This window comes from Sphingomonas sp. GW821-FHT09B04, from assembly GCF_059418285.1.
Window position 1 is genome coordinate 115344 of record NZ_JBWKPO010000001.1, and the last position, 55902, is coordinate 171245.

54 protein-coding genes and 3 tRNA genes (2 of these 57 running past the window's edge) are annotated in these 55902 nt (G+C 65.4%); 21 read left to right on the plus strand and 36 right to left on the minus strand.

All coding sequences use genetic code 11. The features are described from left to right. From AC07NK_RS00430 to AC07NK_RS00445, 4 genes are all read right to left on the minus strand, one after another. On the minus strand, positions 1-1271 hold the 5' portion of the coding sequence (locus AC07NK_RS00430; protein WP_495169609.1) for a transglycosylase domain-containing protein. It extends 808 nt beyond the left edge of the window; the window shows 1271 of its 2079 coding nt (coding positions 1-1271); the start codon lies at positions 1269-1271; its stop codon lies beyond the left edge, outside the window. Positions 1272-1355: 84 nt separating this feature from the next. After that, the gene (locus AC07NK_RS00435) at positions 1356-3413 is read right to left on the minus strand and encodes a S9 family peptidase (RefSeq protein ID WP_495168600.1); all 2058 of its coding nucleotides are present in this window, start codon (positions 3411-3413) and stop codon (positions 1356-1358) included. A gap of 63 nt (positions 3414-3476) precedes the next feature. Next, on the minus strand, positions 3477-5069 hold the full coding sequence (locus AC07NK_RS00440; RefSeq protein WP_495168601.1) for a serine hydrolase: 1593 nt from the start codon (positions 5067-5069) through the stop codon (positions 3477-3479). A 136-nt stretch (positions 5070-5205) separates the two neighbouring features. Further along, positions 5206-5772, minus strand: coding sequence for an HNH endonuclease (locus AC07NK_RS00445; RefSeq protein ID WP_495168602.1), 567 nt, complete (start codon positions 5770-5772; stop codon positions 5206-5208). A gap of 114 nt (positions 5773-5886) precedes the next feature. On the opposite strand from AC07NK_RS00445, the gene gluQRS reads away from it, so the two are divergent. The 3 genes from gluQRS to AC07NK_RS00460 are packed head-to-tail and all read left to right on the plus strand — an operon-like array spanning position 5887 to position 7535. Next, positions 5887-6720: a tRNA glutamyl-Q(34) synthetase GluQRS gene (gene gluQRS, locus AC07NK_RS00450; protein ID WP_495168603.1), complete on the plus strand. Its 834-nt coding sequence runs from the start codon at positions 5887-5889 to the stop codon at positions 6718-6720. Between the two features lie 10 nt (positions 6721-6730). Next, positions 6731-6961 carry a twin transmembrane helix small protein gene (locus AC07NK_RS00455; RefSeq protein WP_495168604.1) on the plus strand — a complete coding sequence of 77 codons (231 nt, stop codon included), beginning with the start codon at positions 6731-6733 and terminating at the stop codon, positions 6959-6961. Positions 6962-6965: 4 nt separating this feature from the next. Then, on the plus strand, positions 6966-7535 hold the full coding sequence (locus AC07NK_RS00460; protein WP_495168605.1) for a cob(I)yrinic acid a,c-diamide adenosyltransferase: 570 nt from the start codon (positions 6966-6968) through the stop codon (positions 7533-7535). A gap of 25 nt (positions 7536-7560) precedes the next feature. On the opposite strand, the gene AC07NK_RS00465 is transcribed toward AC07NK_RS00460, so the two are convergent. Both AC07NK_RS00465 and AC07NK_RS00470 read right to left on the minus strand, forming a co-directional pair. Beyond that, a tRNA-Gly gene (locus tag AC07NK_RS00465) sits at positions 7561-7634 on the minus strand. A 32-nt stretch (positions 7635-7666) separates the two neighbouring features. Continuing rightward, positions 7667-7752 (minus strand) — tRNA-Tyr (locus AC07NK_RS00470). 94 nt (positions 7753-7846) lie between these two features. On the opposite strand from AC07NK_RS00470, the gene rlmB reads away from it, so the two are divergent. Together rlmB and AC07NK_RS00480 are read left to right on the plus strand one after the other, a co-directional pair. Next, entirely contained in the window at positions 7847-8602 is a 756-nt protein-coding gene (gene rlmB / locus AC07NK_RS00475) for a 23S rRNA (guanosine(2251)-2'-O)-methyltransferase RlmB (protein WP_495168606.1), read from the plus strand. 19 nt (positions 8603-8621) lie between these two features. After that, entirely contained in the window at positions 8622-9392 is a 771-nt protein-coding gene (locus AC07NK_RS00480) for a hypothetical protein (RefSeq protein ID WP_495168607.1), read from the plus strand. A gap of 63 nt (positions 9393-9455) precedes the next feature. Here AC07NK_RS00480 and AC07NK_RS00485 read toward each other — a convergent pair whose 3' ends face one another. Beyond that, entirely contained in the window at positions 9456-10001 is a 546-nt protein-coding gene (locus AC07NK_RS00485) for a hypothetical protein (RefSeq protein ID WP_495168608.1), read from the minus strand. A 49-nt stretch (positions 10002-10050) separates the two neighbouring features. Then, a complete protein-coding gene (locus AC07NK_RS00490) occupies positions 10051-10368 on the minus strand; it encodes a 2Fe-2S iron-sulfur cluster-binding protein (RefSeq protein ID WP_495168609.1) in 318 nt (105 codons plus the stop codon). A 78-nt stretch (positions 10369-10446) separates the two neighbouring features. On the opposite strand from AC07NK_RS00490, the gene AC07NK_RS00495 reads away from it, so the two are divergent. From AC07NK_RS00495 to AC07NK_RS00530, 8 genes are all read left to right on the plus strand, one after another. Continuing rightward, positions 10447-11070, plus strand: a complete 624-nt coding sequence (locus AC07NK_RS00495; protein WP_495168610.1) for a DNA-3-methyladenine glycosylase family protein — start codon at positions 10447-10449, stop codon at positions 11068-11070. A 69-nt stretch (positions 11071-11139) separates the two neighbouring features. Next, on the plus strand, positions 11140-12252 hold the full coding sequence (locus AC07NK_RS00500) for an S-(hydroxymethyl)glutathione dehydrogenase/class III alcohol dehydrogenase (RefSeq protein WP_495168611.1): 1113 nt from the start codon (positions 11140-11142) through the stop codon (positions 12250-12252). An 18-nt stretch (positions 12253-12270) separates the two neighbouring features. Further along, positions 12271-12654 (plus strand): VOC family protein, encoded by a 384-nt coding sequence (locus AC07NK_RS00505; RefSeq protein WP_495168612.1) that lies wholly within the window; start codon positions 12271-12273, stop codon positions 12652-12654. Continuing rightward, positions 12627-13514, plus strand: a complete 888-nt coding sequence (purU, locus tag AC07NK_RS00510) for a formyltetrahydrofolate deformylase (protein WP_495168613.1) — start codon at positions 12627-12629, stop codon at positions 13512-13514. The genes AC07NK_RS00505 and purU overlap by 28 nt, the downstream gene beginning before the upstream one ends. Beyond that, positions 13511-14350, plus strand: coding sequence for an S-formylglutathione hydrolase (fghA, locus tag AC07NK_RS00515; RefSeq protein WP_495168614.1), 840 nt, complete (start codon positions 13511-13513; stop codon positions 14348-14350). Before purU ends, fghA begins: the two co-directional genes overlap by 4 nt. A 69-nt stretch (positions 14351-14419) precedes the next feature. Then, positions 14420-15811, plus strand: a complete 1392-nt coding sequence (locus tag AC07NK_RS00520; protein ID WP_495168615.1) for a M20/M25/M40 family metallo-hydrolase — start codon at positions 14420-14422, stop codon at positions 15809-15811. A 9-nt stretch (positions 15812-15820) separates the two neighbouring features. Then, positions 15821-17428, plus strand: coding sequence for a phytoene desaturase family protein (locus AC07NK_RS00525; RefSeq protein ID WP_495168616.1), 1608 nt, complete (start codon positions 15821-15823; stop codon positions 17426-17428). A gap of 1 nt (position 17429) precedes the next feature. Beyond that, positions 17430-17762, plus strand: coding sequence for a DUF1905 domain-containing protein (locus AC07NK_RS00530; RefSeq protein WP_495168617.1), 333 nt, complete (start codon positions 17430-17432; stop codon positions 17760-17762). A gap of 49 nt (positions 17763-17811) precedes the next feature. Here AC07NK_RS00530 and AC07NK_RS00535 read toward each other — a convergent pair whose 3' ends face one another. The 3 genes from AC07NK_RS00535 to AC07NK_RS00545 all read right to left on the minus strand — a co-directional run bounded on the left by AC07NK_RS00535 (position 17812) and on the right by AC07NK_RS00545 (position 19073). Next, positions 17812-18168 carry a hypothetical protein gene (locus AC07NK_RS00535; RefSeq protein WP_495168618.1) on the minus strand — a complete coding sequence of 119 codons (357 nt, stop codon included), beginning with the start codon at positions 18166-18168 and terminating at the stop codon, positions 17812-17814. Between the two features lie 39 nt (positions 18169-18207). Continuing rightward, positions 18208-18831: a hypothetical protein gene (locus AC07NK_RS00540; RefSeq protein ID WP_495168619.1), complete on the minus strand. Its 624-nt coding sequence runs from the start codon at positions 18829-18831 to the stop codon at positions 18208-18210. Positions 18832-18896: 65 nt separating this feature from the next. Next, on the minus strand, positions 18897-19073 hold the full coding sequence (locus AC07NK_RS00545; RefSeq protein ID WP_495168620.1) for a hypothetical protein: 177 nt from the start codon (positions 19071-19073) through the stop codon (positions 18897-18899). A gap of 403 nt (positions 19074-19476) precedes the next feature. Between AC07NK_RS00545 and AC07NK_RS00550 the strand changes: the two genes are divergently transcribed. Then, positions 19477-19827 (plus strand): GIY-YIG nuclease family protein, encoded by a 351-nt coding sequence (locus AC07NK_RS00550; protein ID WP_495168621.1) that lies wholly within the window; start codon positions 19477-19479, stop codon positions 19825-19827. A 305-nt stretch (positions 19828-20132) separates the two neighbouring features. Here AC07NK_RS00550 and AC07NK_RS00555 read toward each other — a convergent pair whose 3' ends face one another. The 6 genes from AC07NK_RS00555 to AC07NK_RS00580 form a co-directional block, all read right to left on the minus strand. After that, on the minus strand, positions 20133-20636 hold the full coding sequence (locus tag AC07NK_RS00555) for a hypothetical protein (protein WP_495168622.1): 504 nt from the start codon (positions 20634-20636) through the stop codon (positions 20133-20135). A 30-nt stretch (positions 20637-20666) separates the two neighbouring features. Further along, a complete protein-coding gene (locus tag AC07NK_RS00560) occupies positions 20667-21719 on the minus strand; it encodes a ribonucleotide-diphosphate reductase subunit beta (RefSeq protein WP_495168623.1) in 1053 nt (350 codons plus the stop codon). 407 nt (positions 21720-22126) lie between these two features. Beyond that, positions 22127-22318 (minus strand): hypothetical protein, encoded by a 192-nt coding sequence (locus AC07NK_RS00565; protein ID WP_495163348.1) that lies wholly within the window; start codon positions 22316-22318, stop codon positions 22127-22129. Further along, positions 22315-22518, minus strand: a complete 204-nt coding sequence (locus tag AC07NK_RS00570) for a hypothetical protein (protein ID WP_495168624.1) — start codon at positions 22516-22518, stop codon at positions 22315-22317. The genes AC07NK_RS00565 and AC07NK_RS00570 overlap by 4 nt, the downstream gene beginning before the upstream one ends. Beyond that, on the minus strand, positions 22515-22826 hold the full coding sequence (locus AC07NK_RS00575; RefSeq protein WP_495168625.1) for a hypothetical protein: 312 nt from the start codon (positions 22824-22826) through the stop codon (positions 22515-22517). Before AC07NK_RS00575 ends, AC07NK_RS00570 begins: the two co-directional genes overlap by 4 nt. 60 nt (positions 22827-22886) lie before the next feature. Then, entirely contained in the window at positions 22887-24845 is a 1959-nt protein-coding gene (locus AC07NK_RS00580) for a ribonucleoside-diphosphate reductase subunit alpha (protein WP_495168626.1), read from the minus strand. 563 nt (positions 24846-25408) lie between these two features. Here AC07NK_RS00580 and AC07NK_RS00585 point away from each other — a divergent pair. The 3 genes from AC07NK_RS00585 to AC07NK_RS00595 all read left to right on the plus strand — a co-directional run bounded on the left by AC07NK_RS00585 (position 25409) and on the right by AC07NK_RS00595 (position 28180). Further along, a complete protein-coding gene (locus AC07NK_RS00585) occupies positions 25409-26935 on the plus strand; it encodes a M20/M25/M40 family metallo-hydrolase (protein ID WP_495168627.1) in 1527 nt (508 codons plus the stop codon). Positions 26936-26986: 51 nt separating this feature from the next. Next, positions 26987-27628, plus strand: coding sequence for a dihydrofolate reductase family protein (locus tag AC07NK_RS00590; protein ID WP_495168628.1), 642 nt, complete (start codon positions 26987-26989; stop codon positions 27626-27628). A 225-nt stretch (positions 27629-27853) separates the two neighbouring features. After that, positions 27854-28180 (plus strand): hypothetical protein, encoded by a 327-nt coding sequence (locus tag AC07NK_RS00595; protein ID WP_495168629.1) that lies wholly within the window; start codon positions 27854-27856, stop codon positions 28178-28180. Between the two features lie 107 nt (positions 28181-28287). On the opposite strand, the gene AC07NK_RS00600 is transcribed toward AC07NK_RS00595, so the two are convergent. Beyond that, complete coding sequence (locus AC07NK_RS00600) at positions 28288-28848, minus strand: thermonuclease family protein (protein ID WP_495168630.1); 561 nt, start codon at positions 28846-28848, stop codon at positions 28288-28290. 150 nt (positions 28849-28998) lie between these two features. Here AC07NK_RS00600 and AC07NK_RS00605 point away from each other — a divergent pair, with 150 nt between their 5' ends. Further along, a complete protein-coding gene (locus tag AC07NK_RS00605; RefSeq protein ID WP_495168631.1) occupies positions 28999-29187 on the plus strand; it encodes a hypothetical protein in 189 nt (62 codons plus the stop codon). Between the two features lie 100 nt (positions 29188-29287). On the opposite strand, the gene AC07NK_RS00610 is transcribed toward AC07NK_RS00605, so the two are convergent. Then, entirely contained in the window at positions 29288-29902 is a 615-nt protein-coding gene (locus AC07NK_RS00610; protein WP_495168632.1) for a DJ-1/PfpI family protein, read from the minus strand. Positions 29903-29904: 2 nt separating this feature from the next. Further along, on the minus strand, positions 29905-31965 hold the full coding sequence (locus AC07NK_RS00615) for a S9 family peptidase (RefSeq protein ID WP_495168633.1): 2061 nt from the start codon (positions 31963-31965) through the stop codon (positions 29905-29907). 112 nt (positions 31966-32077) lie between these two features. On the opposite strand from AC07NK_RS00615, the gene AC07NK_RS00620 reads away from it, so the two are divergent. Next, positions 32078-34333 (plus strand): penicillin acylase family protein, encoded by a 2256-nt coding sequence (locus AC07NK_RS00620; RefSeq protein WP_495168634.1) that lies wholly within the window; start codon positions 32078-32080, stop codon positions 34331-34333. 149 nt (positions 34334-34482) lie between these two features. Here AC07NK_RS00620 and AC07NK_RS00625 read toward each other — a convergent pair whose 3' ends face one another. Next, on the minus strand, positions 34483-34962 hold the full coding sequence (locus AC07NK_RS00625) for a methylated-DNA--[protein]-cysteine S-methyltransferase (protein ID WP_495168635.1): 480 nt from the start codon (positions 34960-34962) through the stop codon (positions 34483-34485). Between the two features lie 272 nt (positions 34963-35234). Then, positions 35235-35876, minus strand: a complete 642-nt coding sequence (locus AC07NK_RS00630; RefSeq protein ID WP_495168636.1) for a L,D-transpeptidase family protein — start codon at positions 35874-35876, stop codon at positions 35235-35237. Positions 35877-36121: 245 nt separating this feature from the next. Between AC07NK_RS00630 and AC07NK_RS00635 the strand changes: the two genes are divergently transcribed. Beyond that, the gene (locus tag AC07NK_RS00635; RefSeq protein WP_495168637.1) at positions 36122-37924 is read left to right on the plus strand and encodes an aminopeptidase P family protein; all 1803 of its coding nucleotides are present in this window, start codon (positions 36122-36124) and stop codon (positions 37922-37924) included. A gap of 126 nt (positions 37925-38050) precedes the next feature. Here AC07NK_RS00635 and AC07NK_RS00640 read toward each other — a convergent pair whose 3' ends face one another. Beyond that, a complete protein-coding gene (locus AC07NK_RS00640) occupies positions 38051-38182 on the minus strand; it encodes a hypothetical protein (protein WP_495168638.1) in 132 nt (43 codons plus the stop codon). A 91-nt stretch (positions 38183-38273) separates the two neighbouring features. On the opposite strand from AC07NK_RS00640, the gene AC07NK_RS00645 reads away from it, so the two are divergent. Beyond that, a tRNA-Thr gene (locus AC07NK_RS00645) sits at positions 38274-38348 on the plus strand. Between the two features lie 69 nt (positions 38349-38417). Here the strand turns inward: AC07NK_RS00645 and AC07NK_RS00650 are convergent. The 13 genes from AC07NK_RS00650 to AC07NK_RS00710 form a co-directional block, all read right to left on the minus strand. Then, on the minus strand, positions 38418-39023 hold the full coding sequence (locus AC07NK_RS00650; protein ID WP_495168639.1) for an aspartyl/asparaginyl beta-hydroxylase domain-containing protein: 606 nt from the start codon (positions 39021-39023) through the stop codon (positions 38418-38420). Between the two features lie 71 nt (positions 39024-39094). Then, on the minus strand, positions 39095-41545 hold the full coding sequence (locus AC07NK_RS00655; protein ID WP_495168640.1) for a glycoside hydrolase family 3 protein: 2451 nt from the start codon (positions 41543-41545) through the stop codon (positions 39095-39097). Positions 41546-41669: 124 nt separating this feature from the next. Continuing rightward, a complete protein-coding gene (locus AC07NK_RS00660; RefSeq protein ID WP_495168641.1) occupies positions 41670-43085 on the minus strand; it encodes an efflux transporter outer membrane subunit in 1416 nt (471 codons plus the stop codon). A gap of 25 nt (positions 43086-43110) precedes the next feature. After that, on the minus strand, positions 43111-46284 hold the full coding sequence (locus AC07NK_RS00665; protein ID WP_495168642.1) for an efflux RND transporter permease subunit: 3174 nt from the start codon (positions 46282-46284) through the stop codon (positions 43111-43113). 73 nt (positions 46285-46357) lie between these two features. Then, a complete protein-coding gene (locus tag AC07NK_RS00670; protein WP_495168643.1) occupies positions 46358-47629 on the minus strand; it encodes an efflux RND transporter periplasmic adaptor subunit in 1272 nt (423 codons plus the stop codon). Continuing rightward, the gene (locus AC07NK_RS00675) at positions 47626-48024 is read right to left on the minus strand and encodes a hypothetical protein (protein ID WP_495168644.1); all 399 of its coding nucleotides are present in this window, start codon (positions 48022-48024) and stop codon (positions 47626-47628) included. The genes AC07NK_RS00670 and AC07NK_RS00675 overlap by 4 nt, the downstream gene beginning before the upstream one ends. Before the next feature lie 336 nt (positions 48025-48360). Next, the gene (locus AC07NK_RS00680) at positions 48361-48972 is read right to left on the minus strand and encodes a TetR/AcrR family transcriptional regulator (RefSeq protein ID WP_495168645.1); all 612 of its coding nucleotides are present in this window, start codon (positions 48970-48972) and stop codon (positions 48361-48363) included. 255 nt (positions 48973-49227) lie between these two features. Then, positions 49228-49608 carry a hypothetical protein gene (locus AC07NK_RS00685; protein ID WP_495168646.1) on the minus strand — a complete coding sequence of 127 codons (381 nt, stop codon included), beginning with the start codon at positions 49606-49608 and terminating at the stop codon, positions 49228-49230. Between the two features lie 23 nt (positions 49609-49631). Continuing rightward, positions 49632-50783: a tetratricopeptide repeat protein gene (locus AC07NK_RS00690; protein WP_495168647.1), complete on the minus strand. Its 1152-nt coding sequence runs from the start codon at positions 50781-50783 to the stop codon at positions 49632-49634. An 80-nt stretch (positions 50784-50863) separates the two neighbouring features. Continuing rightward, the gene (locus AC07NK_RS00695) at positions 50864-53062 is read right to left on the minus strand and encodes a GumC family protein (protein ID WP_495168648.1); all 2199 of its coding nucleotides are present in this window, start codon (positions 53060-53062) and stop codon (positions 50864-50866) included. Positions 53063-53076: 14 nt separating this feature from the next. Next, on the minus strand, positions 53077-53763 hold the full coding sequence (locus AC07NK_RS00700; RefSeq protein WP_495168649.1) for a polysaccharide biosynthesis/export family protein: 687 nt from the start codon (positions 53761-53763) through the stop codon (positions 53077-53079). A gap of 69 nt (positions 53764-53832) precedes the next feature. Then, positions 53833-55149 carry an O-antigen ligase family protein gene (locus tag AC07NK_RS00705; RefSeq protein ID WP_495168650.1) on the minus strand — a complete coding sequence of 439 codons (1317 nt, stop codon included), beginning with the start codon at positions 55147-55149 and terminating at the stop codon, positions 53833-53835. A gap of 76 nt (positions 55150-55225) precedes the next feature. Further along, positions 55226-55902, minus strand: partial view of a hypothetical protein gene (locus AC07NK_RS00710; protein WP_495168651.1) — the 3' portion only. The gene runs 664 nt beyond the window's last position; the window shows 677 of its 1341 coding nt (coding positions 665-1341); its start codon lies beyond the right edge, outside the window — the gene reads right to left on this strand; the stop codon is at positions 55226-55228.

A 55902-nucleotide genomic window follows, 5' to 3' on the forward strand; every position in this document is an offset into this window, starting at 1 on the left:
TAGCGGCCGTCGCTATTCTTCGGCTTCCACTCGCCGATCGTCACCGGCTCGTCGAGCACGGTTGAATCGGGGGTCATCCCGCTGCGCAATGCCGCGAGATAGACGAACAGCTTGAAGGTCGATCCCGGCTGGCGCCGTGCCTGCGTCGCGCGGTTGAAGGGAGATTCGCCGTAATTCTTGCCGCCGACCATCGCAATCACACGGCCATCAGGACGCATCGCGACGATAGCGATCTGCGACTGACGCAGGCCTGCATTGCGCACCGCGCGCTCGGCAGCGCGCTGCATCCGCGTTTCGAGCGTGGTCGTCACCTCACGCACCGCGCCGAGCTCGCCCGCCTGATCGCGCGCTTCGGGCAACACCCAGTCGGTGAAATAGGTACCGCTCGGCAGCGCTTTGCTGCGTGCGAGGCGCAGGCGAGTCGGGCCGACCGCACGCGCCTCCGCCTCGCTCAGAAAGCCGGCGTCAACCATCGTGCCGACCACGACCGCCTGTCGTTCCTGCGCGCCCTTGAGATTATTCGACGGCGCGAGCCGCGACGGCGCCTTGACGAGGCCGGCGAGCATCGCCGCCTGCCCCGTGGTCAATTCGGTCGCCGGACGGCTGAAATAGTGCCGCGCCGCCGCATCGAGACCGTATTGGTTATCGCCGAAATAGACGTTGGAGAGATAGCGTGAGAGGATCTCGTCCTTGGTCAGCCAGGCCTCGAGCCAGAAGGCGATCAGCACCTCCTGAAACTTGCGGCCGAAGGTACGCTTCGAGCTCAGGAACGCGTTCTTGGCGAGCTGCTGGGTGATCGTGCTGCCGCCCTGCGAGCTCTTGCTGGTGAAGACGTTGTTGACGAAGGCGCGCGTGATGCCGCGCGGATCGATGCCCCAATGGCTGCGGAAACGCCGATCCTCGACCGCAATAAAGGCATCGACGACATGCGCCGGAAGCTTCGTCGCATCGACCGGCTTGCCGACCTCGGCGCCGGTGCGGGCGATCGGGGTCCCCTCTGCGGAAAGCAGCGTGATCGACGGCGGCACCGGCGGCTCGAGCGATTTGGAGAGCGGGGCGGTGAAGATCAGCCAGCCGATTGTGATCGTGAAGAGCACGATGAAGCCAGCAAGGCCGCGCATCGTCCAGCGCCACCACGGCCGCTTGCGGAGCGGAAGCCGCGGACCGGACGGCGGAACGTCTCCGCCGTTCAGGCCACCAAAGGGATCGGAGGGCGGAACCGCAGGCGCGCGGGGATCCGCAACCTCGGGATAAAGTGTGTCGTAGCGCATGGAACCGGACACTGTTTTACCCCGCCATGACAGCGCGTACAAGCACCCGCCGCCCGACACCGGGCAAGGCGGCGGGTGCCCGCATCACTTGGCAGCCGGCGCGGTGGCCGCGACCTTGGGTGCAGCTTCCGCCAGCCCCGGCACATAGGCCGCGCCTTCAAGCACCTGAAGGCTTGATCCGGCGAAGTCGCCGCCGATCGGCTGAGTCCGCCCGCCCAGGCACTTGGCCAAAAAGCCCTCGGCGACACCAAAGAAGCTCACACGGTTCTCCGGCCGCACAAAGCCATGCCCCTCATCGGGATAGTTGATGTAAGTGACCGGCAGACCCTTGGCCTTCATCGCCGCGACGATCTGGTCGCTCTCCGCCTTCACCACGCGCGGGTCGTTGCCGCCCTGCCCGATCAGCAGCGGACGCTTGATCGCATCGACCCGGCTGATCGGCGACTGCGCCATCATCCGCTTGAGATCATCAGGCTTCGAGGGATCGCCGATATGCTTGTAGAACGTCCCCTCGAGCATCGGGCGCCAATAGGCCGGGAAGCTTTCCATCAGCGTCTTCAGGTTCGACGGACCGACGATATCGATCCCGCAGGCAAAGGTATCCGGCGTGAAGGTGAGGCCGACCAGCGTCGCATAGCCGCCATAGGAGCCGCCGAAGATCGCGACCTTGTCCCGGGTCGTTACGCCGCCCTTCACGGCCCAGTCGACCGCATCGAGCAGGTCCTGGTGCATCTTGCCCGACCATTCGCCGATCGCGGCGTTGATGAAGCCCTTTCCGAAGCCGGTCGAGCCGCGATAATTGACCGACAGCACGGCATATCCGCGATTAGCGAGCCACTGATGGCCGCTATTATAGCCATAGACGTCGCGCGCCCACGGCCCGCCATGAACGTTGAGCACCAGCGGAACGGGCTTGTCGGGCCTGCCGTCGCCGTTGGCGTCAGCCCCGGCGGGCAGCGTCAAATAGCTCACCAGCGTCTTGCCATCGCCGGTCGGGATCTCGACCGGCGACATCGGCCGGAGCTTGTATGCGGCAAGATCGGGCCGCGTTTCGTAAAGTTTGGTGAGCGTCTTCGCCTTGCGGTCGAAAACATAGGCCGTCGCCGGAGCCTCAGCCGCGCTCGCCGCGACGATCAGCTTCGATCCGTCGTCGGTCGACGAGGTGATCGCGATCTCACCCGGCAGCTTCGATTTCAGAAAGGCGAAATCGGCCTTCGCCGCGGCGTTGAGCGGGGTCCATTCGTTCCTGAGATAGTTCACCGAATAGGCGATTGGCTCATAGGTTTCGGGATCGGTGAGCAGCCCGGCTACATCGGCCTTGTCGCTCGCCGCAATCACCTCGGTCTTGAGGCTGGCGACGTCCATCCTGACCAGAGCCGCCTTGTCGCGGCCGCGGCTGTCGGCCCAGTAAAGGGTCGTTCCGTCCTTGTTGAAGCCGACCGGATTGGTGGTGAAGAAATCCTCATTCGCGACCGAGAAGGCTTCGGCCCATTTACCGTCGGCGCCGAGCCGGAAATATTTGCTGCCACCGCCCGGCACCTGCTGAAAGGCGAAGCGGGGCTTCAACTGATTGTCGATGACGAACCCGCCATAGCCCGGATTCTCCATCACCAGCTTGCTGGCGCCGGTCTTGTAGTCGACCTCATAGAGATCGAAGAATTGCGGATTGCGGTCGTTGAGGCCGATCAGCACGACATCGGGACGCAACTTGCTGACCCCCTGAATATCCGCACGGACCTTATCCCCCGCCTTCGTCAGCGCAATATCCCTGAGCGTCGCGATCGCGACCGAATGGACCCGGAAATTCTCGTTCCCGCCGCTATCCTGCAGATAGATGATATGCGCACCGTCGGGCGCCCAGAAATAGCTCTGCAGGCCGCGCTTGCTTTCCTTTGTCACCGCCCTGGCGGCACCCGGATTGGCGATCGGCGCGACCCACACATTCATCACCCCGCCGACCGGCGCGAGCCAGCTGACGTGCTTGCCGTCAGGACTGATCTGCCCGCCCGAACGGCTCGCGTTACCGAAGATCTTGTTGCGCGGAATCAGCGTATCCGCGCCCGCTTGCGGCGGCGTTGCGACGGCGGCGCCCGCGCTCATGAGCATGGCGCCCGACAACAGGGCAATGGCGAGTCGTTTCATCGATGGGTCCCTCCGTTGATCTGACCAGACTACCCCCGCCAGTGTATTATTGCAATAATACGCCTATCGCACCGGCACGAAGTCGAGGTGGTGGAAATCGTAGCTGAAGTCGGCGAGCGGCGAGAGCGCCTTCATCTTGATGCCCGTGACCTTGCCGTCCGCGACGGCGAAGCTCACCACCGCATCCTCGCCTGCCCCCGCCGGGAAGCGGGTGCGGAAGGTGTCGGTGCCCCAGGGTTCGAGCGCGCTCTTGAAGACCGGTGTCGGCACGAACTGGATATGCAGCCCCTTGCCCTTCGCCGAGACGACGATGTCGCCGTACCAGGCATCGCGATAACGCCCGGCATAGGCGCTGAGTGGCAGGCTTGGCGCACCTTCGGGCGGCTTGGCCTCGCCCGCGGCGAGACCCGCGATCGCCTCATCCTGTGCGGTCTTGTTCCGCGCGACATAGCTCCCGACCCAGTCGAAGGCAGGGGCGCCGAGCAGATGATCGAGGATCGCGTTGCGGATCCCGCCCGAAACGCCGTCCTCGGTATTGCTGAGCACCACGACACCGATCCCGGCCGAGGGGATCATGGCAGTTTGCGTCACCTGTCCCGACAGACCTCCCGAATGGCTGATCAGGCGGCGCCCGCGGAAATCCTGCACGAACCAGCCGAGCGCATAGCCCGCCATCACCGCGCGCGCCGGATTGGTTTCGGTGCCGCCGTCGCTCGACGAGACGATCACCTGCGGCTTCCACATCTCGATGGCGGATTCCTTGCTCCACAGCCGTTTGCCACCGGGGATCTCGCCAAGCGCGAGCTGGACCTCGAGCCATTTGGCGACATCCGCAACGCTGGCGTTGATCCCGCCCGCGGCGTCGATCAGCGGGCCTTCATCGGGCTGGATCACCTTCATCGGGCCGATCCCGCGCGCCGGCGGCCCGAGCCGCGCGTGCCGCCCCGCGACATTGGCCGTCCTCAGCAATTCGCGCGAGGGCACGGCATCGGCCATGCCGAGCGGCTGGAGGATGCGCGTCGAGATGAAGTCGCGCCATGACAGGCCCGACATCCGTTCGATCAGAACGCCTGCGACGATGTAGAGGATGTTGTCATAGTCATAGCCCGCCCGGAAGCCACGCGCCGGGCGCAGGAATTGCAGCGCGCGCATCACCTGCGTGGCGTCCGCACTCGATTGCGGGAAATACATGAGGTCGCCCGCGCCGAGCGGAAGCCCCGAGCGGTGGACGAGCAGGTCGCGCACGGTGAACATGCCCGTAACCGCCGGATCGGCCATCTTGAACTCGGGGAGATATTTGACGAGCGGCTCGTCCCAGGCGAGCTTCTTCTCCTCGACCAGCATCGCCAATGCGGCGCCGGTAAACGCCTTGGAATTCGACGCAATGCCGAAACGGGTATGCGCGTCGACGGGATCGGCCTTGCCCATCGTCCGCACGCCATAGCCCCTGAGCCAGGGCGCCTGCCCCTTGCGCACGATCGCGACGCTGATCCCGGGCGTCTCGAACGCCTTCATGAAGTTCCCGACGATGGCATCGACCGCGGCCTCGAGCCCCGCCGGCGTTGCGCCTTGTGCCCATGCCGGCAACGCCAGGCCTGCCGCACCACCCAGCCCAAGTACCAGCGCACCGCGCCGATCGATCGTCAAACCACTCATGAAAAACGCCTCCCGATCGCCCCGGCTTGTACCGGGGTCAACGACTCTCCCGAGCATTGCACGAGAGCCTCCGGGGCAGACCTTGCCGACAGGTGGAGCCCGGAACAAGTCCGGGGTGACGATCGCAGCGAAAAGCTTACGCTTCCAGCTCGACATCCCAATAGAGCCAGTCGTGCCAGGTTTCGTGCAGGTGGTTGGGCGGGAAACGCCGGCCATGTTCCTGCAGATGCCAGCTGGTCGGGCGGATCGGCGCGACGTGGAGCGGCATCGCCGCCTGCCGGGGCGTTCGCCCGCCCTTGCGCAGATTGCACGGCGCGCAGGCCGTCGCGACATTCTCCCACGTCGTCCGTCCGCCCTGCGCGCGCGGAACGACATGATCGAAGGTCAGGTCGCGCGGGCTGCCGCAATATTGGCATTCAAACTTGTCGCGCAGGAACAGGTTGAAGCGGGTGAAGGCCGGGAATTGCGACGGCTTCACATATTGTTTGAGCGCGATCACCGACGGCAGCTTGATCGCGGCGGAGGGGCTCCGCACCTCGCGCTCGTAATGGCTGACGATATCGACGCGATCGAGGAACACCGCCTTGATCGCCGTCTGCCAGGGCCACACGCTCAGCGGATAATAAGAGAGCGGGGTATAGTCGGCATTGAGCACAAGGGCGGGGCACCCATCGGGATGGCGGATCAGATCGGGATGGTACATGGTCCCCCTCGTGCCCGTTACGCCAGAACAAGTCCTGCCTAGGTCGCCTCTCGCCACGAAGCGTTGCACGGTGATGACACCATATGCCGTGACTCGCGGTCAAGGGTCCGCGCGATGATCGTGACACGATTTGCGCCGAGTCCGACCGGACGGTTGCATCTGGGCCACGCTTTCTCGGCGATCCACGCGCATGATTTCGCGCGGGAACGGGGCGGACGCTTCCTGCTGCGGATCGAGGATATCGACGGCACCCGCAGCCGCCCCGAGCATGTCGATACGATCCTGCGCGATCTGGAATGGCTGGGGCTGGGATGGGATGGTGAAATCGTGTTCCAGTCGCAGCGGTTGGCGCTGTACGAAGCGGCGCTCGGGCGGCTGAAGACCGCGGGGCTGCTCTATCCGTGCTTCTGCACGCGCGCCGATATCGCCGCCAGCGTGAGCGCACCCCATGGGCCGGAGGGGCCGCTCTACCCCGGCACGTGCCGGGGGCTTGACGCGCCCGACCTGTCCCGACCGCATTGCTGGCGGATCGATATGGCGCGGGCGGTCGGCGGGCCGCTCCACTTCGAGGATTCGGAGCGCGGGATCATCGTCGCCGATCCCGCAGCGCATGGCGACGTCGTGCTGGCGCGGAAGGATGCGCCGGCGTCCTATCATCTCGCCGTCACGATCGACGACGCAGCGCAGGGCGTCACCGATATCGTGCGCGGCGAGGACCTGCTCGCGGCGACGCATGTCCATCGCCTGCTTCAGCACCTGCTCGACCTGCCCGTGCTGCGCTACCACCATCATGGACTGTTGACCGGGGCGGATGGCGAACGGCTCGCCAAGCGGCACAATGCGCCCACCCTTGCCGTGCTGCGTGAGGCGGGCGAGAATGGGCAGGCGCTGGCGGACGCGCTGCGCAAAGGCGAACTCCCGATTGGATTCGCGGCCGTAAAGGCCTAGAGTCACTTCCATGAAACTCTTCCTCATCCTGCTCCTGATCGCGGCGATGATCGCGACCGTCGTCGCGCTGGTCCGCGGGATCATCACCTTCCTCCGCGTCACCGAGGCGGATCTGAAGGACGGCAATGGCCCAAGCGCATCGGCGCTCAAGTCGAACAGGATGATGCAGCATCGCATCCTGTTTCAGGGCATCGCGATCGCGATCGTCGCGCTGCTGTTGCTGATGGCGAGCAACAGCTAAGGCCTTGGTCAAGCTCAACAAGATCTACACCCGCACCGGCGACGACGGCACCACCGGGCTCGTTGACGGATCGCGCGTCGCCAAGAACGATCCGCGCATGGCCGCGATCGGCGATGTCGATGAGGCGAACAGCGCGATCGGGGTCGCGATTGCCGCAATCGGCGGCGGCTATCCCGCCGATCTGCTCGAAACGATCCAGAACGACTTGTTCGATCTTGGTGCCGACTTCGCGACACCGGGCGAGGATTTCACGCCGGGCGATATGGCGCTGCGGATCGTTGCGGCTCAGGTGACGCGGATCGAAGCGGCGATCGACGAGGCCAATAATAAGCTCGACCCGCTGCGCAGCTTCATCCTTCCCGGCGGGTCGGCAGCCGCGGCGGCGATCCATCTTGCCCGCGCCGTCGCACGCCGGGCGGAGCGCACCGCGGTCGCGGCGTCGCATGAGGTTTCACTCAACCCGCAGGCGCTCGCTTATCTCAACCGGCTGTCGGACCTGTTGTTCGTGCTGGCGCGCGAGGCGAATCACGGCCGTGGCGGCGACGTGCTGTGGAAGCCGGGCGCGAACCGCTAGTTCCATGATTTTCTCGGGAGAGGGCTGGAGCGGGTAGCGGGAATCGAACCCGCGTATTCAGCTTGGAAGGCTGCTGCACTACCATTGTGCTATACCCGCCCATGGCTCGCAGCATATCCCGCCAGGGGGGATGGTGGAAGGGACTGGATTCGAACCAGTGTACGCTCACGCGGGCAGATTTACAGTCTGCTGCCTTTAACCACTCGGCCACCCTTCCATGCGGCACGCCGAAGCGAGTGGGGGCCATTGCCGAAGCGCGCCGTCCCTGTCAACGCCTTGCGCCGCGCTTTCGTCGCGCCTAGCACGCAATTGTGAGCCAGAGGCCAAGACGTGGGCATCGTCCCCAATCCGGATCGAACAGCAACCGCCCCCGCTTCTGGGGCCGCCACGCCGTGTCTGCGGCATTGGCGAATCCCGAGCGCAATGTGCGCAAGGTGTGGGGAACGCGCGAGGCGCTGGCGGGGTTCGACCTGCCGCCGGCGATGCCGGTCATCTATGCCGATGTCGCCGATCTGGGCCGGATGGTACCCGGTGACGCGCCGCATCAGGGCATTGTGATCGAGGTCGACCCGCTCGAGGATATCTGGTTGGGCGATTTGCTGGAGCAGGGCGCGGGCGACCGACGGCCCTTGCTGGTACTCGATCATGTGACCGATCCGCACAATGTCGGAGCGATCCTGCGCTCCGCCGCGGCGTTCGACGCATTGGGGATCGTGACTCACGACCGGCATACGCCGCCCGAATCGGGGACGCTGGCGCGCTCGGCATCCGGGGCACTGGAGATCGTGCCATGGGTCCGCGTCGTCAATCTTGCCCGCGCGCTCGAGGAGATCGGCGAGGCAGGCTTCTGGCGGATCGGCCTTGCGGGCGAGGCCAAGGGCACGCTGGCCGAGGTGATGGGCGATACGCGTCCCGCGCTGGTGCTGGGCGCTGAGGGCGAAGGGATGCGCCAGAACACCGCACAGCATTGCGACGAGCTTGCGCGCCTTCCGATCTCTCCTAAGGTCGAGAGCCTGAACGTATCCAATGCCGCGGCAATCGCGCTCTACGCCGCGGTTTCCCGCTAAGCCGCAAGGAGAAGTAGCGATGTTCGAACGGATCAAGGGCATCGCGCTCGTGCTGATCGCGCCGCTGGTGCTGGTCGGCTGCGCGTTCAGCCCCGGTAAGTTCACCTCCTCGCTCACCATCCTCGCGGACCGCAGCTTCACTTTCAGCTATCAGGGCGAAGTCATCGCCGTCGATCTGGCCAGCGAGATGGCCAAGGGCATGGGCGACGCCTTCAAGGACGACGCGAAGGACGAGGACAAGAAGGAAACCAGCGACACGGCGATGCTCCAGCCAGCGACCTGGCAGAGCAAGACCCCGGGCAACAAGGAAGAGCCCGCGCAGGAAGAGGATTCCGCCGCGGACGAGGCCAAGAAGGAAGCCAAGTTCAAGGCGATCGGCGAAGCGCTGACCAAGGAGGCCGGTTATCGATCGGTCACCTACAAGGGCAAAGGCGTGTTCGTCGTCGACTATCAGATCAGCGGCAAGCTGACCCATAGCTTCCTGTGGCCCTATAATATCGATGCCGAGGTGATCTTCCCGTTCGTGGTGATCGAGCTGCGCGGCCGCGATCAGGTCCGCGTCAAGGCGCCCGCGTTCGGCGACGATGATTCGCCCGCCAAGGGCAAGGGCGACGACAGCAAGGCCAAGCTGGACGGCGTTTTCACCCTCGTCACCGACGGCGAGCTGGTGAGCCAGAACAACGAGAATGGCGCGACCAGCGCGAACGGCCGCAAGACCGTGACCTGGAAGGCGACCCCGCTGAGCAAGGACGCCCCGATGGCAGTGGTCAAGGTCGCACCGCTGCCCTGAAGCGGCGGTTGCGATTGGGCGTAGATTTGGTTGCTGATTGTGCCCGGCGCTGGTTCAGGACGATCAGGATTCCGGCAGTCTGATCTCGCCCCGGTAGCTGCACCCGATCAGCGTCTTCCCCGGAAAGGCGGCGTTGGTCGCGATCTGCAAGGCCGAACGGTTCTTGAAGCCATAGCCTGATTCCGGGTCGACGCTGGTCGATTCGTCGACAATCCGTTCGCCCTTGAACTGACCCGATCCTTCCAGAAGGTTGGTCACACCCTGCGCGACGCCGAGCGCGGATGCGTCGGGAATATCGAGGACCGCAAGCATTGCCGATCCGGTGAAGGCCACCGTGCTTGTGGTGTAACCGAAGGCGCTGACGGGTTTGGGAAGCCGGTAGGACGAGAAGAACAGGCTTCTGGACGGAAGCTTTACCCAGCCGCGCGCTTTCGCGCTGCCCGGGCTATCCTCGTCGCTGATGGTCAGCACAAAACCGAGATAGTGGCGGCCATCGATCTTGCAGGCCATGACATCGGCCAGATCGACGGCGACCGGGTCAAAAGCCGTGGCGGAAGCCGCGCTTGCGGCCGGGACCGCGCAGGACACCAACAGGCCCGCCATCAGCACCGATCCCGCTCGCATCCCGCGCCTCCTCATCATTGCCCGATGGCCGGACTCAGTCCTCAGCGGCGATCGTCACCTTGAGGCCGTCGAGCGCGCTGGTGAACTGGATCTGGCATGACAGGCGCGAGGTTTCGTTGCGATCCGACGAGCTGTCGAGCAGGTCGTTCTCGTCCTCGCTCATCGGCGAGAGTTTGCCCGCAAACTCCGGATCGACATGGACGTGGCAGGTCGCGCACGAGCAGCAACCGCCGCACAGCGCGAGCAGTTCGTCGAACCCATTGTCCCGGATCACTTCCATGACGCTCAGGCCAACTTCGCCCTCGACTTCGCGTTCTTCTCCTTCACGCGTGACGACGATAAGCTTGGGCATTGGATTCTCCTGTCTATGTCGCGCCAATGCCGAGGAACGGCGCGGCTTTCAAGTTTCACTCTTTAAAGGTTTCGCCTGATGGGCCTGAATGCCGAACAGCTTCGTACCGCACTCGATACGCTTGCAGCGTCCGAACCCCTCATTGCGGTGGCCGTCGGCCGCGTGGGCTATCCCGAGCCGCGCATCCGCAACCGCGGTTACGAGACGCTGCTGCGGACCATCGTCGGCCAGCAGGTGAGCGTCGCGGCGGCGGCATCGATTTGGAACAAGCTCGCCGCGGCGCTGGGCGACCTGACCAGCCCGGAGATTGTCGCGGCAGCCAGCGACGACGACCTCCGCGCCGCCGGCCTGTCGCGGCAGAAGGTGAATTACGCCCGCAGTCTTGCCGATGAGGTCATGAGCGGGCGGCTCGACCTCGCCAACCTTCCCGCCGATGACGAGGAGGCGATCGCGCAGATGATCCGGATCAAGGGCATCGGGCGCTGGTCGGCGGAGATCTATCTGCTGTTCGCCGAGGGGCGGCCCGACATCTGGCCCGCGGGCGACCTCGCCGTCCAGATCGAGGTCGGACGGATCATGGGCCATGTCGAACGCCCGTCGGAGAAACTCACACGAGAGATCGCCGAGCCCTGGCGTCCGCACCGCGGCGCGGCGGCGATCCTCGCCTGGCATCACTACAAGGCGGATATGGACGTCATCTAGGGCATCTAGGGCTGGCGCCCCTGCCCGTCCCTTGCCAAAGAGCGCGGGACAGCAAGGAGGCCCCAGACCATGAAGACCCGCGCCGCCGTCGCCTTTGAGGCGAAGAAGCCGCTCGAGATCGTCGAGCTCGATCTGGAAGGGCCCAAGCCCGGCGAAGTGCTGGTCGAGATCATGGCGACAGGGATTTGCCACACCGACGCCTATACGCTCGACGGGTTCGACAGCGAGGGGATCTTCCCGAGCGTATTGGGGCATGAGGGCGCGGGCGTCGTCCGCGAAATCGGCGCGGGCGTCACCAGCCTGAAGCCGGGCGACCATGTCATCCCGCTCTACACCCCCGAATGCCGCCAGTGTAAGTCGTGCCTCAGCGGCAAGACCAATTTGTGCACCGCGATCCGCGCGACACAGGGCAAGGGGCTGATGCCCGACGGCACCACGCGCTTCAGCTACAAGGGGCAGCCGGTCTTCCATTATATGGGTTGCTCGACCTTCTCGAACTTCACCGTGCTGCCCGAGATCGCACTGGCGAAGATCCGCGAGGACGCGCCGTTCCAGACCAGCTGCTATATCGGCTGCGGCGTCACCACCGGGGTCGGCGCGGTGGTCAACACCGCCAAGGTGCAGGTCGGCGAGACGGTCGTGGTGTTCGGCCTGGGCGGGATCGGCCTCAACGTCATTCAGGGCGCGCGGATGGTCGGCGCGGACGTGATCGTCGGCGTCGACATCAATCCCGATCGCGAGGAATGGGGCCGCAAGTTCGGCATGACCCATTTTATCAACGGCAAGGGCAAGAGCCGCGACGAGGTGATCGCCGAGGTGCTGAAGCTGACCGATGGCGGTGCCGACTACAGCTTCGACGCGACCGGCAATACCGAGGTGATGCGCACCGCGCTCGAATGCTGCCACCGTGGCTGGGGCGAGAGCATCATCATCGGCGTGGCCGAAGCGGGCAAGGAGATCGCCACCCGCCCGTTCCAGCTCGTCACCGGCCGGGTGTGGAAGGGCACCGCGTTCGGCGGCGCCAAGGGGCGGACCGACGTTCCCAAGATCGTCGACTGGTATATGAACGGGAAGATCGCGATCGATCCGATGATCACGCACGTGTTGAGCCTCGAAGAGATCAACAAGGGGTTCGACCTGATGCATGCGGGCGAAAGCATTCGCAGCGTCGTCGTCTACTGACCAAGAAGGAGGGGAGCCATGTTCAGTCACATCATGCTCGGCGCCAATAACGTCGAGGAATCCAAGGCATTTTACGATGCCACGCTCGGCGTGCTGGGCGCCCAGCCCGGCCGCACCGATCCCAAGGGGCGCGCCTTCTACATGCATAATGGCGGCGTCTTCATGCTGAGCACGCCGATCGATGGCGAGCCGGCCTGCCACGCCAATGGCGGAACGGTCGGCTTTGCGGCGGCCGATCCGGCGACGATCGACGCCTGGCACGCCGCTGGCCTGGCGCATGGCGGAACAGCGATCGAAGACCCGCCCGGCGTTCGCGAGGGCGCGTTCGGCAAGCTGTATCTGGCGTATCTCCGCGATCCGGCGGGGAACAAGGTATGCGCCATGTTCCGGATGCCTGCGTGAACGAAATCGGCTGGATCCTCACCCTCACCTGCGTGGACCGGGTGGGGATCGTCGCGGGGGTGACCGGGTTCCTGGCACGGAATGACGGCTTCATCCTCGACAGCCAGCAATATGCCGATCTGGAGACGGGGCGCTTTTTCATGCGCGTCGTCTTCACGGCCGGAGGGGCCGGATTCCCGCAGGATCGCGACGCGCTGGTCGCGGCGTTCGCGCCGGTCGCGGCCGAGTTCGGACTCGACTGGGGCCTGTCGGCGTCGGACGAGAAGCCCCGCCTCGTGGTCGCGGTGTCGAAGGGCTCGCACTGCCTCAACGACCTGCTGCACCGCCAGCAATCGGGCACCTTGTCGGCCCAGATCGTCGCGGTCGTCTCGAACCACGACAAGCTGCGCAGCCTCACCGAATGGCATGGCGTACCCTATCATCATCTGCCCGTCGGAGACGGCGGCAATGCCGAGCAGGAACGAGCGATCGAGGCGGTGATGGACGCCACCAGCGCGCCGTATTTGGTTCTCGCACGCTACATGCAGGTGCTCACCCCGGAGTTCGCCGACCGGCTGGCGGGGCGATGCGTCAACATCCACCACAGCTTCCTGCCCGGCTTCAAGGGCGCGCGTCCCTATCATCGCGCGCATGATCGCGGGGTCAAACTGATCGGGGCCACCGCGCATTTCGTGACCAGCGACCTCGACGAAGGACCGATCATCGAACAGGCGGTGGAGCGAGTCGACCATCGCGACAGCGTCGACGACCTGATCCGTATCGGCCGCGACATCGAGGCGCAGGTGCTGGCCCGCGCCGTCGATGCGCTGGGCGAGCGCCGCCTGTTCCTCAACGGCAACCGGACTTTGGTGTTCAGATGACCCTCGAAACGCTTTCGACCAACAAGGCTTATGGCGGCACGCAGGGCGTGTACCGGCATGCGAGCACCGCCACGGGCACGCCGATGACCTTCTCGGTCTTCGTTCCCGAGCATGAGGCGGGCGCGAAACTGCCGGTGCTCTGGTATCTCTCGGGCCTCACCTGCACCCACGCCAACGTCACCGAGAAGGGTGAGTATCGCGCGGCCTGCGCCGAGCATGGGGTGATCTTCATTGCGCCCGACACATCGCCGCGCGGCGACGAGGTGCCCGACGACGAGGGCTATGATTTCGGCAAGGGCGCCGGCTTCTACGTCGATGCGACGCAGGAGCCGTGGTCGGCGAACTTCCGGATGCGGTCGTACATCGAGGACGAGCTGCCCGCTCTGATCCTGCGCGAATTTCCGCAGGCCGACCTGTCGCGGCAGGGGATCACCGGCCATTCGATGGGCGGACATGGCGCGCTGACCATCGGGCTGCGCAACCCCGACCGGTTCCGGTCGGTGAGCGCCTTCGCCCCGATCTGCGCACCGAGCCAGTGCCCGTGGGGCGAGAAGGCGCTGACCGGCTATCTCGGCGACAATCGCGAGGACTGGCGCGCCTATGATGCCTGCGCGATGATCGAGGATGGGCTGAAAGTGTCCGAGTTGCTGGTCGATCAGGGCGATGCCGACGCCTTCCTGTCCGACCAGCTCAAGCCCGAATTGCTGGAGAAGGCCTGCCGCGACGCGGGCATCGATCTGACGCTGCGCATGCAGCCGGGGTACGATCACAGCTATTATTTCATCTCGACCTTCCTGCCCGACCATGTCGCCTGGCATGCCGAACATTTGAAATGACGCCTGACCCGCATTGCTGATCCGCGTTCGCCCCTCTAGCCTGCGCACAAAGTAACGAGGGGATAGCGTATGCGTTCGATGATTGCGGTGTTGGCGATGACGGTAGCGGCAACGGGTGTCGCCCATGCACAGAAGGCGGCGCCCGAGGCGGACGCACAGGCGCTGGAGCTGCTCAAGCGGGCGATCGCTTATCGCACCGTCGACGGGCCCGGCAACCAGACGCCGGAATATGCCAATTACCTGCGCGACGCGCTGATCGCGGGCGGTTTCGCGGCGGAGGATGTGACGGTCGAGCCACTGGGCGGCACGGCGATGCTCGTCGCCCGCTATCGCGGCACCGCCAAGCCCGGCACCGTCAAGCCGATCGGCATCATCGGCCATATGGACGTCGTCGCCGCCGACCCCAAGGACTGGGAGCGCGACCCGTTCACCCCGGTCATCGAGAACGGCTATATCTTTGGCCGCGGCTCGACCGACAACAAGTTCAGCGTCTCGGCGATGGTCGCCGCGCTGATCCAGCTCAAGAAGGACGGGTTCAAGCCCCGGCGCGACATCGTCTTCCTCGGCTCCGGCGACGAGGAGACCGACATGAAGACCACAGCCGCGCTGGCGGAGAAATACACCGGGCTCGAACTGCTGCTCAACATCGATGCCGGCGGCGGGCGCTATTCGCCCGAGGGCAAGGCCGAATATTACGGGCTGCAGGCGGCGGAGAAGACCTATGCCGACTTCACCCTGACCGTCACCGATCCCGGCGGCCATTCGAGCGCGCCGCGCCCGATCAACGCGATCGTCACGCTGGCCCGGGCGGTGGAGCGGATCGGCAACTACAAATTCGCGCCCGAGGTGAACGAGATCACCAAGGCGTCGCTTGCCGTCGCAGCGGAGACCGCCAAGCCCGAGGATGCGGCGGCGATCCGCGCCTTCCTGACCAACCCGCAGGACGAAGCCGCGCTTAAAGTGCTGCGCGCCAACTATGGTCTGGTCGGCCAGATCGGCACCACCTGCGTGCCGACCATGGTCAATGCCGGGCACGCCCAGAACGCGCTGCCCCAGCGCGCCACCGCCAACATCAACTGCCGCATCTTCCCCGGCAATTCGATCGAGAGCATCCAGGCGAAGCTCAAGGAGATCGCGGCCGAGCCGAGCCTGACGATCGTCAAGGACGACAGCGGCGGCAAGCCCGGCCCTGCCTCCCCGCTGCGGGCCGATGTGATGAAGGCGGTGACCGATGGCATCCATGCCCGCTTCCCCTCCGTCAAGATCATCCCGAGCATGTCCGCCGGGGCGACCGATTCGATGCATTTCCGCGGCCGCGGGGTGCCGAGCTACGGCATCGCGCCGATCTTCATGAAACAGTCCGACCAGTTCGCCCATGGCCTCAACGAGCGCACGCCGCTGAGTGAATTGGCTCCGGCCGTCACCTATTTCCGGCGGGTGGTGGCCGAGCTGTCCAAGTGACCCGCTGAGGTGACCGCCCGCACCGACGCGCTGATCATCGGCGGGGGCCATAACGGCCTCGTCTGCGCCTTCTACCTCGCCAGAGCGGGGTTGAAGGTGCGGGTGCTGGAGCGGCGCAACGTCGTGGGCGGCGCCGCGGTGACCGAGGAATTCCACCCCGGATTCCGCAATTCGGCGGCGAGCTACACGGTCAGCCTCCTCCAGCCCCGGGTCATCGCCGACATGAAGCTGGTCGAGCGCGGATATCGCGTGATCGAGCGGCCGGTCAGCAACTTCTTCCCGCTCGACAACGGGCATCTGATCCTCGGCGGCGGGGCCGAGCGGACGCGGGCGGAGTTTGCGCGCTTCTCCGAAAAGGATGCCGCCGCCCTCTCCGGATATGAGGAAGCGCTGGAGCGGGTCGCGGACATGCTGCGGGCGATGGCGCTCAAGACTCCGCCCAATGCCGGCGGCGGCATCGCGGCGCTGCTGGCGGCGGCAGCGCAAGGCCGCGAGCTGGCGAAGATGCCGATCGCGGGGCAGCGCGACGCGCTGGCTTTGTTCGTCCAATCGGCGCGCGAATTCCTCGACCAGTGGTTCGAGAATGAGCATGTGAAGGCCGCGTTCGCGTTCGACGCGGTCGTCGGCAACTTCGCCGGGCCGTCGGCGCCGGGATCGGCATATGTGCTGCTGCACCACGTGTTCGGCGAGGTAAACGGCAAGAAGGGCGCATGGGGCCACCCGATCGGCGGGATGGGCGCGATCACCGGATATATGGCCGATGCGGCGCGCGAGGCCGGGGTCGAAATCAGCCTCGAGTCGCCGGTCGACCGCGTGCTGGTCGATGGCGGCAAGGTTGCGGGGGTGCGGCTGGCGAGCGGCGAGGAGATCGCGGCGAAGCTGGTCGTCGCCAATGTCGGGCCGGCTTTGCTGTACCGCCAGATGATCGACGCCAGCGACCTGGACGACGATTTCCGGCGGCGGATCGCGGGGTTCAAGACGGGCTCCGGCAGCTTCCGCATGAACGTGGCGCTATCCGAACTGCCCGACTTCACCGTGCTGCCGGGCAAGGATGGGGAACACCACAGGAGCGGGATCATCATCGCGCCGACCATGGACTATATGGACCGCGCGCATGCCGACGCGGTGACGTATGGCTGGTCGAACGCGCCGGTGGTGGAAATGACCATCCCCTCGCTGGTCGACGACAGCCTCGCCCCGCCCGGCGCGCATGTCGCGAGCCTGTTCTGCCAGCATTTCGCGCCCGTCCTGCCCAATGGCCGCAGCTGGGACGACGAGCGCGAGGCGGCGGCGGACGACATCATCGACACGCTGACCGAGCATGCGCCCAATTTCCGGGACTCGGTCATTGCCCGCCAGATCCATTCGCCCACCGACCTCGAGCGCAAATTCGGGCTGGTCGACGGCGATATCTTCCACGGGCGCATGTCGCTCGACCAGCTCTGGGCGGCGCGGCCGGTGCTGGGGCATGGCGATTATCGCGGGCCGATCGCCGGCCTCTATATGTGCGGCGCGGGCACGCATCCGGGCGGGGGCGTGACCGGGGCGCCGGGGCACAACGCCGCGAAGGAGATTTTGCGCGACCGCTCGCTGATCGGGCGGTGGCTGCGGCGCTGACATGTCCCATGACGGCGATCCTTCGTTCGAGGTTCCAACCGAGCTGTGGCGCTGGACGCCCGAGCCGCCGGCCAAGGCGAGCTGGTATTTCGTGACCGTCACCGGCGAGCCCGCCGACGCGATCCGCGCATTGGGGTTCGAGCGGCGCGCGCTGGGCGGGGCACGCGGGTTCGGATCGGTCCGCATACGCGCAAGCATCGACGGTGCCGCGTTCGAGACCTCGGCCTTTCCGCACAAGACCAGCGGCGGCTATCTGATCCCGGTCAAGGCCACGGTGCGCAAGGCCGCCGGGGTCAGCGAGGGCGACACGGTGACCGTGGCGCTGTGGCTGTAGCGGGGCCCGAAAGTCCCAAAAGTCACACTGCCACGCGCGCGCGAGCCGCTCAGCCCCGAAACGCCTGCCACGCGACATAGAGCAGCACCGGCAGGCCGATCAGGTCGGCGATCGCGATGGTCCGCAGCGCCGGCGGCATCCCCGACAGCCACCAGATTACGACGAAGGAGGCCATGCTGATCCCGACCGCGACACTGGCGAGCTGACGCACCTCGGGCCGCAGCGCCGCCCACACGCAGACGACGACCACCACCAGGAACAAAGCCGCGCGATGATGCAGCAGGGTGAAATGGTCCGTCCCCGGATCGACGCCATAGAGCCGCGAGATCAGCGCTGGCTTGAACAGGGCAAGCGCGGGCACGGCATGGATCAGGCCCAGTATCAGCCAGCAGATCCGCTCGATCATCGTTCAAACTCCCCCCGCTGCGCGGCCGCCCATGCTGCATCACGCATCGTCCTCGGCATAGTCGTAATCGTCGTCATCCGCGTCACAGGGCGGGGACAGCGTTTCGCGGCCATCGCCGAGCGGCGGCGCCGCATAATGGAGCGGGGTGAGCGGATCGGCGGGCAGATCGCTGTCGGCGAGCGTGTCGAGCGTAGCGTCGAACCCGGCGCGGCCCGTCGTGCTCCACCGCATCACGTTCTGCCAATGTGCCCCAGTGGCGTGATGGTAGGTAGCGCCGAAGCGGTTGAGCAGCCACACCAGCAGCCGGTCCGACGGCTCGCGCACCTCGGCGACGATCTTGCCGTTCTTCCACATCTCGCGAATGCCGCCCTTGATCGCGCGCTCATAGGCCGTGGTCATCAGTCGCGCGGCGGCAAGCTGAAGCGCCTGATCCCACGCGGCGGCGAACCCCTTGCCATCCGGGTGATGGCGCAGGCGATAGGCCGAGCGCGGGCTGATGCCGGTGGCATGCGCCGCTTCGGAGATGCAGCCGGTATCGGCAAGCGCGCGCAGGAAGCTGCGCTGGCGCTCCGCGGTCCAGCCGTCATGGCGCGCACGCAGGGTGACCGGGGTGTAGGTTTCGACCGGGTCCGCGGTGTCGTGGGTGGGGTGATCGTGTTTCATGATGCGACTCCTTTGGTTAGAGGAGTCCGAGTATTTAACCTAATTGGTTCGTGTAGGAAAATGCCTCAATTGGGCGGCAGGACCCGTTCCCTGAGGTTCGCCTCACGCTTGCAGCCATGGCAGAAGACATAGTCGAGCGCAGCGCGCAGGACCCATTGCTGCTGCTGCTCATCCCATTCCGCCCAGGCATCGCGGGTGATCAATTTGCTGCCGCAGCTTTCGCAGGTGAAGGTGATGCGCATGAGGACGGCCCCGCATTGTTGAGGCCCGAGGTTAGCGGGATCGAGGGCGTGTATCGGCTGAGTGACTCCATTTCGGACCAGCTTTGGTGCGTTTTGGAGGGAAGAGCGGCAGGTTGGGGCGGCACGGTGCGTGGGCATGGGGCGCGCCCGAGATGGCGATCGGCAGGCTGGGCTGGAGCCTCGACGACATAGCGAGCGGCGCGGTGGATCCCGGCACAAGGCCGGGATGACGGAGGAAATGGGGTGAGCGCTGCCGGGCCCCCGAGATGGTGCCGGCTTGGGCCGGGATGACGACGGTTGGCGATAGCGAGCGGGCGGAAGCGGCGGGGAAGGTCCGTTCCGAACCCAAACCCGTCACCCCGGCCTTGTGCCGGGGTCCACCGGGCGGCAGGCTTTGCGGCCGATGAGAGAACGCCTCCCCTGCGTCTACATCCTCGCCAGTGGCTACAACGGCACGCTCCATGTCGGCGTGACCTCCAATTTGATCGGCCGCGTGATCCAGCATCGTGAGGGGACGTTCGACGGCTTCACCAAACGCTATGGCGTGCACCGGCTGGTGTGGTTCGAAGTCGCCGAGACGATGGAGGCCGCGATCGCGCGGGAGAAGCAGGTCAAACGCTACCGGCGCGACTGGAAGCGAAACCTGATCGAGCGCGAGAACCCGATGTGGAACGACCTGGCGGTGGGGTTGGGGCTGGAGCCGCTGGCGGGGGTGACCCGGGGCAAAGTGGACCCCGGCACAAGGCCGGGGTGACGGAGGGTCGTCCTCTCCTCCCGCACCACCGTCATCCCGGCCTCCGAGCCGGGATCCACCGTGCCATGAACGATGCCGTCGAGGTTTGAGCGAGTTGGTCGCCGCAAGCGGCCTATCGGCGATACCGGCGCGAGTGAAAGCGCAACCCGATCGAACGCGAGAACCCGATGTGGAACGACCTGGCGGTGGGGTTGGGGCTGGAGCCGCTGGCGGTAGTGACGCGGGGCGAAGTGGACCCCGGCACAAGGCCGGGGTGACGATAAAGTGCGGAAAATCGCAACCGGCTCGAGTGGTATCCTTGCTGTCTAGGTCTCGCGCCCTGCTGATCTGAATATATCCACCAACTCCTGCGGCTTCACAATCCATACCCCCGGGAGCACGCTGGAAATTTCGTTCTTCTTTCTAAGAATTCGACGGTCCAGAGTGACGAAATACCCGCCATATTTCGCAGCTTCCACAACATGAAAAGCATCCGCGTCATGTTGATCGGAAAGCGCGTTACCCTTCATAATGATACGCAGACGACTATGGGCTTCGCTTTCGCTTTGGTTGAGCTCAACAGGAGTGCTGTAAATTAGCTCGGAAGCGAGAACCCTCACACGCGCTGGCGTCTGAGGCCGGTCAATCTCGGCCTTTACAGAGTATGGTAGCAGTATGCCGACGGACTCTCGTATCGGACCCAAAATCTCTGCCACAGCTGAAGTTATTTCGACATCTTCGCTTTCATCAAAAATATGAGCGTCGAGAAATACCTGATGATAGCGCGGATCAGGCGGCGAACGTCGTGACCTTCGCCGCCGGGTTTCCATCACAGATATTCTCGGCTCACGGTCAAGCTATCACTCCGCCGCCACCGTCCCATCGAACAGCCCGCCCTCGGCGCCGCCATCCTCATTCGCCGCCGGCACGACCTTCGCCTTCTGGCGCTTGTCGAAGCTGTCCCACACCTCGTTCCAATTCCCCTTGGTCGCGCCCTTCGAGTACTCCGTCGCGCGCGTTTCGAAGAAGTTGGCGTGCTCGACGCCGTTGAGCAGCGGGGTGAGCCAGGGGAGCGGGTGTTCGTCGATCATGTAGATCGGCTTGAGGCCGAGCTGGTTCAAACGCCAGTCGGCGATGAAGCGGATATACTTCTTGATCTCCTTGGGCGTCATGCCGGGGACCGGGCCCTGTTCGAACGCGAGGTCGATGAACGCGTCCTCGAGCCGCACGGTCGTCTGGCAGACGTCCATGATGTCGTCCTTCACCGCCTTGGTCAGGCAGTCGCGCTCCTTGGTGAAGGCGTGGAACAGGCGGGTGATGCCTTCGCAGTGCAGGCTCTCGTCGCGGACCGACCACGACACGATCTGGCCCATGCCCTTCATCTTGTTGAAGCGCGGGAAGTTCATCAGCATCGCGAACGACGCGAACAGCTGAAGCCCCTCGGTGAAGCCGCCGAACATGGCCAGCGTCTTGGCGATGTCCTCGTCATTGTCGACGCCGAACTTCTGGAGATAGTCGTGCTTGTCCTTCATCTCCGAATATTCGAGGAACATGCCATACTCGCTCTCGGGCATGCCGATCGTGTCGAGCAGGTGGCTGTAGGCGGCGATGTGCACCGTCTCCATGTTGGAGAAGGAGGCGAGCATCATCTTGATCTCGGTCGGCTTGAACACGCGGCCGTATTTCTCGTGGTAGCAATCCTGCACCTCGACATCGGCCTGGGTGAAGAAGCGGAAGATCTGCGTCAGCAGATTGCGCTCATGATCGGTCAGCTTCTGTGCCCAGTCGCGGCAATCCTCGCCCAGCGGCACCTCTTCGGGCAGCCAGTGGATCTGCTGCTGGCGCTTCCAGAACTCGAACGCCCAGGGATATTCGAAGGGCTTGTAGGTCTTGCGGGCTTCGAGAAGAGGCATTGGAATATTCCCAGATAATTAGAAGTTCACTCGACCGGGTCGATCTGATTTACTTGACAGAAATTCCCGTTCGACGCGTCCGTGTAAAAAGTGAAGGTCCTTTGACCGTTATAGAAATTAATCAAAAAGACGCTGATCATCGCTTGATATTCGTTCTTTATCATCATCCAACCAGCTGGAGGTGATACGCAGTTCGTAGGATGCTGCAAATCAGACAGTCTGACCATCACGCCACTATGGGTGGATGTCACGTTGGTGACTGTTCCGAAAATGTGGCCCTCCCCAACTTGCGACTGCGCAAAGGCAGGACTGCCAATTGTTAGAAGCGCTCCGATTGCCGCAACATGACGTATCTTAAGCATCCATTCCCCCCAACTGTAACAAAACCTGGCCTGCCCCCACGCTCATCATGCCGCGCTCGCGATGCTGAACACCAGCGCGAAGCCGGTGAGGAACAGGCACAGCGCGACCAGCATCATGCCGGCGATGCGGGTGGCGTAGACCCCCTCGGGCGTGGCGGCGCGGCGGCGCAGCAGGACGAGACCCGCGACGCCGCTGACGATGCCGATCCCGGCCTGAAGGGCGAGCGCGCGGGTCATACCGCGCCCGCCCAGACGATCAGCCCGATGCCGATCAGCACGTCGAGCGCGCCGATCAGGTACCACATGGCGCGCGGCGCGGGCTTGCCACCCTTCGCCGCGGTCTGGCGGCTGACCATCGGACCGACGAACAGCGCGAGCGCGATGCCGAACAGGGCAAAGCCGACACCGGCAACGGTAAGGGCAGTCGCGGGGTTCATGACGGATCGCGAACCTTCACCACCCGCTCGCGCACCACGACCTTCTTGCCGCGGTTGGCGCCGACACCGAACACGACGATGCCGAGGAAATAGCCGAAATCATACCAGCCGCCATTGTTGGGCACGGCATAGACCGCGACGTCGGGCATGAAGAGCGACAGCACCCACGCGACCGGGAAGATGAAGCCGTGCCACAGGCCAAGCAGGAAGCCGGGCGAGCCGGGCTCGACCGCAGTGCCAACCTGCTGCGCGCAGGCGGCAAGCAGGACGAACGCCCCGAGCGGGAGAAGGCGGAGGGATCGGGTCATGGGACAGTCTCCATCTGCCTTCTCCCCGCCGGGAAGAAGGCGCTCAGCGCGTGCGGGCGCTCACTGGCAAGCCAGGCACTCATCGTAATCGGTGCTCTCGCCGAGGTTGAACTGCGGCGCGTCGATCGTGTTGTCGGCCTCGACCCCGCCCGCGAAGCCGGCGCGCTGCACCGATTTCGAGCGGAGATAATAGAGCGACTTGATGCCGAGCTCCCACGCGCGGAAGTGGAGCATCAGCAGGTCCCACTTCTCGACGTCGGCGGGGATGAACAGGTTCAGCGACTGCGCCTGATCGATATACGGTGCGCGGTCGCCGGCGAGTTCGAGCAGCCAGCGCTGGTCGATCTCGAAGCTGGTCTTGTAGCAATCCTTCTCTTCCTGGCTCAGGAAGTCGAGATGCTGGACCGAGCCGCCGCGCTCGAGGATCGAGTTCCAGACATTGTCCGAATTCTTCGACTTCTCGATGAAGATCTTCTCGAGATAGGGGTTCTTGACCGAGAACGAGCCCGACAGCGTCTTGTGGGTGTAGATATTGGCCGGGATCGGCTCGATACACGCCGAGGTGCCGCCGCAGATGATCGAGATCGACGCGGTCGGCGCGATCGCCATCTTGCAGGAAAAACGCTCCATCACGCCCATGTCGGCAGCGTCGGGGCAGGGCCCGCGTTCGACCGCGAGCTGCATCGAGGCTTCGTCGACCTGCGCCTTGATGTGCTTGAACATGCGCAGATTGTGCGTCTTGGCCATCGCGCCTTCGAAGGGCAGACCGCGCGCCTGGAGGAAGCTGTGATAGCCCATCACGCCGAGGCCGACCGAACGCTCGCGCGCGGCGGAATAGGCGGCCTTCTCCATGCCCGGCTCGGCACGGTCGATATAGTCCTGAAGGACGTTGTCGAGGAAGCGCATGACGTCCTCGATAAAGCCCTTCTCGCCCTTCCACTCGTCCCACGTCTCGAGGTTGAGCGAGGACAGGCAGCATACCGCGGTCCGCTCATTGCCGAGATGGTCCTTGCCGGTCGGCAGGGTAATCTCGGAACAGAGGTTCGAGGTCGAGACCTTAAGGCCCAGATCGCGGTGATGCTTGGGCATGTTGTTGTTCACGTGATCGGCGAACACGATGTACGGCTCGCCCGTCGCAAGGCGGGTCTCGACCAGCTTCTGGAACAGCGCGCGCGCGTTGACCACGCCGCGCTCCGACCCGTCCTTGGGCGAGCGCAGCGTCCATTCCTCGCCGTTGCGCACCGCTTCCATGAACGCGTCGGGGATGAGCACGCCGTGGTGGAGGTTGAGCGCCTTGCGGTTGAAGTCGCCCGAGGGCTTACGGATTTCGAGGAACTCCTCGATCTCCGGGTGCGAGATATCGAGATAGCAGGCGGCCGATCCGCGGCGCAGGCTGCCCTGCGAGATTGCAAGGGTCAGCGAATCCATCACGCGGACGAACGGGATGATGCCCGACGTCTTGCCGTTGAGGCCGACCGGCTCGCCAATGCCGCGGACATTGCCCCAATAGGTGCCGATGCCGCCGCCGCGCGAGGCGAGCCAGACATTCTCGTTCCAGGTGTCGACGATGCCGTTGAGGCTGTCGGGCACCGAGTTGAGGAAGCACGAAATCGGCAGGCCGCGGCCAGTGCCGCCGTTCGACAGAACGGGGGTGGCGGGCATGAACCACAGACGCGAGATATAGTCGTAGATGCGTTGGGCGTGCGCAGCATCATCGGCATAGGCCGAGGCGACGCGGACGAAGAGATCCTGGAAATTCTCGCCGGGCAGCAGATAGCGGTCCTTGAGCGTTTCCTTGCCGAATTCGGTGAGCAACGCGTCGCGCGAATGATCGACCTCGACCGGGAAGATCCGCGGCGCGATCGCCTTGGTATCGAGCCGCTTCTTGACCTTGGCGCCGGTCTTCTCGGCCACCTTTTCGGGCGCAGCTTTGACCTCTGCGCCAGCGACGACGGGGGCTTCTGTGGTATCGGTCACGGTCTCACTCACGCTTGCTTCCTGCTGTTCCCTGAAGTCCATCGTCGCTCGTCCCTTGCCCGTCCAGATCACGACTCGGGGGCGCCTTGCGATGGTAGCACCGCACGCGCGCGGGCGTGAGAACAAAAGATGTCCATCCGCCTTGCCCGGCACGCAGCAGACCCTGCCGCGAATATGGGTTCGCGGGCGGCGTTCCACCAGTGCTTGGGCTTGTCCCCCTGTGTGACCACTATAGATTGTGGCAGATCGGCGTCCGAGGCAAGACAGTAAATGAAGGTTTGAAGACTCGGTTCGTCGCCGATTTGAGTCGGTTCACCCCCGCCCAACCACGCCTTACCGCATGCGACGCGCGGGCCTTCCTCGCCTTTTCAGAATGCAAGTGAACGAACGCGGAACTTCACAAAAATTTCATGCACCGATTCATCCACAACATATTGTGGTCGGCCAGTCGTCCGGACGAAAGCGTCGCACGGGAGGGATCGGGATTCGGACCCGATCAGACCTGAGAATCGCAATTCATGCGAATCGCATTGCCCGGACACGGCGATTGCGGTTCGCCCCCGCCCCGCTAGGCTGCCGAAAAACCAGCAAGAGGAGATGAGGGGATGCACGAGACCAGCGGCACGATCGGACGGCGCGCAATGCTCAAGGCCGCGGCGGCAGGCGCCGCGCTGACGGCTCCGGGCGCGGCACTCGCCGCCACGGACCAGATGGCGGACGTGAAGAAGGCGATCGCCGCCAACCACGACACCGCGCTCAAGCGGCTGCAGGACTGGATCAGGCTCCCCTCGATCGCGGCCGAGAATCGCGGCTATCCTGAAGGCCCGAACTATATGAAGCAGCTGGCGCTCGACGCCGGCTTCCAGCATGCCGAGATCGTGCCGTCGAAGGGCAAGCCCGGCGTGTTCGCGACGCTCGACGCGGGCGCAAAGAAGACGCTCGGCATCTATTTCATGTACGACGTCAAGCAGTTCGACCCGGCGGAGTGGGAGAACCCGCCGCTTGAGGCGCGGCTGGTCGACAAGCCCGGCTTCGGCAAGGTGGTGATGGGCCGTGGCGCGGTGAACCAGAAGGGGCCGCAGGCGACCTTCCTCGCGGCGCTGCACGCGATGAAGGCGGCAGGGCGCAAGCTGCCGGTCAATCTCGTGCTGATCGCCGAGGGTGAGGAGGAGATCGCCTCCCCCAATTTCCATGAGATCGTCACCGCGCCGCAAGTCGCAGCCGCGCTCAAAAAGACCGTCGGCGTGATCATCCCGACCGGCTGGCAGAGCCCGGCGACGGGCGGGGTCACGCTGGCGCTGGGCGCCAAGGGCGCGGTCGAGTTCGAGCTCACCGTGTCGGGCGAGAAATGGGGCCGCGGGCCCAAGGGCGATGTGCATTCGAGCGAGAAGGCGCGCGTCGACAGCCCGCCCTGGCGGCTGGTCGCGGCACTCTCCACGTTGGTGTCGAAGGACGGCAACACCGTCACGATCGACGGCATTCAGGAGAAGGTTCAGCCGCTGACCGCGCGGCAGCGCCAGCTGATCGCCCAGACCGCCGCAAACACGCGCGAGGAGGACGCCAAGAAGGCGCTCGGCGTATCGCGCTGGATCGATGACATGAGCTGGGAAGAGTCGATGGTGCGGCTGGCGCAGGTGCCGACGGTCAACATCCAGGGGCTGGTGTCGGGCTATATGGGTCCGGGCGGCAAGACCGTGCTGCCGGGCAAGGCCACCGCCAAGATCGAGATGCGGCTGGTGCCCGACATGACCAAAGACGACACCATGGCCAAGCTGCGCGCGCATCTCGACAAGCGCGGCTTCACCGATGTCGAGGTCAATGTGAGCGGGGGCTATGGTCCGACCCAGACCGACGAGAACAGCGCGCTGATTCGCGCCGAGCTGGCGACCTGCGCGCGGCTGGGCGTGCCCGCGACGCTGCACCCGCGGCTGGCGGGAAGCTGGCCGGGGGTGATCTTCACCGGCCCACCGCTCAACCTGCCCGCGGGCCAGTTCGGCTTCGGCCATGGCAGCGGCGCACACGCCCCGAACGAGTATTTCGTGATCGAGAGCAGCAACCCCAAGGTGATGGGAATGGACGCAGCAACCTTCGGCTTCGTCGATTTCCTCTATCAGGTCGCCGCGACCGCCTGATCCACCCGAAGCGCCGCGCGTCGAAGCACGCGCGGCGTTTGGAGACCGACGATGAGCAAGGTGCGCGTAAACGGGTTCAGCATCTCGGCCGACGGCTATGGCGCGGGGCCCGAGCAGAGCCTCGAGCATCCGCTGGGCAAGGGTGCCAGTTTCCACAACTGGCTGACCGGCAGCCGCTGTTTCAAGACGATGACCGGTCAGGACGGCGGCAATGAGGGCGTCGACAACGGCTTTGCCGAACGCTCGATGGCCGGCCTTGGCGCATGGGTGATGGGGCGCAACATGTTCGGCCCGGTGCGCGGGCCGTGGCCCGACGGCGAATGGAAAGGCTGGTGGGGCGACAACCCGCCCTATCATTGCCCCGTCTATGTCCTGACGCATCACGCCCGCGCGCCGCTGGAGATGGACGGCGGCACCGTGTTCCACTTCGTCACCGAAGGGCCGGACAAAGCGCTGGAACTGGCGCGCGCGGCAGCGGGCGAGCAGGATATTCGCATCGGCGGCGGGGTCTCGACCGTGCGCCATTATCTGAAGGCGGGCGCGATCGACACGATGCATGTCGCGATCGCGCCGACACTGATGGGCAAGGGCGAGGCGCTGTTCGAGCGGATCGACCTGCCCGCGCTCGGCTATCGCGTCACCGAACACGCGCCGGGCGAGCAGGCGCTGCACATGGTGCTGGCGCGCGGCTGAAGCACGACAGCTGAACCAATTCGGGCCGCATTGTGGCGGTGGGCTGAACCCCCGATGAAAGGTCGGTCTGCCGCCGTTTTTGGGGACGTTCGGCCCGCCCCTTCCGCGCCACGCTTCGCCCCGGTCCGCTCATAGGAACCTGCGCCGCCGTCCGTTTTCACCCGCAACCGGGTGGTGTGGGCAGCCGTTCCTCTCCCGGTTCATGGCAACATGAGGAGATGAACGATGCGAACCCTGACGCTTACCGCCGCGGCGCTGGCCGTGCTGACGGTGCCGGCGCTGGCACGCGACCGCGCGAAGCCGGTCTTCGACGACAGCAACAGCCATTACCTCGACTACAAGACGTCGATCAGCGAGGCGAAGCGCGAGCTGCGCAAGGATCTGGCCGATGCGAATGACGAGGCCGACCGGGTCGATGCCTATGCCGAATATGAGGCCGAACTCGCCGACGCCGAGAAGGATTTCCGCAAGGAGATGGCCGAGCGCGGCGTTCGCATTCCCGCAGGCCGCGTGAGCGTGGAGACCGAGGTGTCGATGTACGAGCCGCGCTGATACGGCACTGATTTCCCAAGCTACATGGTCCGGACCCCACGGGTTCGGAAGGGCGGGAGCAGCCTCCGCGCGGACAGCATCTCGCAGACGCCGCTTCCGCCCTTAATTCAGCCGCACCACCCTTCGCGATAGCCGCCGGCATAACGGCGGGCGAGGCCCTCGGCGATCAGGGTCTCGCCGACGCCGCGGCCATCGACCGACACCAGCCGCAGCTTGCGGCCATAGCGATCGACATCGCGCCCGGCGGTCTCGAGCGAGACCCGTCCCGAATTGAGCAGCGCATGAAGCCGGTGCGTGGCGGCCTTACCCAGCGCCGCCTCCCGCGCGCAGCGGGCGGGGTGCGTTTCGGGGGTATCGATATCGGCGATGCGGATCTTCGCTCCGTCCATCCGGAACGTGTCGCCATCGACCACGCAATTGGTCCCGCCCCCGCTATGACACAGGGTGAAGCGGGTCGCGGGGCGATCGAACGCCGGCGCATCCGTCACTGCACGCGCCTCCCCCGGCACCAGCGGATACATCACCCAGCCCAGCCCGCCGGCGATGCCCGCGAGCGCCGTTGCGATCAGTGCCGCACGGCCAAAGCGTCGTCGGGGGCGCCGATCGAAACGAGCACGATTCCAGGTCCGGCGTGCGTGATCGCGTTGCCAGCGATTGTCGAAGTTCATCGGCGCTATCTAGCTGTAACGCCTCATCAAATCGTTTCGGGATAGCGCGGATGCGGGGCGGCTTACCGCCATTTCGGAGCAACTAGCGATAGCTCCGTTTTGGAGCGGACAATCCCCAAAGCGGCGCGATCCGCCGCTAAGGCTGCACGCATGAGCGAGAGCGAGCGGATCATTTTTGTATGCGAGGGCTGCGGCACGCCGGGCGTGACGCGGGAGGCATGGGCGGCGTGGGACGTGGCGACGCAGGCGTGGGTACTGGCGGAGATGTTCGACTACGCCTTCTGCCACCGCTGCCATCGGCGGACGCAGCTGGAGCAGCGGAAGGTGGAGGGGGAGTAGCGGTCGCTCACGGCTCGGGGGCATCGCCAGAGGCCTGTCGGGATCTCTCCTGCGCCACCCCGGCCCCCTGCCGGGGTGGTTCTTGGCCGGTCGCCTTAGGCTATGCCGCCTGTGCAAGCGGCAGGAACGGGCCCACCACCCCTAACGCGCGGGTCACATACTCCACCTTTTCGCCGACCGGGGCGACATAGTGGATCGCTTCCTCGGCATCCTTGAGCGAACCCAGCCGCGCGATCATCCACGCCGCGAGATATTGCGAGGCGAGGCAGCCGCCTGCGGTCGCGACATTGCCATGCGCGACGAACGGCGCGTCGATGACATTGACCCCCGCCTCGATCACCCAGGGCTTGGTGGTGAGATCGGTGCAGGCGGGAAGATCGCCGACCAGCCCGAGCTTCGCGAGCAGCAACGTGCCCGAACATTGCGCGCCGATCAGCTGGCGCGCGGGATCGAGGCGGATGCGGCCCAGCAGATCGGCGTCGGCGGCATGGTCGCGCGTCCGGATGCCGCTGCCGATCAGGACCGCGTCGGCCTGCTCCAGGAAATCGAGCCCGCGCTGAGCGCGAACGGTGACGCCGTTCATCGACGTCACCTCGTCGGTCGGCGAGGTGATATACGCCGCCCAGCCCTTGCCCCGCATCCGGTTGAGGATCGCGGCTGCGATGAAGGAATCGAGCTCGTTATACCCGTCGAGCGTGAGAACGGCGATCTGCATGTCTACCCCGCGTTGCTAAGCCCAAGCTGCCAGAGGACAAATGCGTTCTCCTCTGCGGCCTCGTGCAGGCTTTCCCAGCGGCCCGATTTGCCGCCATGCCCCGCGCCCATATTGGTCTTGAGCAGCAGGACATTATCGTCGGTCTTGGTCGCGCGCAGCTTCGCCGCCCATTTGGCCGGCTCCCAATAGGTCACGCGCGGATCGTTGAGGCCGCCCGAGATGAAGATCGGCGGATAGGCCTGGGGTTTGACGTTGTCGTAGGGCGAATAGCCGCGGATCAGCTCGAACGCTTCCTTGTCGGTGATCGGATTGCCCCATTCGGGCCATTCGCCCGGCGTGAGCGGAAGCGTATCGTCGAGCATCGTGTTGAGCACGTCGACGAACGGCACATCGGCGACCACCGCCCCCCACAGATCGGGGTCGGAGTTGATCACCGCGCCCATCAGCTCGCCACCCGCCGATCCGCCGGCAATGGCGATCCCGCCCTTGTGGGTGAAGCCGCGCTCGATCAGCCCCTTCGCGACATCGACAAAGTCGTTGAAGGTGTTGGTGCGCTTGGTGAGCTTGCCGTCGAGATACCATTGCTGGCCGAGATCGTCGCCGCCGCGAATATGCGCGATGGCGAAGGCGACGCCGCGGTCGAGGAACGACATGCGCGAGGTCGAGAAGCCCGGCGGGATCGCGATGCCGTAGGCGCCATAGGCGTAGAGATAGACCTTCCCCGTGCCGTCGCGCGGGAAGTCCTTGGGATAGACGATCGAGCAGGGCACCTCGGTGCCGTCGCGCGCGGTGATCCTGAGGCGCTCGGTGGCGTATTTCGATGCGTCATAGCCCGAGGGGATGACCTGAACCTTGCGCACTTCTAGCTCGCCGGTCGCGACGTGATAGTCATAGACGGTGCCGGGCGTGACCATCGATTCATAACCGATGCGCAGCACGTCCATCGCATATTCGGGATTGTCGCCGAGCGACGCGACATAGCTCGCCTCGGCAAAGGCAATGCGCTTGCCTTCACCGCCCGAATAACGGTGAAGCTCGATCTGATCGAGGCCGTCCTCGCGCCCCTCGACGATGAAGAAATCGGCAAAGGTGGTGACGCCGGTCATGTAGAAATGCGGCGACGGCGCGATCCGTTCGACCCACTCGCCCGGCGCATCGATGCGCGCGGTGCACAGCCGGAAATTGGTGTGCGTATCGTTGGTGTGGATGAACAGCGTGCCGTCATGCTCCTCGACGTCATACTCACGCCCTTCCTTGCGCGGCGCGACCAGGATCGGCTCGGCGAACGGGTTGTCGGCGGGGAGCAGGCGCACCTCGCTGGTGACATGATCGCCGGTCGAGATCACGATCCATTTGCGCGACTGGGTCTCACCGACGCCGACGCGATAGCCCTCGTCGTCCTCGTGATAGAGCTCGACATCCCCGGCCGGATCGCTGCCGAGCCGGTGGTAGCGCGCATTATCGGTACGCCACTGATCGTTGGCGAGGCCATAGAGGAAGCCGGCATCGTCCGCGGTCCAGACGATGTCGGAGAGCATGCCCGGAATCTCGTCAGGCAGATGCTCACCGGTCTCGAGGTCCTTGACCTTGAGCAGGAAGCGTTCCGAGCCGTTGTCGTCATAGGCATAAGCCAGCCAGCGGCCGTTGTTGGAGACCGAGAAGCCGCCGAGACGGAAATATTCCTTGCCCTTCGCCAGCGCCGGTTCGTCGAGGATCAGACTGTCTTCACCCCCAGCGACGGGCTTGCGCCACCAGCGGCGATATTCGCCGCCCTGCTCGAAATCGGCCCAATAGAGCCAGTCGCCGTCCTTCTGGGGGACGGTGGCATCGTCTTCCTTGATTCGGCCGCGCATCTCCGCGAACAGCGTGTCGGCGAGCGGCTTCAACGGCTTCATCACCGTTTCGAAATAGGCGTTCTCGTCCTTGAGGTAGGTCAGCACCTCTTCGCTGGTGACGTTGGGATAGCCCGGATCGCGCAGCCAGTTCCACGGATCCTCGATCGTCACCCCGTGGCGCTCGAAGCTGTGGGGACGGGTGGCGGCGACGGGGGGCTTATCAGTCATCGCCTTTCCCTAGCCGCTCGGCTTCGTCCAAGTCGAGCTGGCATTGCTCACCACGCACTTGCCGCAAACGTAAGCCCCGCGCATCATGGCCGAAACGAACAGGAGTAGGCGTATGAAACGGGCGATGATGGTGGGCGCGGCATTGGTGGCGCTGACAGGAACCGCGGCGGCGCAGCGCTACGAGGCGAAGATCGTCCGCACGCAGCACGGCATCCCGCATATCAACGCCAAGGACTGGCGCGGGGCGGGCTATGGCGTGGGCTATGCCTATGCGCAGGACAATCTGTGCATGATCGCCGAGGAGTTCGCGACGGTGGCGGGCGAGCGATCGCTGCACTTCGGGCCGAAGGAGAGCGCGACGCTCGGCTTCCAGAAGGTCGACAATCTCAGCTCCGACCTGTTCTTCCGCAGTGCGATCGACCTGCCCGCGCTGCGCAGGGGCGTACGGGCGCAGGGTCGCGACGCACTCGAGCTCGTCCAGGGTTATGTGGCGGGCTATAACCGCTATCTGCGTGACATCGGGCCGCAAGGCGTTCCCGCCGAATGCCGCGGAAAACCGTGGGTGCGGCCGATCACCGCCGACGACACATTGCGATTGAACGAGAAGCAGATGCTGCTGGCGAGCTCGCTGGCGCTCGCCCCCGGGATCGCCAATGCGGTGCCGCCGGGTGCGACGAAGCCGGCCGCGCTGAGCCGCGCGATACTGCCCGATTTCGACCGGCTGGAGATCGCCAGCAACGGCTGGGCGTTCGGCGGCGACGTGACCGTGGACGGCAAGGGGTTGCTGGTCGGCAACCCGCATTTCCCCTGGCACGGACCGAGCCGCTTCTGGGAAATGCACATCACCATCCCCGGCAAGATCGATGTCGCGGGCGTGGGGATTGCCGGAACCCCCTTCCCCACCCTCGGCTTCAACCGCGACATCGCCTGGACGCATACGGTGACCGCGGCGCGGCACTTCACCCTGTATCAGCTTGCGCTCGATCCTGCCGATCCGACCGCGTATCTGGTCGACGGCAAGTCGGAAAAGATGATCGCGAAGACCATCAGCGTGCCGTTGCCCGACGGGAAATCGGTCGAGCGCACGCTCTACTCGACCCGCTTCGGGGCGGTGGTGACGATGCCGCAGGCGATGGTGAACTGGACCGACAAGATTGCGTTCGCGGTGCGCGACGCCAATCGCGGCAACCAGCGCGCAGTCGGCACCTGGCTGAAGATCGCGCGGGCGCGCAACGTCGGCGAAGTGCGCGACGTGGTGACGCAGAGCCTCGCGATTCCGTGGGTCAATACCATCGCCGCCGACCGGCACGGCGACGCGCTGCATGCCGATGTGACCGCGGTGCCCAATGTCTCGGCCGAAAAGATCAAGGCATGCGCGACGGCGCTGTCGCCCGCGGTGGCGCGCGCGGCGGTACTGCTCGACGGGTCGAAATCGGCCTGCGCGTGGGACGAGGCGGCGGGAACGTCGGTGCCGGGGCTGATGCCGGCCGGCGATCAGGCGATCTACCAGCGGCGCGATTACGTCGCGAACATGAACGACAGCTACTGGCTGAGCAATCCGCGCGTCCCCCATGCGCCGCTGTCGCCGATCCTCGGCCCGACGGAGCAGCAAGTGAGCCTGCGCACGCGATCGGGCTTTATCGAGACCGATGCGCTGATCGCGGGCGGCAAGGTCGATCACAAACGCGTGCAGGACATGGCCTTCGCCAATAAGAGCCTCGCCGCCGATCTCGCGCTGAAGCCGCTGCTGGCCCTATGCGCGGGCAAGGCCGAGGTCGCCGATGCCTGTGCCGCGCTGGGCAAATGGGATGGGCGATTCGAGAATGACAGCCGCGGCGCGTGGCTGTTCGACCGCTTCTGGATGAAGGCGCGGAGCGTGCCCGGCATCTGGGCGGTGCCGTTCGATGTGAAGGACCCGCTCCACACGCCGCGCGACTTCGTCACCACCGGCGACACGGGATCGAAGCTGATCGCTACGCTCAAGGCCGCGGCCGAAGAGGTGACCAAGGCAGGCGTCGCACTCGATGCGCGCTGGGGCGATGTCCACTATGCGCAGCGCGGCAATGAACGCATCCCGGTGCACGGCGGCGACGGGCAGTTGGGCGTGCTCAACGTCCAGATCTCCGACCCTGCACCGGGCGGAGTCACCCCGCGGCACGGATCGAGCTATGTGCAGGTGGTCGGCTTCGACGCCGCGGGGCCGGTGGCGGATACGGTGCTGAGCTACTCGCAGTCCCCCGACCCGGCATCGCCCTGGTATGCCGACCAGACGCATCTCTATGCCAGGAAGGCATGGGTCCGCTTCCCCTTCACCCCGGCGCAGATCGAAGCGGCGAAGGTCGGGGAAGCGCTGACGATCAAGGAATAGAAGGCCGGGATTCCTTGGCCGTCATCCCCGCGCAGGCGGGGATCCATTGAGGCTGACGCTGCGGCACGATCCGATAGGTCAGCCAGAATGGATTCCCGCCTGCGCGGGAATGACGACTGCGAGGGATGAGATGACGATGGAGAGAGGGGCTAGGCGGCTTCGAGGTCGAGCAGCATGCGCTTGGCCTCGAGCCCGCCGGCAAAGCCGGTGAGCGTGCCGTTGGTGCCGATCACGCGGTGGCACGGCGCGATGATCGAGACCGGGTTGCGGCCATTGGCGGCGCCGACCGCGCGGCTCGCGGTGGGGCGGCCGATCTGGCGCGCGATCTGGACGTAGCTGCGCGTCTCGCCGAACGGGATGGTGAGCAGCGCCTGCCACACGCTGCGCTGGAAATCGGTGCCGCGAAAATCGAGCGGCACGTCGAAGGCGCGCAGCTTGCCGGCGAAATAGGCGTCGACCTGCGTAGCGGCGCGGACGAGGATCGGGTGCGCATCGTCCTCGACCGTCGCGCCGAGCGGCACGCGGCCGGGGCGCTCATTGGGCCAGAGGATCGCGACCAGCCCGGCGTCGCTGGCGACGAGGCGCAGCGTACCGACCGGCGAGGCAATGTCCTTGTAAGCGAGGGTCATGTGAAGTCTCCTGCGAATATGCTCCGCAAGATAGGCGTGGTGTAAAGGGGATGCTTCCCGTGGCTTGCGCGCAAAGTCGAAACCCAATTGTTCCTCTGTCGTCATTCCCGCGAAGGCGGGAATCCATTCTCCCCGCCGTCTCGGCTTGACCCGACAGGTCAGCCGGAATGGATCCCCGCCTTCGCGGGGATGACGAATGAGAGGACGGGGATGACGATTGAGCGGGAGGGGAAGGCGGCTAGGAGGGAGCGCGTGAAGAGCGAGCGGACGTCTCAGTTCCCGATCACGCCGCCCATGCCGAGGCGCTTACCGCGGGTGATGATGACGCGGTCGCCGAGTTTGGCCTGCGCGAAGATCAGTTTGGCGAAGGGCAAAGGCACCCCGATGCAGCCATGCGTCGCGGCGCCCATCTCGACCTCCGACGCGTGGATCGCGACGCCGTCATTGGTCAGGCGCATCATGTACGGCATCGGCGCGCCGTAGAGGTTGGAGATGTGGTGCACCTTCTTCTGCGTGATCTTGTGCACGCCGAGCGGGGTCGGCTTCTCGTCCGCGCCATAGAGGATCGCGGTGGCGCCGATTTCATAGCCGTCGCGGAACACCGACATCGTCTCTGCCTCGAGATCGATGGTGATCGTCAGCGGGCCGTCCGCTGGGACATCGTCGGTGTTCCAATAATATTCGCCGAAGCGGATCGGGCCGGGGATATCGAGGATACGCTTGACCACCAGCCCCGGTTCGGCCGCGGGCTCGACAGGCTTGGGCGCGGGCGGCGGTGCAGCGGGCTTGGGCGCGGCAGCCGCGGGTTTCGCAGGCGCGGCAGCGGGGGCAGGCACAAGCGCAGCAGCGCCCATCGCCGCGGCCACGCCGCCAACGAGAAGCCCCGTCCTGATCGCCCAACCACTCCAGTTCACGTGCCGACTCCGCTTGCCCTTGTCCCATTATGATCGGGACTTTGGGCGATATATGCCACCCCCGATTTCCCGGCGTTCCATGCTGGCACAGCCCGCAGCGGCGTTAACCCGCACCTTCGCCCCCTTCCCAATGGCGCGCGATCGGCCTAGCCATTCGCCATTGCCCGGACGGCTTCACAGGCGGCCTTGCCGCACCCAGATAGGGGAAGGAGCCGCCGGACCACGCGCTGTTGAGGATCACGAGAATGTCCACCTATGCCGATCGCCTGAACGCATTGCGGGCGCAGCTCAAGCGCGAGCAGCTCGACGGGTTCGTCGTGCCGCTGACCGACGAGCATATGAGCGAATATGTCGGCGGCTATGCGCAGCGCCTCGGCTGGCTGACCGGGTTTCAGGGCAGCGCGGGCAGCGCGGTGGTGCTGCCCGAGGCCGCGGCGATCTTCACCGACGGCCGCTACACGCTTCAGGTGCGCCAGCAGGTCGACGGCAGTCATTGGGACTATGTCCCCGTGCCGCAGGTGAGCATTGCCAGCTGGCTGGGCGAGCATGCGCCGCAGGGCGGGCGGATCGGCTATGATCCCTGGCTGCACACGCGCGGCTGGGTCGAGGAAGCGCGCAAGGCGCTCGCCGAGAAGGGCGCCGAGCTGGTCGCGGTCGAGCGCAACCCGATCGATGCGGTGTGGGACGACCGGCCCCTCCCCTCTGACGCCCGGCTTTCCGTGCAGGGCGACGACACCGCGGGGCAAACCAGCGCCGCCAAGCGCGCCGGGATCGCCGACTGGCTGAGCGAGCGCAAGGCGGATGCCGTGGTGCTCTCCGCACTCGATTCGATCGCCTGGGCGTTCAACGTGCGCGGCACCGATGTCAGCCACACGCCGGTCGCGCTCGCCTATGCGATCGTCAATTCGGACGGCACCGCCGACCTGTTCGTCGCGAAGGACAAGGTCGGCGACGATGTCGCCAAGCATCTGGGCAATGCGGTGCGCGTGCATGACCGCAGCGCCTTTGCCCCGGCACTGGCGCAGTTCGCCGGCAAGCGCGTCGCAGCCGATCCTGCGGGATCGGTGGCGGCGATCTTCGACGCGCTCGATGCCGGCGGCGCGAAGATTCTGGCGGTGCGCGATCCGGTGGTGCTGGCCAAGGCGATCAAGAACGACGCCGAGATTTCGGGACACCGCGCGGCACAGGCACGCGACGGCGCCGCGCTCGCCCGGTTCCTCAAATGGGCCGAGGCCGAGATGCCCAAGGGTGGCGTAACCGAGATTTCGGCCGCCAATCGCCTGCAGGCGTTCCGCGAGGAGACCGGGCTGCTCAAGGACCTGTCGTTCGACACGATTTCGGGCACCGGCCCCAATGGCGCGATCCCGCACTACAAGGTGACCGAGGAGTCGAGCCTGCCGATCGAGAATGGCCAGCTCTATCTGGTCGATTCGGGCGGGCAATATGCCGACGGCACCACCGACGTGACGCGCGTGCTCCCGATCGGCGAGCCGACGCTGGAAATGCGCGACCGCTTCACCCGCGTGCTCAAGGGCCATATCGCGATCGCCACCGCGATCTTCCCCGCGGGCACCACCGGCGGCCAGATCGACAGCTTTGCACGGCGGCCGCTGTGGGAAGTCGGCTGCGACTATGGTCATGGCACCGGCCATGGCGTCGGCGCCTATCTGTCGGTCCATGAAGGGCCGCAGCGCATCGCCGCGCCCAATTATCCGGGCGGCGGTCCCGCCGAACCGCTGCGCGCGGGCATGTTCCTGTCGAACGAGCCGGGCTATTACAAGTCGGGCGAGTTCGGCATCCGCATCGAGAATCTGGTGCTGGTGATCGACAAGGACATTCCCGGCGCCGAATCGCCGATGCTCGGCTTCGAGACGCTGACCTTCGCCCCGATCGAGCGCGGCCTGATCGAGCCGGGCCTGCTGACCGAGGACGAGCGCCGCTGGCTCGATGCGTACCATGCCAAAGTGCTGGAAGTGCTGGGACCGCAGCTCTCGCCCGAGGAGCGGGTGTGGCTTGAGGCCAAGTGCCGGCCGATCACCGCCAGATAATCGCGACCCGCCGTCACCCCGGCCTTATGCCGGGGTCCACCGGGCGGCGGGCTATGGGAAAGAGGCTCGAGGGCAACGGGTGCGGCACCGTGGACCCCGGCACAAGTCCGGGGTGACGCAGAAGGATCAGTCTTCGTCCCGCTTCGCCTCCGACAGATTGCGATCTTGCGCCCCCACCCCCCGCGCCTGTGCCTTGCGCTTGCGCAGATTCTCGCGGAGCGCTGCGGCGAGGCGGGCCTTCTTGTCGGCATCGTTCATGGCGCAATGCGATAAACCCGGCGTGTTCGCCTTGACAAGCGGCTGACCCTGCGCAAAAGGGCCGCTCCCGCGCGGGCCCCGCCCGCCGAGTGCTGCCGTAGCTCAGTGGTAGAGCGCATCCTTGGTAAGGCTGAGGTCGTGAGTTCAATCCTCACCGGCAGCACCATTTTTCCTTCCGCATGAAACCGCGGGACCGGCCTGGCCGGTCCCTGCGGTGCGGCTCGCAGCCCGTGCGTCAGGCGGCGGCGCGCAGCATCGCGGCGAGCCAGTCGTCGACGATGCAGTCGATCACCAGATGCACGCGATCGGTGGTGCCGCGATTGGCCACCGCATGCTCATCGGCCAGCCGCAGATACCAGGCCTCACCCGGCGCCATCGCCAGTGGCGTCCCGTTGAGCAGGAACTCGACATCGGGATTGGTCGTGATCGGGATATGGATGCGCGCAACGCCCCTTTCGGCGGCGACGTCATGGTCGCGATGCGGCCTGATCACAGACCCGGGAGTCAGCCGCATCAGCCGCACGACGTGGAGCGGGCACCGAAACTGCGCGAGAACCTCGCGGAAGCAGGGGGTCTGCGCGAGCAGCGGGCCGTCGACGACTTCGGTCGCGGTAGGATCGGCATAGATCATCATCACCGGATGCGTCGCGCCCGCCATGTGCCGCAGCGGGAGGACCGACCAGTTGCCTTCATAATTCTGGCGCACGAGGTGATCGATCCAGTCGCGGTCCACCACCTGAAGGTCGGCACGCAGCCGGTCCACGTCGAAGGCGAGCGGCAGGCGCACGCGATCGGGCAGGTCCCAGCCGGACGATGACTGCACCATCACCTGACCCTGCATCGCCTGCCCCCTTCCGAACGCGAGCCTATCCCCCTCGCCGCGTCCTGCCTAGGCGCATCGCCGCCCGGCAGCTATTCGGGGCAGCGGCTCTCGTGCGGGTCGGACACGATCCGTGCGTCGGAGATACTGAGCGCGAAGGGACCGGCGGCGGTGATCCGCAACGGCGCGGCGACCTTGCGCAGGTCCGGATTGACCCTGGCGAAGCATTTGAGGCTCAGCGTCGCGGTCTGCCATACGCCCGGCTGCCGGCTGAACATCGCAGTGGCGACAAGCCCCTTGCCGGTCGCGCTGTCGGGGATCGCGATCTCGACCGGCCCCGTCGGCGCGGTATCGACACGATAGACGATGCGCAGCGACAGATCGGCATTGCTCTCGCGCGACCAGTCGACCTCCGGCCCGGCGAGCGTGAATGCCGCGGGCGCGCTCCATGTCAGGCGGATCGCGCCTTCCTGCTGCGTCGCCGAATCGACCGCGCTGCGGGCGATCCCCGGCGCGGATGCGATCGCATAGGGCGCCGGAACCGAGCCGCGCGCGAAAAAGATCGTCCGGTTCGACAGGCTGGCGTCGACGCCCGACACCTCGCTCAGTGTGCCGAGCGGCTTGCCCGGCGTGCGATAGTCGAGGCCAAAGCCGTAAGCGAACAGCGGGTCATAGCCCGGCTGGCCGGGGTTGAGCACGAACTGGCCTGCGGTCTTCGGCCAGGAGAAGCTCAGCCGCCCGTGGAAGTCGTGGCGCGGCTTGCCCGCCTTGTCGCCGATCAGCACGTCCGCGATGCCGCCGCCCTCGCTGCCCGGCAGCCACGCCGCAACGAACGCGTCCGATGCGTTGAGCTCGGGATTCACCCAGAGCGGGCGGCCCGACAGAAACACTGAGACGGTGGGGATGCCCGCGGCCTTGAGTTTCCTGAGAACGGCCAGCGCCTGCTTGTCGCCCGGCTCGAACTCGAGCGTGTTGATGTCGCCGCGCATCTCGGCATAGGGCGCTTCGCCGAACACGACGATCGCGACATCGGGTTTCGCGGTGAAGCTGCCGTCGGCGCTGAGCGTCGCGGCGCCGCCCTGCGCGCGCACCGCTTCGTCGATCCCCTCCCAGATCGTCTGGGCATTGGGGAAGTCGCTGCGCACATTGCCGTCGCCCTGCCAGCTCAGCGTCCAGCCGCCCGTCTGCGGGGTCATGTCATTGGCACCCGCACCCGCCACCAGCACCTTCGCGCCGCCGCGGATCGGCAGCACGCTCCCCTCATTCTTGAGCAGCACCAGCGACTTGCGCACCGCCTCACGCGCCACCGCGCGATGCTCCGGCGCGCCCATCAGCGCGGCGCGGCCGTCATAGGGACGAGGGGCATCGAACAAGCCCAGCCTGAACTTGACGCGCAGGATGCGGCGCACCGCGTCGTCGATCCGCGCCATCGGGATCGCGCCGCTCTTCGCGTGCTTGAGCGTGCTTTCGTACAGCCCCTTCCAGGTGTCGGGCGCCATCAGCATGTCGATGCCGGCATTGATCGCGCGCGCACAATCGGTGGCGGTGCAGCCCTTGATCTGGACGTGCCCGTTCCAGTCGCTGACGACGAAGCCGTCGAAGCCCATCTTGCCCTTGAGCACATCGGTCAGCATCGACTGGTTGCCGTGCATCTTCTCGCCGTTCCAGCTGTTGAACGACGCCATCACCGTCATCACCCCGGCATCGATCGCCGAGACATAGCCCTGTGCATGTGTCGCGATCAGCGTCTTCTCGTCGACCTTCGTATCGCCCTGATCGACGCCGCCGGTGGTGCCGCCATCGCCCAGGAAATGCTTGGCCGATGCCGCGACATGACCCTGCTGGATCGTGCCCGAGGCACGCGCGCCCTGCAGCCCGTCGATCAGCGCCCGGGCATAGGCCTTCGAGATGTCGGGCCGCTCCGAATACCCCTCATAGGCGCGGCCCCAGCGATCGTCCTGCGGCACGGCGAGCGTCGGGCCGAACGCCCAGTCCATCCCCGCCGCCGCGGTCTCGACCGCGGTGATGCGGCCGATCTTGCCGATCAGCACGGGGTCGTTCGCCGCGCCAAGCCCGATGTTATGCGGAAAGATCGTCGCGCCGATGATGTTGCTGTTGCCGTGGACGGCGTCGATGCCGAAGATATTGGGGATCGGCACATAGCCCGGCCGCTTCTCGAGCGAGACCGCGCGGAACGCCTGCGCCGTGGCGAGCCAGGGCCCGATCGCCGACCGGTCGGGCGCATTGAGCGGCGGCGAGCTGCCCCCGGCCAGAACGCTGCCGATCGGATAGGTACGCAGCTCCTCGGGCTTGATCGCGCCGATATCGGCCTGAATCAGCTGTCCGACCTTCTGCTCGATCGAGAGTTTGGCGAGCAGGGCGTCGATCTTCTTCTCGGTCGCGGGATCGACCAGCCCGACGCTCTTCGCCGCGGGCCAGTTTGCAGGGTTGGCGGTCGAGGCCGGGCTGTCCTGCGCCGCAACAGACGTCGCGGACAACGTTGTCCCGGCCAACAGCAACCATAGCCCCCGCCCTGCCTTCATGACGCTCTCCCTGTTTTCGGATGATCCGGAAATTCGGAGGCAGCATATCGCGCGAAGAGGCCATGTCCACTGTGCTATGCGCTACAATGGTCATGACCTCTTTGTTACCGCTTTGCGCGAATAGTCAGCTGGTCGATCGCGCGCCCCAACCGCCTGCCAGCGCCTTGAACAAGTTGATCTGCGTCGTCGCGATTCCGGCATCGATTGCCGCCAGCTCGGCCTCCGCCTCGGCGAAGCTGCGCTCGGCGTCGAGCAGGACGAGGCCATCGACCTGCCCCTCGCGCTGCTGGGCGCGGACGATCCGCGCCGCCTTCTCCGCCGCGTCGCGCGCCGCCTGAAGCGCGATGCGCCGGTCGAGCGTGCGGGCATAGGCCGACAGCGCGGTTTCGGTCTCCTGCAGCGCGCGCAGCACGGTGCCGTCGAACTCCGCGAGCGCGGCGCGGCTATCAGCTTCCGCACCCGCGACCTGTGCACGCGCGCGCGCGTGATCGGTGAACGACCAGCTGATCAGCGAACCGAGCAGCCAGCGCAGCGGTCCGCCGCCGAACACATCGCCGATATCGGGGCCGGTCGAGCCGATCGACCCGCCAAGCGTCACGCGCGGATAGAGGTCGGCGGTTGCCACCCCGATCCGCGCGGTAGCGGACGCAAGCCGGCGTTCGGCGGCGCGGACGTCAGGGCGGCGCGCGAGCAGCTGCGCACCGTCGCCCACCGGGATCGGCTGGTCGAGCCGCAGCGTCGCGACCCGCTGCGCCGCGATCTGCGGCAGGTCTGCAGGCGCGCGACCGGTCAACGTGGCGAGCCGGAACAAGGCTGCATCACGCTCGGCGGCGAGCGCAGGGATGTCGGCGCGGCGCTGGTTGCGCAGCGTCGCGATCCGCGCGGTGTCGAGGCTGGTGGTCAGCCCGACCTGATGCCGCCGCTCGGTCAATCCCAGCGAACGGTCGAGCAGCGCGACGATCCGCTCGGCCACAGCGATCCGCTCCGCCGTGGCCGCGGCATCGGCATAGGCGCGCGCGGTCTCCGCGGTGATCGCGACGCGCACCGCTTCGACATCGGCCTCCGCCGCGCCGAGATCGCCGCGCGCCGCTTCCACACCGCGCGAGACGCGGCCGAACAAATCGACCTCGTACGCGACGTTGAGACCGGCATCGATCGACCAGTCCTCACGCCGCGCACCCGGCGCACGCTGCCCGGCGGGCGAGCGGCCATAGTCCGCCCCCGCACTGACGCCGACATCCGGCAGCCGGTCGGTCTTCACCTCACGCAGCATCGCACGCGCCTTGTCGAGCCGGGCGACCGCAACGCGGATATCGGTGTTGGCGGCCTGCGCATCGGCGATCAGCTGGTCGAGCACCGGATCGTCATAGAGCTTCCACCATTCGCCCTGCACCGGCGCGAGCGGATCGACCGCAGCGCTGGTCGCAGCGACGAACTTGCCCGCGGCCGCGGACGGCGTCTGGGGAGCGGCATAGTCGGGGCCGGTGGCGCAGGCGGCGAGCGCCAGCGCCGAAGCGGCAGTCATCAGATTGCGAAGCATGGCTTGCTCCTTCTCTTTCTCAGGGTCACTCGGCGGGCTGCACTTCGGCCACCGGAGCTTCGCCGCGAGGACGACGCTTGATCCGGTCGGCGAGCGCGCGGCACGCGACGTAGAAGGTCGGGGTGAAGATCAGGCCGAAGGCGGTGACGCCGATCATGCCGTAGAACACCGCGGTGCCCAGCGCCTGACGCAGCTCCCAGCCCGGACCCGATGCCGTGACCAGCGGCAGCACGCCGAGGATGAAGGCGAAGCTGGTCATCAGGATCGGACGGAGCCGGACCCGTGCCGCTTCGACCGCCGCCTCGAGCGCGGTGGCGCCGCGTTCCTCGGCCTGCTTGGCGAATTCGACGATCAGGATCGCGTTCTTCGCGGCCAGGCCGATCAGCACGATCAGGCCGATTTGCGTCAGGATATTGTTATCCAGCCCCCGGAAATTGACGCCCAGCATTGCGGCCAGCAGCGTCATCGGCACGATCAGGATGATCGAGATCGGCAGCATCAGGCTTTCGAACTGCGCCGCCAGCACCAGGAAGACGAACACCACCGACAGCGAGAAGATCAGCACCGCGATGTTGCCCGCCGCCTTCTGCTGGAAGGCGAGATCGGTCCATTCCGCGGTGAAGCCCTGCGGCAGATCCTTGGCGATCACTTCCATCTTCGCGAGCGCCTGACCGGTGGAATAGCCGGGCGCGGTGTCGCCATCGACCTCGACCGCGGGGAAGAGGTTGAAGCGGGTGACGCGGTACGGCCCGGTGCGGTCCTCGAACGTCGCGACCGCGCCGATCGGCACCATCCCGCCCGCATTGGACTTGGTCTTGAGCAGCGCGATATCGGCCGGGTCGTCACGATATTGGGCATCCGCCTGTGCGGTCACGCGGAAGGTGCGGCCGAGCAGGTTGAAGTCGTTGACGTAGGACGAGCCGAGATAGACCTGCATCGCCTCGAACACGCGGCTCGCGGGGACGCCGAGCATGTCGGACTTGGCGCGGTCGATGTTCGCATAGATGCGCGGGGTCGCGGTGTTGAACAGCGTGAAGACGTTGGCGAGCTCCTTGCTCTTGTGCGCCTCACCGATCACGCCGCCGGCCGCCGCTTCGAGCGCCTGATAGCCGGCGTCGCTGCGGTCCTGCACCATCATACGATAGCCGCCGCCATTGCCGACGCCCTGAATGACGGGGGGCGGGATGACGAAGGTCATCGCCTCGTTGATGTCGGCCAGTGCGGCACGCATGTCGTTCTCGATGTTGAGCTCGGTCCGGTCGGTGCCGGCGCGCTCGGAGAAGGGCTTGAAGGTGACATAGGCCGCCGCGGCGTTCGACGCCTGAGTGCCCGATGCGCCGTCAAAGCCCGAGAACATCACCGCCGCCTCGGTGCCGGGCACCTCGAGCAGCTTCTTCACCGCCTTCTTCAGCACGCGGTCGGTCTCCTCGATCGAGCTGCCCGCGGGCAGCTGGATCGCGGCGAGCGCATAGCCCTGATCCTGCGCGGGGATGAACCCGGCCGGGGTCGAGGTGAAGATCGCGCCGGTCGCGAGGACGAGGCCGGCATAGACAAGGAACATCCGCTTGGGCGCCGTGGCGAAGCGCTGGGTGATGCGGGCATACCAGTCACCGAGGCGATCGAAGTTGCGGTTGAACCAGTTGCCCGCACGCCACACCGCACGCCGCCAGCCGCTGGCCGGTGCCTCTTCCGCCTTGGGGCGGAGCAGCAGCGCGGCGAGTGCAGGCGAGAGCGTGAGCGAGAGGATCAGCGAGATGATCGTGGCGGCCGAGATGGTCACCGCGAACTGGCGGTAGAACTCGCCGGTGATGCCGGTGAGGAAGGTGGTCGGGACGAACACGGCGCACAGCACCAGCACGATCGCGACCAGCGCCGCCGACACTTCGTCCATCGACTTGTGCGAGGCTTCGCGCGGGGTCATGCCGTGTTCGAGGTTGCGCTCGACATTCTCGACCACGACGATCGCGTCGTCGACGACGATGCCGATCGCGAGCACCAGCCCGAACATCGACAAGGTATTGAGCGAGTATCCGAGCGATGCCAGCACCGCGAAGGTGCCGATCAGCGAGACGGGAATGGCGACGATCGGGATGACCGCGGCGCGCCAGCTCTGCAGGAAGACGAGGATGACGAGGACGACGAGCAGCACCGCCTCGAACAGCGTCTTGACCACCGCGTCCATCGATTCGCTGATGAACTCGGTCGGGTTCCAGATGATCCGGTATTCAAGCCCCTTGGGGAAGCTCTTCGACGCTTCGGCAAGCTGCGCCTTGACGCCTTCCGCCGCGGCGAGCGCGTTGGTGCCCGGCCGCTGGGTGATGCCCATGATGATCGAGTCCTGGCCCGAGAGATAGGCGTTCACGCCATAATCCTCGGCACCCAGTTCGACGCGGGCGACGTCGCGGACGCGCGTGATCGCGCCCGAGGCATCGGTGCGGACGATCAGGTCGGCGAACTCGTCGGCGGTCTTGAAGCGGCCCTGCGTCTCGACGCTGAGCTGCTGCGAGGCGCCGGTATCGAACGGCGGCTGGCCGACCGTGCCGGCCGCGACCTGAACGTTCTGCGCACGCAGCGCCGCGACCACCTCACCCGCGGTGAGGCCGAGCGCCGAGGCGCGGCCCGGGTCGATCCACACGCGCATCGCATAGTCGCGCGCGCCGAACACCTGAACGTCGCCGATGCCGTCGACGCGGGTCAGCCGGTCCTTGATCTGGGTCAGCGCATAGTTGGAGACATAGCCACGATCGAGCGAGTTGTCGGGCGACAGCACGTTGACCGCCATCAGCCAGGATGGCGACGTCTTGCGCACCACCACGCCCTGCCGCCGGACTTCCTCGGGCAGGCTCGGTTCGGCGAGCGCGACGCGGTTCTGCACCAGCACCTGCGCGGTATCGAGGTCGGTGCCGAGCTTGAAGGTGACGGTGATCGTCACCCGCCCGTCACCGGTCGATTGCGACGACTGGTAGAGCATGTTGTCGACGCCGTTGATCTGCTGTTCCATCGGCGCGGCGACGGTGTCGGCCACGGTTTCGGCCGAAGCGCCGGGATAATTGGCGCTGACCGTGACCGTCGGCGGAACGACGGCGGGGAATTGCGATACCGGCAGCCCGAAATAGGCAAAGGCGCCGATGATCGTGATGAGGATCGCGATCACGCCCGCAAAGATCGGGCGGCGGATGAAGAAATGACTGAAGCGCATCGGGCAAAGCCTTGGCTGGCTCCGCCCGCAAAGCTGCGGGCGGAGTGGATTTAGTCGGGTGGTGTGCGGCGCGTCAGCGCGCGATAGTTGCCTGTGACGCGGCCGGTTCGCTGACCGCGGCGGGCGGCTGAGCAGCCGGGGTGCGCGACAGTTCGATCTTGCCCGCACGCTCGGTCACCTTGGCGCCCGGCGCGATCATCTGCAGCCCCTGGATCACCACCTTGTCGGTCGGCGCGAGGCCGGCGCGGATGGTGCGCAGGTTGCCGATGCGCGGACCCGGCGTCACTTGCTTCGCCGCCACCGTGCCGTCCTTGCCGACAACGAAGACGACCTTGCGCGCCTGATCGGTGCGAACCGCCGCATCGGGAACCAGCAGCGCACGCTCGGGCGATCCGCCGGTCAGGCGCATATTGCCGAACATGCCGGGGGCGAGGAAGTATTCGGGGTTATCGATCACCGCACGCGCGCGGATCGTACCCGACTGGGCGCTGATCCCGTTGTCGGTGAAGTCCACCCTGCCCTTCCAGTTATAGCCACTCTCGTCCTGCAGTTTGATCTCGACCTGCTGCGCGACACCGCCTGCCTTCGACCGCTCGCGCTGCGCCTTGAGGTAGAGCGCCTCGGAGCTGTCAAAGGTGAAATAGATTGGGTCGAGCGCGTTGATCGTGGTCAGCAGCGTGCCGCCGCCGGCATCGGTGGTGGAGACGAGGTTGCCGGCATCGACGCGGCGGTCCGAGATGCGGCCGGTGATCGGCGCGCGGACCTGCGTGAACTGCACGTCGAGCGCACGGCCACCGACGCGGGCCTGCGCCGCGGCGAGCGAAGCGCGCGCCGCACGGACGCGGGCTGCGAGCCGGTCATAGTCGCTCTTCGACACCGCATCCTCGGCGAGGAGGCGGCTGGCGCGGGCAAGGTCGGCGTCGGCAAGCGCAACGTCGCTCTGCGCCTGTGCGACCCCGGCGCGCGCCTCATTGAGCGAGGCGGCGAAGGGACGCGGATCGATCGTGAAGAGCAGCTGCCCCTTCTGCACGATCGCGCCGTCGGTGAAGTGCACCGCGGTCACCGCGCCCGAGACGCGCGGACGCACCTCGACGCTCTTCGACGCCTCGAACCGGCCGACATGGTCGTCCCATTCGGTCAGGTCGCGCGCCAGCGGGGTGGCGACGGTGACGGTGGGCGGCGGTGGCGCGGCGAGCGCCGGCGCTTCACGGTTGAAGAGGCCGACGCCCGCGCCGATCGCGGCGATGGGCAGGACGAACGCCGACACGCGCTGCCACAGCGGCAGGTCGCGGAAGCGGCGCTTCGTGGTTTCTTCGACGGGTTCGATTCGGGTGATCATGTTCATCGCTGATTGCTCCGGCGCTTGACGCGCGCGCTGACGATGCTGCCCGCGAGCAGCTCGTAATGTTGCAGGGTGAAGCCGGCGGCGACGAAGGCGCGCACGGCGGATTCGGCGACGCGATAGCCATGGTGCCAGGTCAGCACCGCGAGGCGACGGAGCGCCTCGAGCTTCGGGTCGGCGAGCTTGGGATTACGGGTGTCCCCGAAAAGATTGCCGAGCGCGACCGCCATGCGGCTGGGGTTCCGCAGGGTGGAGAGCGGATCGCGCTCGGCAAGTGCGACCACCGACCATTCGAGCGCAGAAAACTGCGCCCGTGCAGCATGGTCGACGGGCTTGGGGGACGGGGAAACGGCGGCGGCAAGCGGGATGCCGGCTTCGGCGAAAGCGAGATAGGCCATGATCGTGTCTCCTCTCTGCGCGCAAGGCGAGCGGCATCAGCCGTCGAAACGCGGTGTTCTGAATAGGATGGCCGGTGGAACGCGTGCCCCCACGCGGCGAAGCACAGGCTCGCCGGGGCAATCACCGGAACTGGATGTCGGATGGACCGGGCGTCAGCGCCCGAAGTCAGTCCTCAGGAAATCGTACATCGCCGCATCGTTTTCCCCTTCGACGCTGGAGGCGCCCCGGGGAGGGTCGCCCATCTTCTATACCACCCGGTATAGAAATCGTGCTGCGCTGCGTCAACTGCTTTCTGTACCGACCGATAGAGATTTCACGATACCGGGGTAAAGCGTTTATTTGGACGGCCAGACCGCCATGCTCGTATCGATCAGGCGCTCGAGATCTTCACGGGTCGCACCCGCGCCCGCCTGCACAGCCATCCCCTGAATGATCGCGTAGAGAAAGCTGGTCAGCCCCTCGACATCGACCGTTCCGGGAAGATCACCTTCGTCCCGTGCACGCTCGAGCCGCGCGACCAAAGCACACCGCGCGACCTTGCCGCGCTCAAGCACTTCCTGACGGATGCATTCGGCTTCCTCGCCGCATGCGACCGAACTGATGACGCCAAGGCAGCCATGCGGCTCGCTCTTGCTGGTCTGGTTCTTCATGCTGCCCTCGAGCAGGTGCCGCGCGACTCCGCGCGCACTGGGCTGCTCGAGCGAGGCGCTGATGTAACAGAGCTTCTCGGCCTCGTAGAGATCGAGCGTCTTGCGAAACAGCGCCTCCTTGTTGCCGAACGCGGCATAAAGGCTGGGGCGGGTGATCCCCATCGCTTCGGTCAGATCGTTGAGCGAGGCGCCTTCATAGCCCTTGCTCCAGAACACGCGAAGCGCCGCGGCGAGCGCGGCATCAACGCAGAATTCCCGCGGTCGGCCCTTGGCGGGGAGGGTAGCAACGCTTTCCATATCGGGCGGTATATAATTCAGTGATACCGGAAACACAACCGCGCATGACGGGTCCATTTCGCCGGGCAGCGGCTGCGCTCGGTCGAGGCGGCGCAGAACTTTGCCGATCGGAGCCGTGGTGACGAAGCTGGCTCGGAATGCCAAGAGGCGATATTTCGTGAACTGGCTAAGCTAGACGGCTCTAATTAGCCGCCCGGTGGCAAGATCGAGAAGGTCAGCCGAGCGCTCGCGGGATCCTTTCCCCGATCGTGTCGATCAGCGAGGACGACCGCTCGTCCGTGCCCGATCCTCGGCAACGACGAATGGATCGGTCGCGTTGGCCTGCGGATCATAATTGCGGTCGATGCGGTTGCGGATGCGGTTCTGCACGCGGTTCTGGATCCGGTTCGCGATCCGCGCCATCGGCTTGACACCCGCTTGCTGCGCAGCGCTGTCGCGCGTCTGGCGTTGCCCGACTTGACCGGCAGCGGATTGCGCAGTGCGACCGGTCGGGTTTGTTTCAAGCGGAGTCTGCTGCCGTTGCTGGACTATGGGCTGTTCGTCGTTCTGACTGCCAGCCGCCGATGTCACGCCAGACGAGCGCACCTGCGCAATCACCGGCGATGTTGCCAACCCTAAGCTCAGGCCGATCAGCATCCGAAAACGCATGCCCATCTCCGTTACGACGCTGGCATCAAGGCGGCCCGATCGATCTGGCCGGACTGGCCTGCAATCGCATCCGACGATCGCGCCATCAAGACTAGCGCCTGTACCGGGCATCCTGCCGGCACGCTGAACGTACCAGTGAAATTGCCGTTCGCGACACCCGAATTCGGCACTTCGACCCGCCCAAGCTCACGTCCGTCCTGGCAGCGCAGTGTCCAATAGGGGAGCGCACCCGCCGGCTGCTCGATCCCGATCGTGTGGCCGCTCAGGCGATAGCTGCCGGGCGGAAGCAGTTGGAGTTGCTGAAGCATCCGTCCGCCGACGCTGGCCGCGGCGGCGAAATCGAAGATGCCGCCCTGAATGCTGGTCGTCAGCCCCGATCCATCGTTGATCGGCGTCCAGTCGAGTTGCGATGGAGTTTCGAGAATGGCGGTAAAACGCGGATCGCGCGACCGGCGGCGGTCGGCACCAGGACGGATCGCTGCATAATAGGACCAAGCGGCTTCCGTCTGGCCTCTCGCGATCAACGCATCCACTGCTCTGGCCCGGGCCATTTCGGGAACCGCAACGCCTGCACGGCGTAAATTGAGGAACAGGGCGGCGGTCGACTTCGGATCGGGTCCTTTGTCGGCGGCGAACCCGATGAAACTCTCGCCCCACATAGGCTTGCCCGCCAGCGTCTTGACCAGCTCGCGCCGGATCTCCGGATCGGCGCTCGCCGACGCCAGCACCGGATAGAGCATTTCACCCAGGTTCGGAAAAACCCGGAGCGTCATGTCGTACTGGCGCAGTGCGCTTGGGATATCCTCCCGCTGGACCGCATCTTCGATCATGAAGAGCTGCGTGCGCAGGTCACGCCGTGACAGCTTTTGGGCGTAGCCGAAATAGTGGCGCGCCGCCGCCTTATCGCCGCGAACGTCGGCATTTATGCCCAACGTCGCCGCCGCGGCGACCGCTGTCGGATCCTGTTGCAACGCATGCTTGGCAAGGACATCGGCACGGGCCCGGTCCTGCGGTGTGGCTTCGAGCCCGGCTAGCGACGTCGCATAGGCAGCGGTGATCCGCCCGTCATAAGGTGCAAGCCGATAGGCCATCGCCGGATCGCGCTTTACCACCACTTGCGAGATGGAAAACGTCACGCTGTAATAGCCAAGCACCACGGCCACCGTGGCCAGGGCAAGGCGCGCCGCCCATTCCTTTGGCGAGCGGCGCGCTAGATCTCGGCGGACAGACATCGACCGACCGCTTACGCCTTTGCGTCCTTGCCGCGACCATAGCCGTAGCCATATTCATAGCCATAGCCATAATGCGCTTTGCGCGCCTGGAACTTGGTGAGCACGCCACCGAAGATACGCGCATTGGCTGCAGCAAGGCGGGCGAGGGCGGTCTTGACCAAACTCGAGCGAATGCCGTGCGATTCCACCGCATAGACGACGCCTTCGACCCGGCTTGCGATCAGTGGCGCATCGGCGAGACCCATGACTGGCGGGCTGTCGATTACGACATGGTCGTAGCGTTCGAGCAGCCGCTCGAGCAGGACGCCCAGGCGATTGCCCGTCAGCAACTCCGCCGCATTGGGCGGGATCGGCCCCGCCGACATCGCCACGAAGCCAAGATCGGCCATCGAGAAAGTCAGCGCGTCGATATTGTCGTCACCAGCCAGGAAGTTGCTTAACCCCTTGTCGTGATCGACACCGCCCAGATGATGGACCGAGGGCGAACGCATGTCGCCATCGACCAGGATGGTGCGCTTGCCGGCACGCGCCAGCATTGTTGCGAGTGCCAGTGCGGTCGTCGACTTGCCCTCTGCAGGGCGCGTCGAGGTGACCGACAGCGACCGAGGCACCCCATGCTCGGTGGTGAAGCCGAGGTTGGTGTTGATCGCAAGATACGCGTCGACCAGGGCCGACTTTCGATCCAGCAATTCGTCGCGCGGCGTGACGCCGTCTGCAACCTTGGGCACCGACCCCAGCAGCGGCAGGCCGAGCCGGCGCTCTACTTCTGCCGGATCGGCGATCGCCTCATCCATCTGTTCGAGCGCAAAAGCAGCGAGCGCGCCAAGTCCGACGCCTGCAAGGAGAGAAACGAGCAGATTGATCAGCAAGCGCGGGCTTGACGGGCGCTTAGGCACATCAGCCGCATCCACAACCGAAATGTTGTTGACGCCAACGCCGCCGGCGACGCCGACTTCCTTATAGCGCTGGAGCAGGCCATCATACAGGGCGCGGTTGGTATCCACTTCCTGCTGATAGATATTGTACTGGATGCTCCGCCGCCGGTTGTCGAGATAGCTTGCCTTTAGCTGGTTGACTCGCGCTTGCAGCGCATTTTCGCGCTGTACGGCTTCGCGATAGTCGGCCTGGACCGATCCGGAAACACGCCCCTCTTCACGGGCAATCGATTGATCAAGCTGATCAATCTGCTTCTGGACCGACTGTGCGACGGGATAGCCTGGCTCAAACTGGACCATCAGCCGCTGATATTCCGCCGCAAGCTCGGCGCGACGCTGACGCAGGTTGTTGATCGCCTGATTGCGCAACGCCTCGGTCGATGCACCGCCGCGCCCGCCCTGCTGCGCACGTGCCTCAGCTTGGATACGCTCGGCCGTCGCCTGTGCGAGCGAGGCGTTGAGGGCGGCAAGATCATCGGCAACGATCGAGCGCTCAACGGTCGTCGCGCCGTTTGTTCCAGTTCCCAGCGCCGGCAGATTAATAATCTGCTGTGCCGAGGCATAGGCGACCAGCTGCCGCTGGCTATTGTCGAGTCGCTCTTTCTGGAGCGTCAACTGGCGCTCGAGCAAATTTCGACCGTAGGATGTCGCCTGAATTTTTCTTTCGAGGTTGGTCTGGATGAAACTCTCGGCCCACGCATTGGCAACGCGAGCTGAGAAACCGGCATCAGAGCTAGTGAAACTTACGTCGACCAGGCGCGACAGACGGGTTGGATTTACGGATACGTTCTGCCGCAAGATTTCTCCTGCGACCCGCTGACGCTCAAGTCGACCGGATGCTGGGTAGCGACCGTTGACAAGGGCGAACGCAGGATTTTCGCTCGCCACTTTAAACAATTCATAGAATTTAGGATCATCCACGAGACGTAATTGTGTAGCAACGCGCTCCGACAGGGCACGCGATTTCAACAACCCATATTGAGTCTGGTAGAACTCTTGATCGAACGCTGTCGCTTCGCGCTCGACGCCCTGGATATCGGCAACCTTGTTCGCCTCGCGTGCAATCTCGACTGTGGTCGTCGCGGTATATTTGGGCGTCATTAGCAAGGTAGCGACCAGCCCAAGCAATACACACGCGACAATCGCACCTAAGATCACCCATCGCCAGCGCAGCGCGATGCGAAGATATTGACGAATGATCGGCGGCTGATCGGCCGCAGGTTGCGGCGATCCGAACGCAGCATGATCGCTCAAGTTCGACGAGACGAGATTCATGGAGGTTCGAAGCCTTACTGTAGGACGGCAATGAGCGGCGCGGCGAGAAGCGGTGCCACCGAAACGAAATCGCGGAACAAGCGCCGCTGCGGCGAATCCCCGACCACGATCACATCGTTAGCGTAGATCGGCGGGTCATCATAAGCCCCGCGACGGATTGCTTCGATGTCATAGAGGCCCGCCATCTTGCGACCTTCCACGGTGCGCAAGATCACCACCTCCTCTGTGCGGGCGAACTCGTTCATGCCCTTGGCCGAAGCGATGGCGCGCAGCAGCGTCATCTGGTTCGTGACCGGATACAGCCCCGGTTCGACGACCTGCCCGTCGATTGTCACCACCTGGCTGACCGAACTCTTGATATTGACGGTAACTTCGGGATTGCGGACATAGCGCCCCCGCAGCGCCGCCTCGACGGTTGCGGCCAGTTCCTGCGCGGTCTTGCCGCGCGCGTCGACCGTGCCGACCAGCGGCATTGCGATGCGACCACTGGCATCGACTTGCATCTCGCGGCTGAGATCGGCGACGTTAAAGACATCAACCTGGATCGTGTCCAGCGGCCCGATCAGCGCCGGTCGATCGGCTGCCGTCAGATCCTGCCGGGTTGGTGCAGGCAGCGTCGCCGTATTATCTACAACGGTTAGTCGATCAGTCGATACGATCGGCTCCCGACGCGCGCACGCAGCCAGTGAAACGACAATCAAAAGGGCAGTACAAAACTTTCGCATGCGCTCGAGAAGCTTCCGGAGAGAGGGGCGGACCGGCTATAGATGCTACGCCGCGCGCGGTAAAGCTAAGCCATCACCGCGCTTCTGGCGATTGCTCAGCCACACGGCAGCAATCGTGCTGATCGCCATGATCAAGGGTGTGCGGGCCGGATAATCAGACAGGCTTGCGACGATTACGAGCAGCAGGATGACGGAGCCAAGTCGTGCCAGGCGATCGCCGTATCGCCACGCTTGCACACTCGCCCAAACCCACCAGGACAACCCGACAGCCAAGAGCGCCAAGCCAGCCACGCCAGCATCAAGCACCACTTCAAGGAAATCATTATGCGCATGATTGAAGTATGTCGGCTTCAGTAGCGCGAACGGTTCATGCAAACGAAACACCGAATCGAACCCGCCCAGGCCAAAACCCATGGGGAAATAGGTGGCGATCGCATTTAATACGATTGGCAACCCCCTGCTACGCATGTCCTGCCCAACCTCTGTTGCCAACAGACGCTCGACTGATACCGCACGATCCGCAGCTACGCTGAATAACAGGAAGGTCGCCACGACTGCCACGACCCCGCCGATCACGGCAGGAAACATCCAGCGTGAACGCCCCCGCAAAACCCGCCGCAGATCGCGTCCGGCCAGCAGCAAGGCCAAGACGAGTGCGCCACCCCCCAACAGAAGTCCCGCTCGGGAGCCTGTCGCCAAGATAGTGAGGGCCGAAAGGGCAACGATGCCCAGTGCGATCGGCGCTAGTCGGCGGGACCATTTCGGATGGGAAAATGCCCAGACCGGCGCTGTCACGCAGGTGATCGCCAGGAACAACGCAAAGTGATTCCGGTTGGCAAAAAATCCGCCAACCTCTCCTGGCGTATCGTTCACAAAAGGATTGCCAAGGCCCGCACCAGAAAACTGGAGAAGCCCCGCCAGCAGCGAAAGGCCAGACAGGACAATAAGGATCGTTGGAAGCCATCGACCCTCTTCATCGCGCATTCTCGCCATCAGGAGCAGAACGGCTATCGGAATAATGAGCGAAGCAGCCGCGTTGATTGCCGCGCCTGGACTCGTAGCCCATGGTTGCCACAACGGCGCGTCTACCAGACCCGATATTTCAGCAAGCTCGCCCCGAGCAGCAAAAGCCCGCCACCAATCGAGCGGCAAGGGGATCAACTGAAGCAGCGCAAGCGCCAGAGCGGCGAGCAGGATGCGGCCCGGTGCCGACATCGCCACTGCGGCGTCGTGCCGGGTGAACAGCGCGCAGATTAACAGCGCAGTCCAGGCCCCACCGCGCACGATGGCCTGACCCAGAACATCGGGACGCGATGCTCCACCGGCCAGCAATAGAAGCGCCAGAAACGCCACCAGCAGCATGAATGACAGGCTCGGACGGGATATCCGGGCCGAAGGACGCGACGCTGGCATGATACGAACGATCCTAGAGCAACCGTTAGGCGTAAAGCGCTGTTGCAGATTTTAGGGGTGCAGCTGCTGCCGGCGTCCATTCGACACCGCAGGCATCAGCGATGCGTTCGGGCAATTGGGCCAGCGAGAATTGTGAGACAGATTTAGGCGTCAGGCCCGTATCAATGAAATAACCGATGCCATTATGCTGCCCGTTCTTGACGGCAACGAACGCAACGTCGTCGCGCAGCCCGGTAATCGGCTTGCTATCCAGATAATATACGAAGTCCGGCCCAATATCCTGCGACCAGATCAGTTCGACAAACAGACTGTCTCCGCGATTGTGGACCTCGAACAGCGGCAGGCCGCCCGGTCCTTGCAAAGCGGTCAAGCGGCGACAAGCCGCCTCTGCCTCATCTGCATTGTGACAGAAAACGACGAAGTCGCGCGACATCCGCGGTTCCACCCGAGCGAACGGCACACCGTTGCGCTGGAGGAAATCGGCATGCTCACGCAGGCGCCAGTATAAGGTTAGGCTATCGTGGGGATCCTGGTGCAGGCCGGTCGCAATCATAATCCGATAGGACGGAAAGGCTGCCATGACGGCAGCGACGCTGCGATCGTATAGCTCGTACACTTCCAGCACCGGGTCGGCGTCGGCACGTACGTACCAGTCGGGGTTCCGTTGGACTCCGTCATAAACCGACGAATTAAACAGATAGT

Bases quoted from the DNA above. Each gene is read 5' to 3' on its own strand.
- AC07NK_RS00435 (WP_495168600.1), bottom strand. From the start codon at position 3,413: ATGAAACGACTCGCCATTGCCCTGTTGTCGGGCGCCATGCTCATGAGC.
- AC07NK_RS00440 (WP_495168601.1), bottom strand. From the start codon at position 5,069: ATGAGTGGTTTGACGATCGATCGGCGCGGTGCGCTGGTACTTGGGCTG.
- AC07NK_RS00445 (WP_495168602.1), bottom strand. From the start codon at position 5,772: ATGTACCATCCCGATCTGATCCGCCATCCCGATGGGTGCCCCGCCCTT.
- gluQRS (WP_495168603.1), top strand. From the start codon at position 5,887: ATGATCGTGACACGATTTGCGCCGAGTCCGACCGGACGGTTGCATCTG.
- AC07NK_RS00455 (WP_495168604.1), top strand. From the start codon at position 6,731: ATGAAACTCTTCCTCATCCTGCTCCTGATCGCGGCGATGATCGCGACC.
- AC07NK_RS00480 (WP_495168607.1), top strand. From the start codon at position 8,622: ATGTTCGAACGGATCAAGGGCATCGCGCTCGTGCTGATCGCGCCGCTG.
- AC07NK_RS00490 (WP_495168609.1), bottom strand. From the start codon at position 10,368: ATGCCCAAGCTTATCGTCGTCACGCGTGAAGGAGAAGAACGCGAAGTC.
- AC07NK_RS00495 (WP_495168610.1), top strand. From the start codon at position 10,447: ATGGGCCTGAATGCCGAACAGCTTCGTACCGCACTCGATACGCTTGCA.
- AC07NK_RS00500 (WP_495168611.1), top strand. From the start codon at position 11,140: ATGAAGACCCGCGCCGCCGTCGCCTTTGAGGCGAAGAAGCCGCTCGAG.
- AC07NK_RS00505 (WP_495168612.1), top strand. From the start codon at position 12,271: ATGTTCAGTCACATCATGCTCGGCGCCAATAACGTCGAGGAATCCAAG.
- purU (WP_495168613.1), top strand. From the start codon at position 12,627: ATGCGCCATGTTCCGGATGCCTGCGTGAACGAAATCGGCTGGATCCTC.
- fghA (WP_495168614.1), top strand. From the start codon at position 13,511: ATGACCCTCGAAACGCTTTCGACCAACAAGGCTTATGGCGGCACGCAG.
- AC07NK_RS00520 (WP_495168615.1), top strand. From the start codon at position 14,420: ATGCGTTCGATGATTGCGGTGTTGGCGATGACGGTAGCGGCAACGGGT.
- AC07NK_RS00530 (WP_495168617.1), top strand. From the start codon at position 17,430: ATGTCCCATGACGGCGATCCTTCGTTCGAGGTTCCAACCGAGCTGTGG.
- AC07NK_RS00535 (WP_495168618.1), bottom strand. From the start codon at position 18,168: ATGATCGAGCGGATCTGCTGGCTGATACTGGGCCTGATCCATGCCGTG.
- AC07NK_RS00540 (WP_495168619.1), bottom strand. From the start codon at position 18,831: ATGAAACACGATCACCCCACCCACGACACCGCGGACCCGGTCGAAACC.
- AC07NK_RS00545 (WP_495168620.1), bottom strand. From the start codon at position 19,073: ATGCGCATCACCTTCACCTGCGAAAGCTGCGGCAGCAAATTGATCACC.
- AC07NK_RS00550 (WP_495168621.1), top strand. From the start codon at position 19,477: ATGAGAGAACGCCTCCCCTGCGTCTACATCCTCGCCAGTGGCTACAAC.
- AC07NK_RS00555 (WP_495168622.1), bottom strand. From the start codon at position 20,636: ATGGAAACCCGGCGGCGAAGGTCACGACGTTCGCCGCCTGATCCGCGC.
- AC07NK_RS00560 (WP_495168623.1), bottom strand. From the start codon at position 21,719: ATGCCTCTTCTCGAAGCCCGCAAGACCTACAAGCCCTTCGAATATCCC.
- AC07NK_RS00565 (WP_495163348.1), bottom strand. From the start codon at position 22,318: ATGACCCGCGCGCTCGCCCTTCAGGCCGGGATCGGCATCGTCAGCGGC.
- AC07NK_RS00570 (WP_495168624.1), bottom strand. From the start codon at position 22,518: ATGAACCCCGCGACTGCCCTTACCGTTGCCGGTGTCGGCTTTGCCCTG.
- AC07NK_RS00575 (WP_495168625.1), bottom strand. From the start codon at position 22,826: ATGACCCGATCCCTCCGCCTTCTCCCGCTCGGGGCGTTCGTCCTGCTT.
- AC07NK_RS00580 (WP_495168626.1), bottom strand. From the start codon at position 24,845: ATGGACTTCAGGGAACAGCAGGAAGCAAGCGTGAGTGAGACCGTGACC.
- AC07NK_RS00585 (WP_495168627.1), top strand. From the start codon at position 25,409: ATGCACGAGACCAGCGGCACGATCGGACGGCGCGCAATGCTCAAGGCC.
- AC07NK_RS00590 (WP_495168628.1), top strand. From the start codon at position 26,987: ATGAGCAAGGTGCGCGTAAACGGGTTCAGCATCTCGGCCGACGGCTAT.
- AC07NK_RS00595 (WP_495168629.1), top strand. From the start codon at position 27,854: ATGCGAACCCTGACGCTTACCGCCGCGGCGCTGGCCGTGCTGACGGTG.
- AC07NK_RS00600 (WP_495168630.1), bottom strand. From the start codon at position 28,848: ATGAACTTCGACAATCGCTGGCAACGCGATCACGCACGCCGGACCTGG.
- AC07NK_RS00605 (WP_495168631.1), top strand. From the start codon at position 28,999: ATGAGCGAGAGCGAGCGGATCATTTTTGTATGCGAGGGCTGCGGCACG.
- AC07NK_RS00610 (WP_495168632.1), bottom strand. From the start codon at position 29,902: ATGCAGATCGCCGTTCTCACGCTCGACGGGTATAACGAGCTCGATTCC.
- AC07NK_RS00615 (WP_495168633.1), bottom strand. From the start codon at position 31,965: ATGACTGATAAGCCCCCCGTCGCCGCCACCCGTCCCCACAGCTTCGAG.
- AC07NK_RS00620 (WP_495168634.1), top strand. From the start codon at position 32,078: ATGAAACGGGCGATGATGGTGGGCGCGGCATTGGTGGCGCTGACAGGA.
- AC07NK_RS00625 (WP_495168635.1), bottom strand. From the start codon at position 34,962: ATGACCCTCGCTTACAAGGACATTGCCTCGCCGGTCGGTACGCTGCGC.
- AC07NK_RS00635 (WP_495168637.1), top strand. From the start codon at position 36,122: ATGTCCACCTATGCCGATCGCCTGAACGCATTGCGGGCGCAGCTCAAG.
- AC07NK_RS00640 (WP_495168638.1), bottom strand. From the start codon at position 38,182: ATGAACGATGCCGACAAGAAGGCCCGCCTCGCCGCAGCGCTCCGCGAG.
- AC07NK_RS00650 (WP_495168639.1), bottom strand. From the start codon at position 39,023: ATGCAGGGTCAGGTGATGGTGCAGTCATCGTCCGGCTGGGACCTGCCC.
- AC07NK_RS00655 (WP_495168640.1), bottom strand. From the start codon at position 41,545: ATGAAGGCAGGGCGGGGGCTATGGTTGCTGTTGGCCGGGACAACGTTG.
- AC07NK_RS00660 (WP_495168641.1), bottom strand. From the start codon at position 43,085: ATGCTTCGCAATCTGATGACTGCCGCTTCGGCGCTGGCGCTCGCCGCC.
- AC07NK_RS00665 (WP_495168642.1), bottom strand. From the start codon at position 46,284: ATGCGCTTCAGTCATTTCTTCATCCGCCGCCCGATCTTTGCGGGCGTG.
- AC07NK_RS00670 (WP_495168643.1), bottom strand. From the start codon at position 47,629: ATGAACATGATCACCCGAATCGAACCCGTCGAAGAAACCACGAAGCGC.
- AC07NK_RS00675 (WP_495168644.1), bottom strand. From the start codon at position 48,024: ATGGCCTATCTCGCTTTCGCCGAAGCCGGCATCCCGCTTGCCGCCGCC.
- AC07NK_RS00680 (WP_495168645.1), bottom strand. From the start codon at position 48,972: ATGGAAAGCGTTGCTACCCTCCCCGCCAAGGGCCGACCGCGGGAATTC.
- AC07NK_RS00685 (WP_495168646.1), bottom strand. From the start codon at position 49,608: ATGCTGATCGGCCTGAGCTTAGGGTTGGCAACATCGCCGGTGATTGCG.
- AC07NK_RS00695 (WP_495168648.1), bottom strand. From the start codon at position 53,062: ATGAATCTCGTCTCGTCGAACTTGAGCGATCATGCTGCGTTCGGATCG.
- AC07NK_RS00705 (WP_495168650.1), bottom strand. From the start codon at position 55,149: ATGCTGCTGGTGGCGTTTCTGGCGCTTCTATTGCTGGCCGGTGGAGCA.